The organism is Mycobacterium sp. NGS67, from assembly GCF_059812185.1.
Map to the genome: position 1 here is coordinate 57,143 of NZ_JCALCF010000008.1, position 54,834 is coordinate 111,976.

Sequence of the window (54,834 nt, forward strand, 5' to 3'; positions counted from 1 at the left end):
GCATGACGCTGGCGGCCCGGGTGCACACTCTGGACGGTCGGCTGCTGCCCCCCGCGCCCTTCGCGCCCACGTTCGCCGAGTTGATCGACGACGCGATAGTCAGCGACCGGGCCGGCCGGTAGCGGCCGAAATTTAATGGCTGGCAACCGTTTCGGGGTCGGTGGTAGCTTCGTCAGTACACAGGAAAGGAGGTGGTCCGCGAAATTGATAGCTTCATGGACATGTGAGGTGGCTGCGCGCTAGCTGCATTGGCTCGGAAGAGTCAGCGATCAACGCGCGCTGGCGAATTTCCCGCAGTCACCCGGCCCTCGAGCTTCCGGTCTGTCCAACCGGAATATGGCTCGGGGGCCGCTCCATTTCCCGGGCCAGCCATTGCGGCGGGAGGCGATCAGCCGACGTAGCGAGCCAGGCGCGCCGACAGATGCGGCACCAAGGCGCCGTCGGCGTCGACGCGTTCCTCGACGTAACCCAGGTCGCCGCCCTCGACGATGCCGTACAACCGCTTGGCGCCGCCGACCAGCACCCCCGACCGGCTGCGCGCCAGGGCGTCGGTGGCCAACTCCCACGACGACTGGGTGAGTGGTCGCCCATAGAAGAGCTCGACGTATCCCGACGAGTGCGCCAATAAGAGTTCGATCGCGGTGGACTCGGTCGGATCGTCCGGGTCGCTGACGAAGCGCCAGAAGCCCGTCTCGCGCAGACCGGGCTCTCCGTAGTCGCCCGACTCGGTGAGCCGCCACGACCGGGCTTCCCAGTTCAGGTAGTCGCCCCCGTCGTGGGAGACCACGATCTGCTGGCCGAAGCGGTAGTCGCCGTGGCTCCCGCGACCCTCGCCTTCGCCGCGCCAGACCCCGACCAGCGGCAGCAACGCCAGCAATGCGTCGTTCAGGCTGGCACCCTCGCGCAGGTTGGCGGTGTCCGCGGGTAGCGGCAGGTCGTCGAACGCCGGAATATTGCGCGCGGCGGTCAGTTTGGCGCGTTCGGCCGCGGCGGCGACGGCACGATCCGCCGAACCGGCGACCTCGGAACCGCCTGCCGCGTCATCGCCCTCGGTCGGGGTCACGACTCGTCGGTGATCAACCGGTACAGCGCATACAGCGCAAACCAGGAGATGACCCCGGTCGCCACGACCAGCATGATCTCGAAGAACAGCACCACGGGGACGAGTCTATTCTCACCTGTTGCTCGGGCTGGTACATCTGGGCGCTGATGTGACCGACCCGTCAGGCGATTTTGATGTCCACCTCGTGGACGCCCGCGCCCGACGGCGCCACCGCGGCGTCTCCATTGCCCAATTTGGACAATGCCCGCAGTGTCCACGATCCCGGCGCGGCGAAGAAGCGGAAGTCACCGGTGGCCGACGCGACGACCTCCGCGGTGAACTCGTCGGAGGAGTCCAACAACCGCACGAACGCGCCGCCGACGGCTTGTCCGTCCCGGTCGACGACGCGACCGGTGATCACCGTTTCCTTCTCCAGGTCGACGCTGGCCGGCAACGTCAGTCCTTGTTTCGGTGCAGAGCACATGTCAGCTTCCCAACTCGATCGGGGCGCCCACCAGGGAGCCGTATTCCGTCCAACTGCCGTCGTAGTTCTTGACGTTCTGGTGTCCGAGCAATTCCTGCAGCACGAACCAGGTGTGCGACGATCGTTCCCCGATTCGACAGTAGGCAATCGTCTCCTTCGAGCCGTCCAGGCCGGCGTCGGCGTACAGCTTGGCCAGCTCGTCGTCGGACTTGAAGGTGCCGTCCTCGTTGGCCGCCTTGCTCCACGGCACGTTGATGGCGCTCGGGACGTGGCCGGGCCGCTGGCTCTGTTCCTGCGGCAGGTGAGCCGGGGCCAGGATCTTGCCGGAGAACTCGTCGGGGGACCGCACGTCGACGAGATTCTTGACGCCGATGGCCGAGATGACCTCGTCCCGGAACGCGCGGATGGTGTTGTCCGGCGCGGACGCGGAGTAGGAGGTGGCCGGTCGGCTGACGGCGTCGCCGGACAGGGGGCGGCCGTCGAGTTCCCACTTCTTGCGGCCACCGTCGAGCAGCTTGACGTTCTGGTGACCGTACAGCTTGAAGTACCAGTACGCGTAGGCCGCGAACCAGTTGTTGTTGCCGCCGTAGAGGATCACGGTGTCGTCGTTGGAGATGCCGCGGTCAGACAGCAGCTTGGAGAACTGCTCGGCGTCGACGAAGTCGCGTTTGACCGGGTCCTGCAGGTCGGTGCGCCAGTCCAGCTTGATCGCGCCCGGGATGTGACCGCCGTCGTAAGCGCTGGTGTCCTCGTCGACCTCGACGAAGACGATGTCTTCGGCATCCAGGTTGCTCTCCGCCCAGTCGGCAGAGACCAGGACGTCGGAGCGTGCCATGGTGGATCCTTTCGATTTCTATTGATGGATTTCGGGCACTACCTGACCGCTTGGCGCGGACGTCCACGCACTCGGGTGGTATCAGTGCTCGACACGGATTTACTCCTAGGTATGCCTGTTGCGCGTAAGGAGACATGCCGCGGTGAGAGCTCCGGGCTGCTCCGAGTGCTGCGCAGAAAGGCGCGGCTACTCAGCAGCTACAGCAACAGCAACAACCCGCGGTGCGGCACAGATCCACTGTGCGGCACTTGGAGAGCAAGAGCTCGGTGCGGGCTGACACGTCGGACAGCTTACCCAATGACACAGTGATGAAGCCAACAACGGCATTACGGCCGCCAACCGGCCGATTCACGACTGTTTGAATTCCACCAGCCGGACGGCGACGTCGTAGGTGATGCCTTCGATGATGACGTCGGAGCCGCGGGCCCCGACGGTGGTCGGTCCCACTCCGAACGGCAACTTCTGGCCGGGCAACCTGCCGCTGAACGCGCGCAGCACGGCCGTCCGCTTGTCGTCCGGGACAACCTGGTCGGCGGTGTTTGGGCCGAGGAGCACGCCGGTGGGGGTGATGACCAGCGTCGCCGAATCATCCGAGGCGATGGACAGGTCTACCGAGACGCTGACCCGGTGATCGAAAGCCGCCGATTTCGGAGTACCGCTGAACACCAGCCCGTGGCTGCCGGATATTCCAGACTCGGTGGTTCCGCCGGTGGCGTCGTTGGACTCCTGGGGCGGCGTCTCCACCATCAGGTCGGTGATGCCCAGATATCGGCCCAGATGCACCGAGTCGATGATGATGCGGCTTTCCAGTTCGCGCACCGGCAGCTTGGCGTCCGGTCTGATCAGCCAGGATGAGTCGGCGAGTCCGATCGAATGCATGGTCGCCTCGAGGGTGGCCCGGCCGACCCCCGGTTGATCGACGCCGCTGGCCTTTATCTCCAGTTCGTTGTAGTGCTGGCGCATCGCCTGCGGGATGAACGGGAAGGCCAGGATGGCCACGAACGGGTCCGATTCCAGGTCGGCGGCTCTGCGGACGGCAGCCGAGAGGCGGTATTCGGCGAAGATGCTCGCGCCGTAGTCGACACTCAACGCGCCGAGCACGACGGCGATCGTCACGGCGGCCGCACCGACCAGGATCCTGCGCACCGAGTCATTGTGACACCGCTCGTCGGCCGTGTTGCTTTGGTCACAACGCCTCGCACGGCTGCGACACCGGCCGAGCCGTCGACAGTCGGGGTGACAATCACCGAGGGTTCGATGATTCGGTGGTGTCGCATCCCGGTTCCAAAGCGCCGTCGCATCCGGCATCGGTCCCGGTAGGGGCGTCGCGCGCCCGGCGCGACAACACCGTCCGGATGGCGGGGGAAGGGAGCGACGCACAGCGCAGCGGCCGCCGTGGCAGGCCGTGCCCGGCAAGCGGCACCGGCGGGTTCCGGCGGTATGGGCCAGGTGCGAAAGACCACGTCGGAAGGCCAAAAGCCACGTTGCACGTTATCGTTAGATGTTCTGGCCGCTAACGTCATGTGTCGCGATGAATCTGGAGGCCTTGCCCACAACGCTGGAGGGGCTTGTTGGAACTACTACTGCTGACCTCGGAGCTGTATTCCGATCCTGTCCTGCCGTCGCTGTCGCTGCTCCCTCATTCCGTGCGGACGGCGCCGGCGGAGGCGTCCTCACTGTTGGAGGCGGGTAACGCCGACGCCGTGCTCGTCGACGCGCGCAACGATCTCTCGGCGGCGCGCGGGCTGTGCCGCCTGCTGAGCACCGCGGGCCGAGCGGTGCCGGTGCTGGCGGTGGTGAGCGAAGGCGGTCTGGTGGCGGTCAGCGCCGACTGGGGTCTGGACGAGATCCTGTTGCCCAGCACCGGACCGGCCGAGATCGATGCCCGGCTGCGGCTGGTAGTGGGGCGCCGCGGAGGTCTGGCCGATCAGGAGAGCATCGGCAAGGTGAGCCTGGGTGAGCTGGTGATCGACGAAGGCACCTACACGGCCCGCTTGCGGGGTCGCCCGCTCGACCTGACCTACAAAGAGTTCGAACTGCTCAAGTACCTGGCGCAGCACGCCGGCCGGGTATTCACCCGCGCGCAGTTGCTGCACGAGGTGTGGGGATACGACTTCTTCGGCGGCACCCGCACCGTCGACGTCCACGTCCGGCGGCTGCGGGCAAAACTCGGATCCGAGCACGAAGCGCTGATCGGCACGGTCCGCAACGTCGGCTACAAGGCGGTGCGACCCGCGCGCGGCCGGGTCGCGGCCACCGAGCCCGACGACGCCGACGCCGAGCCGGAGGTAAACCGCGACGGTGCCCCCGATCCCCTTCCCGACCCGCTGCGCACCCAGTGACGACGCTGGACTGGCGCCCGGTCCTGACCGCCGGCCAGCAGCAGGCTGTCCGCGATATCATCAGTGCCGCAACGGAATTCGATGCGGTGTCGCCCGTCGGTGAACAGGTGCTGCGCGAATTGGCGCACGATCGCACCGAGCACCTGTTGGCTTCCGATGCCGGCGACGCCATTGTCGGCTACCTCAACCTCAGTCCGTCCCGCGAGGACGCCGCCGCGATGGCCGAATTGGTGGTGCACCCCCGGCACCGGCGCCAGGGGATCGGTGCGGCGCTGGCGCGCGCGGCGCTGCACAAGACCGGCCGGGGCAACCAGTTCTGGGCGCATGGCACGCTCGAGTCGGCCACAGCCACCGCGTCGGCTCTGGGTCTGGTCGCCGTTCGGGAACTGTTGCAGATGCGGCGCCCGCTGCGCGATGTCCCCGAGCCGACGATCCCGGACGGGCTGCGGATCCGCACTTACGCCGGCCCGGACGACGATGCCGAACTGTTGCGGGTGAACAACGCCGCGTTCTCCTACCATCCGGAACAGGGTGGCTGGACCGAACGTGAGCTGGACGAGCGGCGCGCCGAGCCGTGGTTCGACCCGGACGGCCTGTTCCTGGCCTTCGAGGATCAGCACGACACCTTGCTGGGTTTCCACTGGACCAAGGTGCATCCGGACCCGGCCGGGTTGGGGGAGGTCTACGTGCTGGGTGTGGATCCTGCGGCGCAGGGCCGGGGCCTGGGTCAGGCGCTGACGTCGATCGGCCTGGCCTCGCTGGCGCGGCGACTGGCCGACCGGCCTGATCCCACGGCGCTGCTCTACGTCGAATCCGACAACAAAGCCGCGGTGCGCACCTATGAGAAGACGGACTTCACCGTCTACAGCGTCGACACGGCCTACGCGGCCGCCGGATAAGGTCGAGGCGCGCCTGGTCACCGCGATCGACGGGTTGCGGTGACATGGCGACCGAGGCTCGGCCGGGCCGCGGTGACGGGGAATTGACGGGATCACAGTGACGCCAGACCCAGCCGACGCAGGCTCGGGCCAGGTCGTCGCCGTGCCGTCGGCCGTCTCGGGCCGCCTGCTCGGCCAATCCGGCCGGCACGTGGGGGATCGGATCTTCCGACGGATTTCGGAGGGTGCCGGTGGGTTGATGGTCGCGCTGATCGCGGCGATCGGCATCTTCCTGCTGTGGCGGGCGGTGCCGGCGCTGGTGCGCAACCGGGAGAACTTCTTCACCTACGGCGGCCGCTGGGTCACCTCCGACGCCGCCGCGATGCGCTTCGGCATCGCCGAACAGCTGCAGGTGACGCTGTTCGTGTCGGTGTTCGCCCTGGTTGTGGCCATGCCGGTGGCGCTGGGCGTGGCGATCTATCTCACCCAGTACGCCCCGCGCAAACTGGCCGCGCCGATGTCGCACACCGTGGATCTGTTGGCCGCGGTGCCGTCCGTCATCTACGGCGTCTGGGGACTGCACGTGCTGGCGCCCGAGCTGCGTCCCCTGGCGATCTGGCTGAATACCCATCTGGGGCACTGGTTTCTGTTCGCCACCGGCAGCGCATCGGTGAGCGACGGCACCATCTTCACCGGCGGGATGGTCTTGGCAGTGATGATCCTGCCGATCGTCACCGCCGTCACCCGCGAAGTGTTCGTGCAGACACCGCAGGACCACATCGAGGCCGCTATGGCGCTCGGCGCCACCCGCTGGGAAGTGGTCAAGACGACCGTCCTTCCGTTCGGCAGATCCGGCTTCGTCAGTGGCGGAATCCTGGGCTTGGGCCGGGCGCTGGGTGAGACGGTCGCGCTGCTGATCATCTTGCGCGGCACCCGGGAGGCATTCGGGTGGTCACTGTTCGACGGCGGCTCCACGTTCGCCACCAAGATCGCCGCCAACGCACCCCAATTCGACAACAAGTACCAGGTCGGCGCGTACATGGCCGCGGGCCTGGTGCTGTTCGCGCTCACCTTCGTGGTCAACGCGCGGGCCCGCCGAGCCGCGACCCGGCCGCACGCCGGGAGAGCGCAATGACCTCGATGCTGGACCGTCCGCTGAAATGGCGGAGGATTTCCGGACTCAGCCGGCGCCGTCGCATCGCCGACACGGCGGCCACCGTGTTGGTCTGCCTGTCGATGGTGATCGCGTTGACATCGCTGCTGTGGGTGTTGTCCTCGGTGCTGCTGCGCGGATTCAAGGCGCTCACCGTGAGCAGTTGGTGGATCAACTCCGAGGAGGGCAGGACGGCCGTCGAGACCGGCGGGGGTGCCTACCACGCGATCGTGGGCACCCTGCTGCTGGGTCTGGTGTGTGCGGTGATCTCTGTTCCATTCGGTGTCCTGGTCGGGATCTACCTGGTCGAATACGGCGGCAGCAGCAGGCTGGCCCGCCTGGTCACGTTCACCGTCGACATCCTGGCCGGCCTTCCTTCGATCGTGGCGGCGTTGTTCGTCTATGCGGTGTGGGTCGCGGTCCTGGGTCTGCGCCGTTCGATATTCGCGGCGGCGTTGGCGCTGGTGTTGCTGATGCTGCCGGTGATCGCCCGGGCGACCGAAGAGATGCTGCGCAGCGTCCCGAAGGACCTGCGTGAAGCCAGCTACGCTCTGGGGGTACCGAAGTGGAGGACCATCACCCGGGTGGTGCTGCCCACCGGTCGCGCCGGCATCTTGACCGGAATCCTGCTGGCGCTCGGTCGGGTACTGGGTGAGACGTCGCCGTTGCTGGTTCTGGTCGGCTATTTCCACGCCACGAATTTCGACGTCTCCAGCGACTACATGGGGACGTTGCCCGGCATGATCTATGACCAGACGACAGCCGGGGCGGGCACCAGTTCAGTCCCGACCGACCGACTGTGGGGTGCCGCGCTGACATTGATCGTGTTGATTGCGATGATCAATATCGGGGCCAGGGTGGTCGCACGGATCTTCGGCCCGAAGAGAACCTAGGCAGGAGCTGTTTTACGTGGCCAAACGGTTGGACCTCAAAGAGGTCAACATCTACTACGGGTCGTTCCACGCGGTCGCCGACGTGTCGCTGTCGGTTCTGCCGCGCAGCGTGACCGCGTTCATCGGCCCGTCCGGCTGCGGCAAGACGACCGTGCTGCGCACGTTGAACCGGATGCATGAGGTCATCCCCGGTGCGCGGGTCCAGGGCAGCGTGCTGCTCGACGACGAGGACATCTACGGCTCGCGCATCGACCCGGTGGGGGTGCGCCGGGCGATCGGGATGGTCTTTCAGCGGCCGAATCCGTTCCCGGCCATGTCGATTCGGGACAACGTGGTGGCCGGCCTGAAGTTGCAGGGCGTGCGTAACCGCAAGCTGCTGGCCGAGACCGCCGAACACTCGCTGCGCGGCGCGAACCTGTGGGACGAGGTGAAGAACCGGTTGGACAGGCCCGGCGGCGGATTGTCCGGCGGGCAACAGCAGCGACTGTGTATCGCGCGTGCCATCGCGGTACAACCCGACGTGCTGCTGATGGACGAGCCCTGTTCGGCGCTGGATCCCATCTCGACCATGGCGATCGAGGAACTGATCAGCGAGTTGAAGCAGGACTACACCATCGTCATCGTGACCCACAACATGCAGCAGGCCGCCCGGGTGAGTGACCAGACCGCGTTCTTCAACTTGGAGGCCACCGGCAAACCGGGTCGCTTGGTCGAGATCGACGACACCGAGAAGATCTTCTCCAACCCGACCCAGAAAGCCACCGAGGACTACATCTCCGGCCGATTCGGCTGAGCGTCCTACATCGTGCCGGTGGCCTGGAAGATGACCCGGCGGGCGACCTCGACCGCGTGGTCGGCGAAACGCTCGTAGAAGCGGCCCAGCAAGGTCACGTCGACTGCGGCCGCCACCCCGTGCTTCCATTCCCGGTCCATCAGCACGCTGAACAGGTGCCGGTGCAAGTCGTCCATCGCGTCGTCTTCTTCGCGGATCCGCGCGGCCTTCTCCGGGTCTCGGGTCTGCAGCACCTCTTGCGCGCTGGTGCCCAATTCGACTGCGACTCTGCCCATTTCGGCGAAGTACCCGTTGACCTCTTCGGGCAGCGCGTGCTGCGGGTGCCGGCGGCGGGCGATCTTGGCGACGTGCAGTGCCAGCGCGCCCATCCGGTCGATGTCCGCCACGATCTGAATCGCGCTCACGATGGACCGGAGATCCCCGGCAACCGGGGCCTGCAGGGCCAACAGGACGAAGGCGCTCTCCTCGGCCTGGGTGCTCAGCGCCGAGATCTGCTCGTGGTCGGTGATCACCTGTTCGGCCAGCACGAGATCGGCTTGCAACAGGGACTGGGTGGCCCGCTCCATCGCCATCCCCGCCAGGCCACACATCTGGCCGAGCCGCTCGGAGAGTTCCGTGAGCTGCTCATGGTAAGCGGTGCGCATGGGTAAAGACTACGTTCTATAACGCCGAATTGTGGTTAAGCACCACGTGGGCGACTACTCGCAGGTGGTGTCGGCCGCATTGGTCACCGTGAGGTCTTCGGGCAGCCTGGTCGGCGTGCTGCCGGAGTTGCGGCTGATCTGCATGCTGACCGAGGATCCGCTGGGCGGCGGGGCGCTCACCGCGCTGAAGTCCGGGCCGATCACCACCTGGACCACCGAACCGATTCCGGTGACCCGTTCCACCCTGGAGTTGCCGAACGCCGCGGCGACCGTCGCGGCAGCCTGTTCGTTGCCGGGCGAGAAGAACACCGTGGTGGCCTTCAGCGTGTTCGGATAGTCGTCGGGTGTCATCACGTTGAAACCGTTGCGCTTGAGCTGGCTGGCTGCGGTGGCCGCCAAACCGGAAGTGCTGGTGCCGTTGGAGACCTGCACGGTGACCTCTTGCGGGGAGGTGGTCACCACCTGCTCGCGGTGCGTCTCGTTGGTCGGGGCCGCCTCGGGCGTCTTCTTGGTGGTCGAGGGTCCCGACGTGGTGCCCGGCGTACGCGAAGTCCCCAGCGTCTGCGCGTTGTGGTCGTTCTCCAACGGCAGGGGATCGTCGTTGATGATGGCCGTGAACAGCGCTTTCATGTCGGCTGTCCGGGGCGGCTCATTGCCGTCCTGGTCGGTGATTCCGGTGGGTACGGTGACGAACGTGACGTGGCCGGCCGCCATGTGCTGCAGGGATCGGCCCAGCTCGACCAGGTCCCTGGTCTTGACGTTGTCGACGTAGCTGTTGGCGATGAACATGTTGACGACGTTGTTGAGCTTGTTGAGGTTCATCAACGTGTCCTCGGAGATCATCGCGCGGAGCAGCGAGGACAGGAACAGCTGCTGACGCTTGATGCGGCCGTAGTCGCCGTTGCTCTCGGTGGTGACCTGGCGCGCGCGGACATAGTTCAGCGCGGTGGGCCCGTCGATGACCTGCCGACCGGCGTGGTCGAGCACGGTGCCCAACTCGTAGTCCCGCAGCGCCGTGGTGCTGCAGACCTCGACGCCGCCGAGCGCCTCGACCATCCGGCCGAACCCGACGAAGTCGATGGCGATGAACCGGTTCACGCTCAACCCGGAGAGTTTCTGGATGACCTTGACCAGACATTTGGGGCCGCCGAAGGAGAACGCCGAGTTCAGCTTGGTCTCGGTGTACACCATGCGCGGACCCGTCTTGCCGGTCTTGGGGTCGTAGATGGGGCCATACTTGCCCGTTTCCGGGTTCCAGGCTTCGCACTGGATCGGGTTGATCGCCAGGTCACGCGGGAACGACACGGCGACCACGCGTTTGCGGTCGGCGGGGATGTTGACCAGCATCACCGTGTCCGACCGGGCACCGCCGGCGTCCTCGGTGTCACCGGCCCCCACGTTGGCGTTGGCCCCCAGCCGCGAGTCCATGCCGACGATCAGGAAATTCTCGTCGCCGTACTGCGCGTTGGGGTCGACGATGTCGGCCGACTGCGGGTCCAGCGCGTTCACGGTGTTGAGCTGATTGTTCTTCGACGCACTCCACTGGTACGCGGCGCCGGTCAACACCAACGACAGCAGCGCGATGATGGCTGCCGCCGAACGTCCGGCGATCATGGCCGGGCGGCGACGGGACCGCCGTTTCGGTTCGCGCGTCTTCGGGGCGCGGTCCTCGGCGGTCTCGGATGCTCGCCGGCGTTGCGTCTTGGCCGCACCCGGCTCGGGTCCGATGGCTTCGTCGTCGGGATCGTGCGGATAGTTGGCCGCCCCGAGATCGGGCAATTCCGAAAGCAGTTGCAGCGAATACGCTGGGATCGGCAGAACCTGCGTGTCGGACAGGTCGTCGGTGAGTTCGGCGGACTCCGGTGCCGGGTCTGCTGCCGGGTGCGCTTCAGGGTCTTCCGGGTCTTCTGGGTCTGCGGATTCGTGGGGCTCCTCCGCGACGTGGTGCGGAGTGGGCCGGTCGGAAACCGTGGCGCCGAGTCTGGCGATCAGTTCGGCGACACTCAGCGGGCCGTCATGGCGAGTGCCGGACTCCTCTGGACGCTCCTCATCGTGGGCATCTTGCGCTTTGGGCGACCACCGGCTCAGATCTTCATCGACCGACGGCGCCGAAAACCGCTCCCACGGCGCGGCGCCTGGCAATGGATGCGGGTTTGCGGTAAGCCGGTCCTCAGTGCCGTCGGAACTGCGCCGAGGACCAGGAGTGGCGCCTGTGTCGCCGTCACTCATGTCTTACCTGGCCTCCGAATGTGCGCGCACGTCAGCGCAGCACTTCAGACAGCGCCGCGCAAAAAAGCAGTAAGGCTCACATCGTACTGATTTCTCGGCCGAGACGCGATTTCAGCAGGGTCTCGGTTCGGCCGCCATCAGCCGCCATCAGCCGCCCGAGTGCATGACGTCGGCGCCCTCGGGCACCCGGCAGTCCTCGGGGTCGTCCAGCCAGCCCTCCGGCAGTGACACCCGTGCCGGTGAGCCTTGCCGGCCGCGCGGACCGTTGCCGGCCGCCGGGAACGGCGCGGCGCCGTCCAGCTGTCCCAGCAGGTCGTCAAGTTCGTCCAACGTCTTCACCAGCGCCAACGACCGACGCAGATCGGATCCGGCCGGGAAGCCGTGCAGGTACCAGCCGATGTGCTTGCGAATGTCGCGCATGCCTTTGTCCTCGCCGAAGTGCGCGGCCAGCAGGGCGCCGTGGCGGCGGACGATGTCGGCCACCTCGCCGAGGTTCGGCGGGACCGGTGCCGGGCTGCCGGTGAACGCGGCCGACAGTTCGGCGAACAGCCAGGGCCGGCCGAGGCAGCCGCGGCCGATAACCACGCCGTCGCACCCGGTGGCGGCCATCATGGCCAGCGCATCGCTGGCGTCGTAGATGTCGCCGTTTCCCAGCACCGGGATGGTCCGTACCTGCTCCTTCAACCGAGCGATCTGGTCCCAGTCGGCGGTACCCGAATAACGTTGCGCGGCAGTACGCGCATGCAGGGCGACCGCGGCCGCGCCCTCGGCTTCGGCGATCCGGCCGGCGTCCAGATGGGTGTGATGCTCGTCGTCGATGCCGATGCGGAACTTGACCGTCACCGGGATGTCGGTGCCCTCGGTGGCGCGCACGGCGGCGGCCACGATCTGGCCGAACAGCCGCCGCTTGAACGGCAGGGCCGCCCCGCCGCCGCGCCGGGTCACCTTGGGCACTGGACAGCCAAAGTTCATGTCGATGTGGTCGGCCAGTCCCTCGTCGGCGATCATCCTGGCCGCGTCGTAGGTGGTGTCCGGGTCGACGGTGTAGAGCTGCAGCGAGCGTGGGGATTCGTCCGGGGCGAACGTGGTCATGTGCATGGTGACCGGGTGGCGCTCGACAAGCGCCCGCGCCGTCACCATCTCGCACACGTAGAGACCGCTGACCGTGCCGACCTTGGACAGCTCCTGCTCGCGACACAGCGTGCGAAAGGCGGTGTTCGTCACGCCGGCCATCGGGGCCAGCACCACCGGGCTGGCCAGCTCGATGGGTCCGATGCGCACCGGCCGGCTACCGCCCGCTCATGGTCAGCGTGCCGGTGGTCTGGTGCAGCTCGAAGGCCGTGGTCCGCTTACCGGTACGGGCCTCCCGATCGAGTTGGCGCTGCTTGGACACCTCGAACTTGTCGCAGGACTGCTCGAGTTCCTTGATCAGCAGCGCCAGGTCGTCCCGCATCGCCGCAGCTTCGCCGGTGAAGTCGTCGCGCTCGAAGATACGCCACTTCTTGAGTACCGGCATGACGACCTCGTCGAGGTGGATGCGCGGGTCGTAGACGCCGCCGACGGCGATGAACACCGCCTTGCGACGGAACTCCGGCACCTGGAATCCGGGCATCTGGAAGTTGCGCAGCACCTTGTGCAGCGACCTCATCGCCTGGTTGGGCGCGGCGGCGAAACCGGCCTCGCTGACGTCGCGGTAGAAGATCATGTGCAGGTTCTCGTCGGCCGAGATCTTGGCCAGCAGCTGATCCGCGACGGTCTCGTTGCACGCCTTGCCGGTGTTGCGGTGCGAGATCCGCGTCGCCAGCTCCTGGAAGGTCACGTAGATGACCGAGTCGAACAGGCTCTCGGCGAACAGATCTTCGCGCACCTGGTGGTTCTGGCCCGGGCTGAACCCCCGATTGACCACCTCCATGCGCAGTCTTTCCAGTTCGACGGGATCGACCGCGCGGGTCACCACGAGGTAGTCGCGCAGCGCGATCCCGTGCCGGTTCTCCTCCGCGGTCCAGCGGTTGACCCAGTGACCCCAGGCCCCGTCCAGGCCGAAGTTCATCGCGATCTCGCGGTGGTAGGACGGCAGATTGTCCTCAGTCATCAGGTTCTGCACCATCGCCACCTGGGCGAGGTCGGAGAGCTTACTTTCCTCGGGATGCCATTCCTGGCCGCCGAGGGCGTAGAAGTTCTTGCCGTCCGACCACGGGATGTAGTCGTGCGGGTTCCAGTTCTTGTGCATCTTCTCGTGCCGGTTGATGTACGTCTCGACCACCGGTTCGAGTTCTTGCAAAAGCTGCAGGTTGGTCAGCTCCGCTGACATGACGCCTCCAGTTATCTGTGTCGTCGGGTTGCAGTCAATATATCTGTGCCTATCAGTAGCATCAAGTTTCGCCGACGGTGTGGCGCATCACGGCGAGGTCACATTCAGCGGGTTCAGGCGAGCGTCGCGTAGCTGGCCGCCGTGCTGAGCAGCATGTCGACGCAGTAGTCGATGAACTGTTCGCGACTGGCGCCCAGCTGCCCGGTCAAGTAGGCCGTGAACAGGCCGGTGAGGGCGCCGATCAGGCTGGTGGCGACCAGTTTCTGGACGACCGGGTCGGCGATGCGGGACAGCTTGCGTTGCAGCAGATCGATGAAGGTGGGCATCCATGCCGCACCGGACTGGGTCAGCGTCGGTTCGACCGCGGGTGCCAGCAACAGCACCCGTCCGCGCACCGGATCGTCGACCATCAGGGCGACAAAGCGCTCGACGGCTTCCCGCGGTGTCTTGGCCGACGTCAGCGCGTCCATGGCGCGGGTGCAGACGTCGTCGTAGACCGCCCGGACGAATTGTTCGCGATCGGTGAAACTCTCGTAGAAGTAGCGTTCGGTGAGGTCGGCGTGACGACAGGCGGCGCGCACCGTGAGCGCCGGGCCATGCTCCCCGCCCAGCAACTCGACGCCGGCGGCGACGAATCGGTCTCGGCGCAGGGCGTGGCGGTCTTCCAGGGGGACGCCCGACCAGCGGCCCCGCCGTTGACTGCCCTGCACTTCGCTCCTAAGATCGATTCTGACAACGTGTGTGGTCAGAATTGCTGACAACCGAGGATTTCACCAGTGACCCAAGATACGTCCGCTGCCTGCCCGCATACCAGCGGCAATTCCGAGCCCAGCGAAGTGACCCCACCTGCGCCATCCGACGGCGTGGCCACCGGGTGCCCGGTGTCGTCGCCGGGTTACGAAGCGCCCCCGGTGCCGCTCGGCCCGCAGTCTCTGACGTGGAAGTACTTCGGCGACTGGCGCGGCATCCTGCAAGGTCCGTTCGCGGGCTCCATGCAGAACATGCACCCGCAGTTGGGCGCTGCCGTCCAGGATCACTCGACCTTCTTCCGGGAGCCCCTGCCGCGGGTGATGCGGTCGCTGTACCCGATCGGCGGGGTGGTGTTCGACGGTGACCGGGCCCCTCAGACGGGTGCCGAGGTGCGTGACTACCACACCGACATCAAGGGCGTCGATGAGGAGGGCCGTCGCTACCACGCCCTGAACCCCGACGTCTTCTACTGGGCGCACAGCACGTTCTTCATGGGCACCATCCTGGTGGCCGAACGGTTCGGCGGCGGGCTGACCGAAGCGCAGAAGCGACAACTCTTCGACGAACACGTCCAGTGGTATCGGATGTACGGCATGAGCATGCGGCCGGTGCCGCAGTCCTGGGAGGAATTCCAGGACTACTGGGATCACATGTGCCGTGAGGTATTAGAGGACAACTACGCGACGCGGGCCGTGCTGGACCTGACCTTGTACGACAAGCTGCCGATCGCGCCCTGGCTGCCGAAATGGTTGTGGGGCGGCCTGACCAGGCTGTCGCGGCCTCTGTTCGTCTGGCTGACGGTCGGCTTCTACCACCCGGCGGTCCGGGAGCGGCTCGGCTTCACCTGGTCACGGCGCGACGAATGGCTGCACCGGCGCTTCGGCAACCTGGTCTGGCTGGTCTTCTCGTGCGTGCCGCCCCGGTACCGCAAGCACCCGCGGGCCCGGGCCGGCCTCGACCGCGCCTCCGGCCGCATCGCCGCGGATGCGCCGCTGCCGCAGACGGCGGCACGCAACCTTCCCCCGCTGGACGAGCGGGGCGACCCGAAGCACTACTGCCCGAACGTCTGATCCCTCAGTGCGCGTGACTGTGCACGTCATCCAGTCCGGACTGGTGCACGTGCTCATGGGTGTGCTCGGTGCCGTCGTCGTGTGAGTGCGGGTGCTCGTGGGTCACATGCTCGTGGTCGTGAGCGGTGTGCTCGTGGGTATGCGTGACGTCGCCGTGCTGGTGTTCGTGCGTGTGCGGCTGGTCATGGCTGTGTTCTGACATTTCTTGCTCCTTACTTACGCGCCGAGTGTGAATCTCTCGACGCTGAATCCGCGTGTCGCGTCGCAGGATTCACAGTCGGCGGGTGAACCCCGTCCCCCACGGCGTGCAGACCGCCGTCGCCGCGGTGATGGCGCGGGACTCCGGGTCCGGCGTGCTCGGCGTTGTAGACCGCGTCGATGACGAGCTGACGCACGTGGTCGTTCTCCAGGCTGTAGAAGATCGTGGTGCCCTCGCGGCGGGTGCGGACCAGTCGCGCCATGCGCAGCTTGGCCAGGTGCTGCGACACCGACGGCGCGGGCTTGCCCACGTGCTCGGCGAGCTCGTTCACCGACCTTTCGTGATTCGCCAGCGACCACAGCACCTGTACCCGGGTGGTGTCGGCGAGCATCCGGAAGATCTCGACCACCAGCGCAGCCTGGTCATCGGGAAGCCGCAGAGGTCTATTATCTGCATGCATACGCAGATAATAGTTCCACGGGATTGCACGGTGTCAATGCCCGACGGTCAGCCGGTCGGTACGACGGTCGCGGTGCGTTGGCCGCCGTTGCGTTCCTGCCAGAACCGGTAGACGTCGACGGCATCCGGGCGGGCCTCGTAGCGCATGGGCAACCGACGGTCCCGCCAGTCCTTGGCGAACTCGTCGTAGAAGGTGGCGAGCTCGAAGTATCTACGGTCGTCGACGTAGTGCGGTTCGTACTCGTCGCGCGAGGTCAGGAACACCACCTCGTCGGGGGAGCAGTAATACAGCGAGCCCAGGCACATCGGGCACGGGTGGGCCAGCACGTAGATGGTGGTGCCGACGAGATGCTCGGTGCCCAGTTTCGTGCACGCGTCGCGGATGGCGAGTATCTCGGCGTGCGCGGTCGGGTCGTTGGTCTGAGCGACTTGGTTGGCGCTCTCGGCCAGCACTTCGCCGTCCTTGACGATCACCGTCGCGAACGGGCGGCCGCCTTCGGCGACGTTGCGGCGAGCGAGGTCGATGGTGCGTTGGGCGAAGTCGGTCACAGGTCGCAGGGTAGTCCGAGAGGACACAGCCGAAGCTGTGATATTAACTAGATTGTCTATATTTTTTGCTGTTGGGAGTTGGATGGTGCGTACCGATCGGGATCGATGGGACCTTGCTACGAGCGTCGGCGCGACAGCCACCATGGTGGCCGCGCAACGGGCCCTTTCGTCTGAACATGGATACATCGAGGATCCGTATGCCGCGCCGCTGGTGCGCGCGGTAGGTATTGACGTCTACGTCCGGTTGGTGAACGGGGAGATCCCGGTCACCGAAGAGTCCGAGTTCGAACCCGAGCGGATGGCCAAAGGCATGGCCTGCCGTACCAGGTTCTATGACCAGTTCTTCCTGGACGCCACCCGCGGCGGTATCGGCCAGGTCGTCATCCTGGCGTCCGGTCTGGACGCGCGCGCCTACCGACTTCCGTGGCCGGCGGGCACCGTCGTCTACGAAGTCGACATGCCCGAGGTGATCGAGTTCAAGACCGAAACCCTGGGCGAACTGGGCGCCGAGCCGACCGCCGAGCGCCGGACCGTCTCGGTGGACCTGCGCGACGACTGGGCGTCCGCGTTGCGCGCTGCGGGGTTCGACACCGAGGCGCCGTCGGCGTGGAGCGCGGAAGGGCTGCTGGTCTATCTGCCCGACGACGCCCAGGATGCGCTGTTCGACAACATCACCGCGTTGAGCGCCCCTGGCAGCCGGTTGGCCTTCGAGTTCGTTCCCGACACCCGGATCTTCCAGGATCCGCGCTGGCGCGAGCATCACGACCGGATGGCTGAACTCGGCTTCGAGGTCGACTTCAACGACCTCGTCTACCACGCCGAGCGCAGCCACATCCTGGACCACTTGTCCGGGGAGGGCTGGCAGACGTCGTCGCACACCACCAAGGAACTGCACGCAGCCAACGGCTTTGCCTACCCTGACGACGAACTCGCGGAAGCATTCGCCGACGTGACCTACAGCAGCGCGGTGCGCGAGGGGTAGCCGGACTACTGGCTGTTGCGGAGCAGCTCGTCCTTGAGGCGCGTGGTCAGCATGTCCTGGAAAACCGTCTGCGCCGGTGCGTACAGATCCCGGTAGGTCGAGACCAGCGCTTCTCGGTTGTACTCCGGAATCGTGCCGGTGGGCGGTGTCCAGAAGCTGTCGATGTCCATCAGGAAGAACTGGCCCGTCCCGGCGGGGGTGACCCTGCGCAGGTGGTACTGGGCGTCGAGCGCCTGGCCCACTCCCGGTCCGTACCGGACGATCAGCGACTTGCCCGGCTGCGCCTCGCGGTAGACGGCCGCGCCCTGCCACTCGGTCAGGGTCAGGCCGCCGGGAGCCAGACGCTGCGGGCCGAGCAGGCTCTCGTCGATCCAGTTCGTCCATTCGATGCGGCCGTCGACGCCCGCAGGAACCCGGATCTCCAACACGTAGCGCAGGCCGATGCGCTCGATGCCCACCAGGTTGGTGACCGAGGAGCGCGCGTCAACCACGCGCATCGCGATGTCCAGGAAGGTGTCGAAGTTGGTGTACGCGGTCGTCTCGACGACGATCGCCTGGTTCTTCAGCGATGCGGCGGTGGTGTTCTCGCGGTTGGAGTAGCGGACGAAGCGATCTTGGACGGGTTGCGGTGGCTGCCCCGGGGCGGTCATGCCCCACTGGACGTCCTGGGCCGCACGTTCGATCGGCAGGTCGGCGATGAGTCGTTGCTTGAGTTCTCGGGCTGTCGACTCGGTGAGGGCTTCGGTTGCGGGGTGACGGATCTCCAGTGTCACCAGGGCTACGGGGGCGTTGGGTTGGACCTCAGCGGGATTCACGTCCGGAAGCATAGCCGCGAGCATAACCAAGCGGGTGCGAATGAAAACGGAGCATTCGATTTCCGGGGCAGCCGTGCGGCGTTGGCACCCAACCGATGCCAAGAGGGCCCTCGAATGATGTGATGACCGGTGCCCCCACCAGGGCTCGAACCTGGGACCTGCGGATTAAAAGTCCGTAGCTCTACCGACTGAGCTATAGGGGCGTGGACACACAGGATACTGCGTAGCCGTCGACCGGTCGTTTGAGGATCCGGGACGGCCTCGTTTGAGGATTAGGCCCGGGGTGCCCTAAGCTGACTTGGCTCCCAACGTTGAATTCGTTGCGAGTGCCCCGGAGAGATTCGGTTCTGGCCCCCTTCGTCTAGCGGCCTAGGACGCCGCCCTTTCAAGGCGGTAGCGCGGGTTCGAATCCCGTAGGGGGTACTTGCGACGCATCAGTGTGGAGCAAGTAGCAGCACAGCAAGGCCCTGTGGCGCAGTTGGTTAGCGCGCCGCCCTGTCACGGCGGAGGTCGCGGGTTCGAGTCCCGTCAGGGTCGCCAGCACGGCGAGGCACACACTGCCTGCCGGCTTCCGGCCAGGTAGCTCAGTCGGTACGAGCGTCCGCCTGAAAAGCGGAAGGTCGGCGGTTCGATCCCGCCCCTGGCCACCAGTCTTGAGCTGCACGGACGCGGTGATGGCACTCTATGGATGGTTCGGTGTGTCCGGTTCCTGTCCGTTCGCCCGGTTTTTGGCGACGTCCTGAAGCCGGTCGAGATTCGTGGCTACGTGGTCGAGTTCGTCTGAATAGAGGTCGCTGTAGATGTTCGCGGTGACGGTCGGCGTCGAGTGCCCCATCGTCTTCTGGACGTAGCGGAGGTCGGCGCCGGAGGCCCGGGCCAGGCTGGCGTAGGTGTGGCGCAGGTCGTGAATCGTCAGCGGCACCAGTCCGGTTTTCTTTAGGGCTTCGTTCCAGTCGGTATGCCGGCGCCAGTTGTTTGATCTGAGGAACCCGCCATTTGGCGAGGTGATTGCATGTTCTGTGGGCGCGCGATTATCGATCCTTGGTTTGAGCGCGTCGATGACGATTTGGGGGAGTGGGACGGTTCGGGCGGCGGCGCGAGTTTTTGGCGGCCCGACGATGATCCGGCCTTCCACTTCTGGCGCGGCCTGGCGGACATAGAGCCGACGCGCAGTTAGGTCGATGTCGCCGACCCGCAGGCCGACGAGTTCGGACCAGCGCAGGCCGGTGAAGGCGAGGATGATCACCACGTCGCCGTGGTCGCCGCATGCGGCTGCCAGGGCGGCGACTTCGGTGGCGGTCAGATAGCGGTGGCGTTCTCGGGTGGGTATCCGCCCGGATGACACCCCGTCAGCCGGGTTGCTGTGGATTCGACCGTCCTCGCGCGCCATGTCGAGAATCGACCGCAGCAGCCGCAGCGTGGCGAGTTTGGCCCAGGGACCGACGGTCATGGAATCGATGAATTGCTGTATATCCTTTCGGCTGATTTCATCAACCGGGACGTGGCCGAAACGCGGACTGATGCGTAGTTCCCAATGCTGGGTGTAGCCGCTCCAGGTCTTGGGCGACACTGCGGGGCGTTTCAACGCGCTGTATTGCGTCCAGACAGCGGCGAGTTTGGCCCGGCCAAGTCGGGGGTCGAAGCGTCTGGCGCCGATCGCCGCTTCGCCATCCCGGTCGGCCTTGAATGCCCGCGCTTCTCGCAAGGTGGCGAACGTCGACGACGTCTCAGCCCATCCCGACGGGGAGTCTGAATCACGCACCAGGTAGCGCACTTGATAGCGCGGCAGACCGGCCGAATTGATCCGCTTTCGGATACCGCGCGGGACCGATCCGGCCACTTAGCGACGCACCTTACGAAGCCATGCGCGGACTTCAGCTGCGTCCCAACGTCTTACGCGATCAGATAGCGTGTAGCAGGGCGGTCCCACGTCTGCGCCGTGTTCGCGCAATGCGCCCCATCGACTCACCGTCGCAGCGGACACGCCAAGCAGCTCGGCCACCTGCTCCGCTGTTAGAAGCTCTGGAAAGGTCGCTGTCGCGGTGGCGCTGGTTTTGATGCCGAGGGTTGTCATGCCGATGTCCTCAGTTCTCTGCTGAACCAGCGCGACTTGAGCTTGTAGGCCCGTATTCTTGTGCGACAGAACGGATTAGCGAATCGGGCCAGAAGTCGGCGCGTACTCGCATCGTTGACCCGTCTTCGGCGATGACGTATCCGGTACCAGGCTCATTTGGGTTGATCCGATGCGCGGGGGCGGCGTCGGCGAGGCCGTCACCCAAGACCATGGCGACTTCGTCGCGTGAGCGCAGCCGCAGTGCGACGGTTTGGGTGAACAACCCGCGCATGGGCAGAATCTCCTTGCGAGGGTCCTGCATGAATGCGGCGACCACGATGCCTACAGCCCTACCCTTTGTCAGGATGCGTGAGAGTGAGCCCGCAACTTGCTTCCTCAGTGCCGCGTCCGTCATGTATGCGGTCAAGCCCGCGAATTCATCGATGAGCAGCACGACGAGCGGTTCGGCGGTGCTCGGTGTGTGCGAACGCGCTCGGCCGGCCATCCTGCGACCGCGGCTGTCTAGTAGCTCCTCCAAGTTGGTCAGCAGTCTCGCGGCGTTGGCCTCGGTCGTCGCAATGCCGCTGAATAGTGCAGACCCGACTGACACTTCGATCCCGTACTTGAGATCCACGGCGAACAGCCGCACGGTTCCCGCCTTGATGGCTGGGCCTAATCCGCCTGCAATGCCCCAAAAAACGGAGCCCTTGCCCGCACCCGAGCACCCAACAGTGAGGGTGTGCAGGCCGGCGACGCGCAGAGTCCATGCCGACCCATTCTCACGCCGGCCGACCTCGACGCCCGTCGGCTCGACGCTGGTTGGGAATGCAGCGGTCTCTGCCTCTGAAAGGCATTGTTTCATAACGAATTCCACGCGAACCGTGCCGGGGCCGATCAGTGTCGAGCGGGCGGAATGCGCCCCGACAGCGTCACGAATTGCGGGGACCGCGTTTTCGAGGTCGTCCACCGTCTGGCCGGTCCGTGTTCGGACTGTCATCCGTAGGCAGTCGCCGAACATGCTCACCCCGAGAAGGCGAGGATGAGTCCAAACTGTCCTCGTCCTGCTCTTGCCCTGTGCGTCCGTGCGTGTGACGTGCTCGGGAGTCGACAACCCGCAGGCCTTGGCAACCCGTGGCCAGGAGATCGATGCCCAGATCAGCCATCGGGCCCGACATGCTGGTGTTGCAACATAACGCCCAAATGTGGCGGGGGAACGCACTCTCCAAACGACGAGCGAAACGGCGACCACGCCGATCACCGCAATGAGCCACATGGCGCCGACCGCCAGCAGGTGCGTGAGGTCAAAGAAGTCGATGCCGGCGTCGGGATCTGGAATCGAATACGGATCGCTAGGTACTACGGGGTCGTACGGACTCATGCTGACACCCGGTCTCCCGCTGAGGACCCCGCCTTGCCGGTGTCCGCAGTCATACCCGAGGCCCGAAACGACCACGCGATGCGGCCGGATTCGCTCGAACGGTCTACGTACGGCAATATGTATAGTTCCTCGAAAATCACTGGTGTGAAGGGCATTCCGGCAGTGTTCGGTGGGCACACAGGCTGCTTGGGCGTTGCGAACTTGACGGTGAGAGTGCGCGCTCGCTTACTAGCTGTCGGGTCGCCGTCGAGGACTTCGACCTGCCACAACGGAGCGCCTGATTCTCGATCAGTCGCCTGGACCTTGTTGTCCTTCGTCGACCGCTCGTAATCGATCACCGCCGTCACGTCGGACACCACAAACGCTTTGCGTGGGAAAACCTGCTGGTGTGACACCTTGAGCCATTTCGGCACAGACATTTGTCGACCTTTCATGAGAACTGCTCTAGACAAGTTGAGGTTACATAGTCGTCTAGAGGAGTGCAACGGTCGACGCCCAGTTGATCGAAGACTTTGGGCTCAGCGGGCCGGGAACTCGTATTCGAGCAGGTAGGCGGAAGCAACTTTCACCGTGTCGCAGACCTCAACCGCCACGTCATTCGCGTCATATGCGGTTCGCAGCACTGTCAATACGGGAACGCCTGGTTCGAGTTCCAGTTGCCGCCGTTCTTCGGGAGTGGGCATTCGGGCTGCGACCTCCTCGGTGAAGTGACCGAGTACGTGGCCATTCTCTTCCAGTCGGGCGTAGATGCCCCCGGGCCCAGTGTCCACCTGCTCGATCCTCGTGCCTTCGGCGAAAGCAGCCGGGATGAAGGAGACCGCCGTTTCAACCGGTCGGCCATTCGCCAGGTAGCGGCGCGATCGCACGACGATGTCATCGTCCGGTGATAATCGAAGTCGTTCCGCTACAAACGAATTCGGCTTCTCGCGGCTCACCGCAATATTGTCGACTTGCGGCGAGTAACCCGATTTCTCGGCCTCGACGGTAAACGCCGCCTTGCCTGCCGCGCGATGCTGTCGCGCGAATCGATCCGACGCGAGCCGGCGGATGGGGGGCGTCGGGCGAATAAACACCCCGCGGCCATGCTGCGAGACGACCAGTCCCTCGGAACGAAGCTCCTGCACAGCTTGTCTTACCGTCATGCGTGCCACACCGAAATGCTCGATAAGTTCCGTCTCAGACGGCAGTCGTTCCCCGGGAGCTAGCCGGTTGGAACGGATCGCTTCTCGCAACATGCCCGCGATCTGCCGATATGGCGGCTTGTCATCGGCTCTGTCGATTTGTCCAAGTTGCAGCACCCGCTGGCCTTCCATCACATGTCTAGACGACTAGTCTAGGAAGCCAGTCAACCCGTGTCTCTTCTGCCGGCATCGAACAAGGAGGACCCCAGAAATGGCAACCTCGCCTAAGCACTCGGTCAGTGTCGCCGGCATCGTAGTGCGTGACGATGATCGCGTTCTCGTGATCAGGCGGGACGACAACGGCCACTGGGAAGCCCCTGGTGGTGTACTCGAACTAGGCGAATCTTTTGAGGACGGTGTTCGGCGCGAAGTCCTTGAGGAAACCGGATTGACGGTGAAGGTAGAACGTCTCACCGGCGTTTACAAGAACCTGACCCATGGGATTGTCGCTCTGGTCTACCGCTGCCATCCGGCCGATGGGGACACTCACCCCACTGCGGAAGCCCGCGAGGTTCGTTGGATGACAAGGGAGGAAGTTCAGTCAGCGATGAATCCTGCATTCGCGGTGCGTGTACTGGACGCGTTCGACGAAGAAACTCATTCGCGGGTCCATGACGGCGTCAACCTCGTGTCGGGCTGCTAGGGGTCCACTACACGCTGTCCGGATGTAATCCGAACAGTGCTTGATAGAACACTGCTCGCTTTGGGGGCGCTGGCTCGACCTCGCCCGGACGAGCCTGCACGCATCCCAGGAACGCACTAGACGACGGCGCATTCGCCGGTTTGTTCCGGACGATAAGTTTCGTGAACGCTTCGATGTACTCGAGCGCCGCTCGGATGAGGGTGAAACCGGTTGTCGCAAGGTCGGCCACCATTGACGAACCGGTAAAGGGCGAAACAGGTTCGGTCTGCCACACTCCCAGCGCGTCGTAGTGGTGCTGAGTCATCTCATTGTCGGCACCGAGGGCTAACTCGGGAATCACACTGAGATTCAGCGCCACGTTCATCGTGTTGCCGTAGCTGCGGCCAGGGTGGGTGTCGACGGCAAGAACGCCATCGTGGATGTGATTCCTCAACTGCTTGCAGAGCCACGCATACACCCGCAGGCGCGTCACGTCACCCAAAAGTGACTGGTCGTACTGCGTTCGCACTTCCTTGTCGATGAAGGTCCGCGAGTCGAGTGATCCCCGAGCCTTTTTCCGATCAACTGACGGGTCGACCATCGCTTGGTAAGCACGCCCGAAAATATCGAAAACTGCTGCAAGATAGAGTAATTCACGGTCAAAAGCTTCAGCGGTAGCCTCGGCAACATCTTCGTTCCGCTTCCCGTCCAGCGGGTTCGACAGCGCGGCCAGCAGATCGTCGAACGCGCGCGCTGCACGTCTCAGGCGGATGCGAACCGACGTGAATGCCTCTGCGGCCTCAGGTCCACCTTTAGCGGCAGCCGCAAACATTGAAGCGGCATCGAAGTATGGCAATCCGCTGACCGTGCCCCAGTCGTAAAGATTGACGATGGTCGCAGTCGACTCCGTCGTCTCCCAGCTTCCGCCACCCACCAACATGCCGCGCTCGACCGTCACAACCGGATTGCTAGTCACCCGCAAGTAGTGACCGATGAGTGGTACAGCCGCGTCGGGTGTCACGCTGACGACCACATCGTTGTCGGCGACATCTGTTCGTCCCGCAGTGGGGGCGGTGGTGACGATGGCATCGATGCCAACAGCCCCGGCGGCGGCAGCATAGGCAGCTGCACGATGTCGCTGATCGAGCGTCAACGGGGGGAGGCCGTCCGGCGCATCGTGCTCATCGAGCTGCTGGTACGCGGCGAAGAACCGAGCCTTGGACCAGGCACGGTAGCTCTCGCCACGAGCGGTGCTGACGGAGAACTCGGCCGCGTCGCAGAACTTGCCTGCGTCAGCTACGTTCGTGAAATTGACGGTGTGGCAAGGCGGTTCATCGAGCAACTCGGTCCACCCGCTCGGAGCTTCCGTTGCCGCCGGGATCAATAGGTGCACCTCGATCTCGTCGCGCGTCAGGAACCCGGTGATGTAGCCCTCCTCCGGCGGCTCCGCGATGGTCCCGACATCAATGCCCAGCCGCACCGGGCGCGTTGCCGGCCTCAATGGGTACAGAGGCTCCAACTTCGAGTCTCTCGTCGGCGGCCGAACGTAGCGCATGAAGCGCCAGTTGGGCCGGCCGGATGGGATGGTGATCGCCATATTGGGATGGTCGCACTTGGGGATGACAACTCAGATCGGTCCGTAGTGTTCGCATTCCGACGACTGCATGCATACGGCAGGTCAACCGACCGCAGCCACACCAGAGCCGCACGGCAGGGGAGGCGCGCGAGCGCATTGATCGAGGTTTGCAGCGCATTCTTGATGCATGGAACGCCCGCGATAGCGCATAGGAATACTAATAGTATCGTTGCGCTACTATCGGTAGCATAGATGGGACTCACCGACGCGTCGAAGGGGGCGGTTATGCACACGCAATGGATTGAGCAATGCACCGTTCAGCGAGTCTCGCTGCACGAAGGGCTCATACTCGACCTCGACGGTTACAACGAATTGGTGATTTCCCGACCGCTGCGACTGACCCTCCCGCCGGCAGGAGTCTGGCCGTCGGATGAAGTGTTGATCGACCCCATCAACCTTTCGCCCGAGGAGCGGCCACTGTTGGACCTTGCCGGAGCGATCTGCACGCGCGCCTGGTGCGACGACGACGGGGCCTTACATCTCTGTTTCTCCCCCGGCCACCGCATCGACGTCGACCCGGATGTAGCGGCGACCTCGTGGGAACTCTATGGCAAGTGTCACGGATACGTGGCGTGTCTGCCGCGAGGTCGCGTCCGAGCGATTCGGCACGACCTTCCTGTCGACGAGAATGACTCAGACGCAACACAACCCAAAGCCATGGCACATCAGTAGCCCGGGTGGCTGAAGACTCGCTGGATGCTTATGTCAGGGTCCTCATGGCGCGGTCGAGGAAGTCGGTAACCGCGGCGGTGAACGCGTCGTTGTTGTCGCCGGCAACCATGTGACCGGTGCCGGTGACGTCCGTCGTTTCGGCGTGCCTGACGAGCTGGCGGAATTCGCTGACGGTTTCCTGGGAGACTACGTCTGAAAGTGCCCCGCGTACCAACAGCGTTGGGGCCGTGATTCGACGTGCTCCTTCGGCGAGGAATCCGCTGATGGCGTCGAACTCCTCGCTGCCCGTCATGAGATTGCCTTGGAGGACATCGAAGTTGGAGCTGATGAAGGCCGGGTCCCAGCGCCAGATCCATCGGCCATCGCTACGTTGGCGCAGAACCTTGTGCAGGCCGTCGAGATTTTCGGGTCGCGCGCGGCGTGGGTTGTATTCGGCGATGACATCGGCGGCATCATTGAGCGTGCCGAATCCGTCGGGGTGTCCGGCCATGAATGACAGGATGCGACGGGCCCCATGAAATTCCATTCGCGGGGTGATGTCGACCAGGACAACGGCTGCCCAGAGGTCGGGTGGGGCCAGCAGATGGGTAGCGAGGATGATCAGCCCACCCAGCGACGCGCCGACGACGGCGGGGGGACTGTCGGCGCTGACGTGTCCTCGTACCGAGATCAGATCGGACACAAACCGTTCGATGTCATATTGTCCGCTCGGGTCCCAGTCGCTGTCGCCGTGACCTCGTGTGTCGTAGGCGACGACGGTGTAGCCGTGGGAATAGAGTCGACGGGCGGTGGTGGCCCACGCGTGACGGTTCTGGCCGCCGCCATGGAGCAGCAACACGACGGGGTGAGTCGCGGCGTGCCGGTAGCAATCGGCCACGAGAGTGATCCCGTCGCTGGTGCGGATGCGCTCTCGGCCAATTGTCATGTGGTCCGGTGTGGTCGGCCGTTGTGAGTCGAGGATTTCCGTTGCGGCCACCAGCTGGCCTCGCGCAGGAGCGTAGCGATCGCGGGCACCGTGAGGGTGCGAACGACGAAGGTGTCGAGTAGTAGGCCGCAGCCGACGATGAATCCGACTTGGATCATGATTCCGACAGAGCCGACCATCAGGCCGAACATACTCGCGGCGAAGATGAGCCCGGCTGAGGTGATGACTGAACCGGTGTTTGCGACCGTGCGTAGCACGCCGACGCGAATGTTGTGAGCGGATTCTTCGCGTAACCGCGAGATCAGCAGCATGTTGTAGTCGGCGCCGACGGCGACCAGGATGATGAACGCCACAAGCGGTACGGGCCAGGCGATTTCCTTACCCAGGCCGTATTGGAAGACGAGCGTCCCAATGCCCAGTGCCGCGCCATAGTTGAGTACGACCGTACCGAGGAGGTAGAGCGGGGCCAGCAAGGCACGCAGGAGAAGGACAAGGATCACTCCGACGATGACGAGCGTGGCGATCGCCAGCAGATGAAAGTCGGCCGACAGCAGGCGCTGAATATCGGAGTTGACGGCGGGGAAACCGGCCATCGATATCGTGGCGTTGGCCAGGGAGGTGTTCGGGCGTGCGGCCCCGGCAACTTCGGTGATTTTCTGAGCGAGATCCATCGCTTGGCTGCTGTAGGGGTTGTAGCTCGATTCGATCGCGAAGCGGGCGGTCTTGCCATCGGCCGACATAAAATGTTTTGCCACATCGGCGAACTGGCGATTCTCGAAGGTGTTGGCGGGCAGGTAAAAGCCGCTGGCGTTGTCCGAACCGGCGCTGGACCGCGCGGAATTTTGTAATTGGGTGGCGACCTGACTCATGCCGGACAACATTTCGATGTTGCTGTCGGCAAGGGTGTGCACGCCGGTGGCCAGGGCTTGTGCACCCGACGCGAGCTGGCTGATGCCGTTTTGGAGGCGGCGGATATTGCCGGCCATGTCGGCGGGATCGCCGAGTGCTCCGAAAGCCTTGTTCAGCGAGGTGACCGTGCTCTGCAGATCTGCTACGGTGCCCGCCGCATTGTCGCTGCCCGGCTGGTACATGTCGCCCAGGTTGGCGAGCTGGCTGAAAAAGCCGCCATCGCGCAAGGTCACCAGAATCTGCACCTGATCGCGGATCTGGGCACACTCGGGTGTGGTGGCACACCACGGGGAGGTGTTGAGCGCACCAACCAGCGGATCGATCGTGGCGATCGCGTTTTGGGCTTGTTGAGCTTCTTGACGCAGTCCCGGCCCGGTTCGGATCGCTTGATCGATGGTTGGTGTGGTAGCCGAAAGTTGCTGCAGCAGAGGGCGAAAGTGTTGAAATTGCGATCCGCTGGACTGGGCTTGGGTAAGGACCGCGGTCAGCGGTGTCAATGCCGTGCGCAGGGTGGTGTCAAGTTGCGCCAGGCCGCCGGCGAGTTGGTCGGCGCCACTGGTGAGTTTGGCCAGGTCGTCCTTATGGGCGTCTCCCTTGGCGACCGCGCCGGCCATCTTGTTGCCGATCTGGCCGTTTTGCCACGAGAGCTGTGCCTGATCGAGGCGTGCACCGGTGGGCCGAGTGACACCGGAAACCTTGGTGACGCCCGGCAATTGCGACACTCGAGACGCCATTTCATCTAGGTCGGCTAGGCCTTTACTGGTGCGCATATCTGTGGGTGATTCGACGACCATGAACTGTGTGATGACGATATCTTTGCGGAAATGCCTATCCAGCAAGCGATAGCCCTCATTGCTGGTGGTCGTCGCCGGCTGTCCTTGCCGATCGTCGTAGCTGATGTGCATAGTCAGCGCGACAGCCGCGAGGCCTAATACAAGTGCCAGGCTGGCGGCCAGCAGTGGGGCGGGTCGGCGGACCACGGCCACGGCGATCCAGTTCCAGTATCGGCGCGTGCGGTCAGCTTTGGGTTCGCCAATGCCATGTTTCGCGGCAAGCGCCAATACCGGAGGAAACAACGTTACTGTAGCTGCGACTCCGACAAAGACAGCGATCGCGCACGCCGGGCCTAATGCGCTAAATACGCTCAGCTTCGCAAAGACCAAGGATAGAAACGCAAACGCCACAGTCGCGGCGGAAGCCATGATCACCCGCCCGATGGTGGCGGTTGCGTTAATCACAGCCAGGTCAGCCGAAATCATCTGGCGGCGCTGCTCGTGATACCGGCTGATCAGAAACACGGAATAATCGGTGCCGGCACCCAACAAGATGGCAGTCATGAACGCAATCGTGAATTGCGACACCGGCATTCCTGATTCGCCCAGCGCCGAGAGCACCCCGCGCCCGACCGCCAGGCTCACACCGATCACGAGCAATGGCAGCAACGCGGTAACTAGTGACCGATAGATGACCAGCAAAATCACCGCGATCAGACCGGCTGTCACGATGGAGATGCCAATCAAATCCTGCTCAGCCGAATCGATTAGATCGCTGAATGTCGCGGGAGGTCCGGTTACACGAACGATCGTGGACGTACCGCTAAACGACTCGGCGACAATAGCGCGCACCGCCCGAACGGATTCCGCCGCTCTAGGATCGCCGAGCGTGCCAGCTACCCCGACCGGCACATACCACGCCTTGCCATCCTGGCTCATCGCCTGACCCGCAGTAACGGGGTCGGCTAACAGATCCTGAACCAGTCGCACGTGCTGGGAGTCGGCACGCAACCGCGAAACCATCGTTTTGTAGCGCTGACGCACCGGCGCAGTCAGGCCCGTCGGGTCCTCGAATGCAACAAAGACGGTGGTCTTGGACCCCTGCTCGCCGAATGCCGTGCCCATCCGGTCAACCGTCTGCAGCGATGGAGCATCAGGGGGGACCAGATTCACCGACTGCTGTTTCACAACGGTTTCCAGCTGGGGGAACAGCATCGCCAGGACGCCGGCGGTCACCACCCACGCCCCGATGACCAGCACCTTATGTCGGATGCTGAACCCCGCCAGGCGAGCTAGTCGATCACTGTATGCGCCCTCGCCCGCCGCGACCTTGCGAAGTTGCTCCCGAACTGGGCGACTCAGCGTCGCCACCCCCGAGGAAACCCACCCGTTGTCCGCCATCCCCCACCTCCGTTATCCCAAAAGAAACTAACGGTGTCGGAACAGTACCGCTAGTACCCTTTCGCTTCGTCGCCGAAACCGCGACAGGCGTGCACCCGTCGACCGCTACCGCACTACTCACCTGGATTGGCCCGAGAGCACCCCGCAGGCGACGGACCAGCATTTCGCGCCTGGCGCGACGTGCCCCTCGGCGCGCAGGTTGATTGACCGTGACGACGCACCGTCGCCGAAATTCTGAAAGGTTCATGAACGCCGCAGACGAAAAGCCAGCCGGGAAGTTAGCCTGGTGGGATCGTCGTGCACGTGGTTGTACATTTCCCGGTTCATCAAATTGTCGTCCAGGTATGAGCAGTAGCGAGGCGGGTAATGCCGAGGACGAACGCGGTCTTGGTCCGGCGGCGTTCGGTGGATGTCACTGGTAATGGTGCGGCCGCTGAGCCTGAAACCGCGAGCCGCACTCATCCACACTTGGGTCCTGGTTAGCGCAAGCAGCGCATTCATCGCAGAACGCCATCCTCGGCGTGTGCGAGTCCCTGCCGCACAAGTTGGGAGGGTTCGTGGGATGGCCTCATGAACCGACATGCCAGCCGTGCATTGGTGGCCTTTTGGACCACGGGTTGTTCGAGCCGTTGCCTGATCACGAATCCCCCTACTACGCACAAACCCCTACGAATAACTGTACTATTGGTAGCGCTATGCTACCAACAGTAGCGTTAGTTGGGTAGTGGCTGGATCAATCGCCAATGCAGATGCGATTCGGTGCGGGCCAGGTATGCGTAGGGTTTACGGTGACCATATGGAGCGCGACGGTTTTGACATGCCGGTCGACGACGATGTCGATCCGCGCCTGGTGCGCTCCCGGACCCGGCTATTAGATGCAGCCACCAAACTCCTCAGCGCCGGCGGGATTGAAGCCGTCACCATAGACGCGGTCACCAAGGCCTCTAAAGTTGCGCGCACGACCCTCTATCGCCACTTCAGCAGCTCCACTCAACTACTGGCCGCCACATTTGAACGGCTGCTGCCGCAGGTTCACCTTCCGCCGGCGACGGGATCGTTGCGCGACCAACTCATCGAACTGTTGAGCCGACAGGCCACGCTGTTCCAGGAGGCGCCGCTGCACGTCACCACACTGGCTTGGGTCGCGCTTGGCCCAACATCAAACAGCACTCAGGAGACCTACGATCGGCACGCGCTGCGGACCCGGATCATCGAGCAGTATCGCCAGCCGTTCGATCTACTTTTGCAAAGCCCCGAAGCCTGCGCCGACCTCGATGAATTCGACCCCGAGCTGATCCTGTGCCAACTCGTGGGGCCGGTCGCCTTCGCGCGCCTCACCGGGCTGCGTGCCATCGATCGTCAAGACTGTGAGCGCATCGTCGATGACTTCCTCGCCGCGCACCGCCGCAAGGTCGACGAGCCCGCATCGTAGTGATCCCGCTCCGCGGGAATGGCGCCGCCCCAGCCGCTCTGCCTGACGCGCAGTTCGGCTAATTTGCCGACCACGAGATAGGCAAAGACATATAGCCCCGGATGAGGCCCGACCGCAGGCGCTGCGCGTTCTCTAGGTCGACTTCCCAGTTGGGCACTCGGGCCAGCAGGGCGCGCAACGCTATCCGGGCCTCCATCCGCGCTAATGACGCACCGAGACAGAAGTGGATACCTCGGCCGAACGCCACTTGATGTTCGGGTTTGCGCCCGATATCGAACACGTCGGGATCAGCAAACACTCGTTCGTCACGGTTAGCCGAGCCGAACAACAGCAGCACTGAATCACCGACGGACATCGTGACGCCATGCAGCGTGACGTCGCGGGTCAGAGTTCGTGAAAGTCCTTGCACCGGTGAGTCATACCGGAGGAGCTCCTCAACTGCGGGACCAAGCAAGTTGTCATCGGCGACTAGTCGTCGGCGAATGTCGGGATCGCTCGCAAGCACTACTGCGGCGTTGCTGAGCAGGTTCGAGGTGGTCTCATGGCCTGCGATGAGCAGCAACAGGCAAAAGCCAAGGAGGTCCTCGTCAGTAAGACGCTTTCCGTCGATCTCGGCGGACACCAAGGCCGACATCAAGTCGCCGCGCGGTTCGCGTCGACGCTCGGCGAGGAAGTCGGTGAAGTAGGCATAGACGGCCGCAGCCGCGGCCAGCCCCTCGCCCATCTCACCGCGCGCCGGATTGGACTGGACCATCGTGGTTGACCACTGCCGAAACTGTGCGCGGTCCTCGCGAGGAATGCCGAGCAAATCAGCGATCACCATGGCCGGCAGGACGGCGGCAAAGTCGGCGGCAAAGTCAACCGACCCTGCGCCCCGGTCAAGGCAATCTGATAAATCCTCCGCCAGGTCCTCAATCCCACTACTTAACGCCGCGATGCGCCGCGGGGTGAACGCCTTGCTTACCAACGCGCGCAGCTGATCGTGTCGCGGGGGATCCATCAAAATCATCATGGGCAAGAACGATGCGTGGAAATCTGAGCCCGGTGGAGTTGGAAATATGCCGTCCACGGATGAGTAGGTGTGATGGTCAAGCAGCGCGCTGACGACATCTTCGTGGCGACTGAAAACCCACGTGTTGGAATCGGCTGCGCGATACAGCGGGGCTTTGTCGCGCAGCTGCCGGTAGATGGGGTAGAGATCGTCCTGAATCGTCGCATCGAACGGGTCGTAGCGAAGTTGCACCGTCGTCATCTGAGCTCCTACCGCTGTGAATCTAATTATACGGCTGTCTAATCCAGTAGTTTAGACTGTAAGTCCAACCGAGAGGAGCGTCAATGCGCGAGGTTCCGCGAAAAATTGCCGACCGCCTGCCGCCGGCGGCGGCACTTTTCGCAGACCGCGGGCTCAACGACACCAAGATCGAAGACGTCGCCGCCACCACCGGCATCGCCAAGGCCACCCTTTACTACTACTTCGCCGGCAAAGAGGAAATACTCGCCTTCCTCCTCGAAGACGTCCTACAGCAAGTCGCGCACGAGGTCGCCGCAGTCGTGGAGGCAGAAGGCTCCGCCGCTCAGCGCCTGCACGCAGTCATCAGTGCCCAGCTGCGCGTGATGGCACAGAGACCCGCCGTCTGCCGCGCTCTCATCGGGGAACTGGGCCGCGCCGCCCGCATGCCCGTCATCGCCGACATGATCAGCGCCGCATACTTCGCACCCGTCGAGACGTTACTTCGCGCTGGCGCCGGCGACGGCTCACTCGTGACCCTCGACAACCCAGCAGTTGCCGCGATCGCGCTATTCGGTGCCGTCACGACCAGCGCACTGACCTACCTAGTGCTTGACGATGCGCTCGACGAAGATCGAATTGCCAGAACAATTCACGACCTCGTTTTTGTCGGTTTACGACCGCGCTAGCCGTCCCCCGCACCGCGTGGACGGTAGTGCGCAGCTGAGCATGGCCCGCGACTCGGACTATCCGGAGCATCCAGGCGACGCGGGGTCGTCGGAGTGAGCTACAGACAGCGCGTGACGCAGCGGATGAAGTACGGCTGGCCCACCCGTATGCACCGCCAGCCGCAGCTGCTCAATGACTGTGTGCACCTGACGTCGCTCTTCAGTGTCGGAAAGTCCGAATTCATAAAGCTCCCAACGATATTTATGATCCTCCAGCCGCAGGAGTAGCTCGTTGATCACGTTGTCCAGGTCCATCTGCTCAGCGGCCAATTCCTGATGATTCCTCGGCCGCTCACCATCCGGCAGGCGCGGCGACAGTTCGATGGTCACGTGCTAAGCGTATGTAGCCGGTTGCTGCAATGCGACGGTCAGAGGTGAATTGCGTTAGATCACTTACGGCCCGCGAGTTGTTCGTCGCGCACCGCCTTCGCCCGATCCGCCGATAACGCTGCCGCGAGCTGGGATGCGAACGCTGGTCCGTCGTTCACAAGGGCGTAGCCACCCGCGAAGCCGCCTTGGCGGCAGAGAAGTCGCCTCCGACAGACGTTGCGGTGGCGTACTTTGCCAGTCTTGGAGTTTGTTCGTTGAACTGCGACGCGGGTCATTCGCGGAACGAGTGCGGTGGGGAAGCAGTGGGTGCAATCGCTATGAATGGCCTGTGAGCGAGACCACCGACGGATGATCCTTCGGGCCGTCAGGTATGCGTCCTGGGCGATCTCAACGACTGCGGTTGCTCGTTCCAACCCGTGGACCCCCCAAAAGCGACCCGGTCCGCGGCCCGGCCGCCGCCAGGCCTCCGGAACGATGTGCTGGTATTCCTTGTCGCCCAATCTATTCGGTGATGAGTGCTTCGTGAAGTAGATCGCCAAGCGTTTGGGGTCGCAAGCACGCAATCCGTTGAGGCTGTCGATAGCCGTACCGGCGCGCAAGTGGCGTGTGCGTTGTTCAGGGTCGGGATGGGCGACGACTTCCGCCCATTCCTGCGACAACCATTCGCTGAACCTACGGCCTGATCGACCGACGGTATACGGGGGAGCCATCCATAGGTGAATGTGTGGTGCGCCGCGGCGTTGAAATTCCATCTTCCAGATGTAGCGCGCTGGTTCACCCCATTCGCGCTGAAATCGTTTGCGCCACAGCATCATATGTCGCTTTACGCTGGCTCCATCGGGTGCGACCGATTCCCAGTCGCCGGGGTAGGTCAGCGTGACCATCGCGGGTACCCGTCCGCTTTCCACCATCGGCGTGTAGTCCAGCTCGGCGAAGGTGCGGCACATCGCCGCACGCGACTTGCGGGACCATTCGGTGATCGCACGGCCCGACGGGTCAGGCACATCACGACCGGCCTTTATGCGGTCTACCTCGCCCGCTACGTCCTGCATGTGCTGGCCCACGGTCCGCTCAGATGCCTTCTCCGCGCGAACGGGATTGGTCCAGCCGAGACGGACGACGCCCGGGCCGATCGTGATCCGGAATCGCCCGCACTCAGGTTCGACATCCAGCCGGTCCCGTCCATGCGCCCATGGTTCGGCCGGTTCGAACAGCGCCGCTGCCGAGGCCACCATGTTGGGCCTCGGGAACCGCAGCCCCAAGGCATCCGAGGCCGACAGTTCCGCATCAACAATGCCGTCGACGGTGTCGCGGACACTTTTGGCGCATATAACAAGCCCGTTGGTCCCAGCCGGAACACGGTCTACGCCGCTCCCGCCGTCCGACCGACCGCTACCGCTCTCGCGCCCTGCGGCCTTGCCGGCCTCGGGCACTCGCGGTCTACCGGCGTCCGCCGCTCCGTCCGTGTTCCGGCTGGCCGTTCGGGTTGTGTCCGGCCGAAGGGTGAGTCGCTCCGCAATCGAGCTCGTTGAATGCGCGCTCGACCTCGTGATGCCGGGCATCGGGTACCTGCTCCCCGGGAGCCCCCAGCGCGCATCACTGAGTGACGGGCGATGAAGGGTCCCTTGTCGGGAGTGCTGTCACCGTGTCCGGTCTGTGTCCGATCGCCGGACGAGCAGCCTGCGTCAGACGCGCTCAGCGCGGCGTATTTGACGTATGGGAGTCATTAAACCGCAGGCCAGCGGCCGTTCCATCCACCTGAGAAGCGGAAGGTCGGCGGTTCGATCCCGCCCCTGGCCACCTCACCATCACGCCCACACCAAAAGGTTGTCCGGCGGGCGGATCAGCGAACTACCCGTGAGACGACGATCGGCCCGGGTCCTCGGCCTTCGACCGCGCTGCGCGGCTTTCCAGGCGGTTGTCCTCGGCGGCGTGCCAGTGTTCGTCGGCTTCATCCTGCAATGAGCGGGCATCGTCCCGTCCCTGCCAGACCGCCCGCTGCAGCGTGTTGGCGGCACGCTCGTGTGCACGCGCGGCGGCCTCATGTCCTTCAGCTGCGGCCCGGTGCGCGTCTTTGGCGCGTTCCATCGCGGCCGCCGCGTGCCGCCGGGCCCGGTCGACCGAATCCGGCGACGCCGGCTTTCCGGCAGCCAGGTCGAGGCGCCTCTGCTGAAGTTCCTCGATCCGCCTGCCGGCCCGTGCGGCACGCTCTTGGGGATTGGGCAGATCGCCACCGCTGCGGGCACTCATTCGGATCACCTCCGCGCCGGATCGATTGGTTCACGAGTATCCCAAGACCGCGGCAGGCAAAACGTGTCTTCAGTGCCCGCTGGTCGCGGCTTCTGGCGGCGGGAGGCCGAAGATCCGCCGAAAAGAATCCTCGCCGTAGCTGGTGGGTTCCGGCTTCCCCGGAGACAGCCGGAACGTCCGCACGCCATCCGGACGTCGCTCCGCGCGCAGGAACAGGTCGCCGGGATGGTGCCGCGCGAACAGACTGTGCGCGAGGTCGTAGAGGTGAGTCACGAAAAAGACCCGGACTCCGCTCTCGACCATCGCGCGCACAATGCCCCGCGCGATCTGCGAACCCTCGAGTTCGTTGGTCGAGGCAAAGGACTCGTTGCACAACAGCAATGACGCCGACCCGATGTGTTCGACCATCGCGCTCATCCGGGCAAGCTCTTCCTCCAGCTTCCCGCGCCGCAAGGTGGCATCTTCTTCCCGCTTGAAGTGGGTGAAGACGCCGTCGCGAACGTCAGCGCTGAATTCGTCTGCGGCGACGAACATCCCCGCTTGCATCATCAGCTGCGCGACGCCCACGCTGCGCAGGAATGTCGACTTGCCGCCTTCGTTGGCGCCGGTGATGACGATCAGTGTCTTGCCGTCGGCGTCCACGTCGTTCCCGGTGACGGTCTTGGTGGTTGCGAGGCAAAGCGCGACGTCGCGCAGGCCGCGACTGTGAAACGTCGCCGTCCCGTTCGGCGTCGGCACCGGAAAGCACATCGGCACTTGGCGTTTGGCGAGGACGTCGTGCAGGTTCAGGCATCCGAGGTAGAACGCCGCCTCCATGCGCAGCCGCCCGAAGAAGACCTGGAAATGCTCGGCCGCCTGGGTGACCGCACTGGCGACGTCGTCGACTGCCTGACCCGCGAGTTTGTCCAGAGCCTGCTCCCCGGCCATGTCGTCCTTGTCGACGACGAATCCGTAGCCCTCGCCGGGCGCGCCGAACGGCTTGCCCCACCGGTTGCGCCGGGGCGGTTGATGAAGCACGTGCCGGTCGCCCCTGTTGCCGAGTCCGAGCTGGGCGCTGAGCAGGACACCACGCGGCAGATTGAGCTCGCTGAGATACTCCGCGACCCCGACCAGATAGTCGTCGGACAGCTGCTCGGCGAACATCCCGAACAACTGCCGGAAGCCGGTGGACTGGAACCGTCCGGCCGATCGGTCCGACACGTTGCGCAGTTGCCGCAGGGTGGTCATGAGGAGTTCCAGGATCCGGACGGAACGGCGCAGGATCAATGCCGAATTCCCGGAGGTCAGACCCCCGAGGAACACCTTGTGCCGCAATTGGATCCCGTCGACCTCGGACGCGATGTCATACATTTGTTGCACCACAGCGCGATTGGCAAGGACGTCGGCCAACACCCGTTGGCGGTAGACGATCACCTCCGGCTCGGTCACCGACAGCGGAACCACTTTCTGCGCGGTCTCGAGTAGATAAGGATCGCCGCCGGACATTGCATCGTAGAGCCGGCCGAGTTCCAGGTCTTCTTCGGCGAGGACGCTCAGCCGCCACGGCAACCGAGGCTTCAGATCGAGATCCGAATCGGGATGCAACAGGCGGACTTTCACCGGCCGATCCGTTGCCGCAGCACCTCGTGGGTGAGCCCGTACTTGTTCGCCAGCGCGGCCGCATACGCCAAGCCGTCCGCGGGTCGCCGGGTGAACCTGAAGGTCCGTTGGGTTGGATCGTGCGGCGCCACTTCCCCGACCATGCTGACGCACGCGGGATCCAGACTGGCCAATTCGTCGAGGAAGCTGACATAGACCGCAGTGCAACCAATTTCGATGATCCTGTTGACCACTCTGGTTGCGATGAGGAGGGCGTCGCGCAGGGCGGTCGACGAGAAACTCTCGTTCAAGATGATGAGACTGCTGGCGCTGGCCCGGGACAGGATGTCATGGATCCGAACGAGTTCGTCCTCGAGCTTGCCATGCAGGGTCGAGAGGTGCTCCTGGCGTTCGAAGTGGGTGTAGATCGTGTCGGGCAGTGTCAACCTGGCGCGTGCGGCCGGAACGGGACAACCCAGCGAGGCCAGATAGACACATTGCCCGATGGTTCGGGCGAACGTGGTCTTGCCGCCTTGATTCGGACCGGTGATCACCAGGATCCGTTCCGCTCCCTCCAGGTGAAAATCATTTCCCACCAGGATCTGTGGCGGTTTGTCGGACTTGATCGCCAGCGCGAGGTCGACGGCGCCCTCGGCCGACAAGTTCCCGGGTTCGGCGGTGACGTCGGGGTAACTGAAGACCAGTCCCGCGGCGGTGAGTCGCCGGACAAACGTCAGATAGTATGAATAGAAACGGATTTCGTGGTCGAACCGGATGATCGTCGGTTCGGTGAAGTGCTCGTTGCGGCGACAGAATGCGTCGAGCTGGGCGAAGGCGTTCGGGTAGAGCTTTGCCACGCACACCAGGATCTGTCGTTCGACATGGTTCATGTCGGCTGTGTCCTGTTGCGGAACGTGGTAATCGGTGGTCTCCTCGGCGGTGAAGCGTTCGAACACCGCGACGGCCCCTACGGTGTAATCGGTTTGGGCCGAGTACTTCTCGACATGCACCCGCCGGTCCTGAATGTGCACGGTGTATCGGACGTCGTGCAGGCTCGCCCGGGCGGCCTCGCTGTCTCCTACCAACGTGCGGAACGCCGGGCTGTCGACATATCCGGTGAGGTAGCGCACGAAGTCGCGCAGTCCGCACGACGACGGGCCGGCCCGGACAAGTTGTTGTTGCAGCAATAGCACAGCGTCGCAATAGGTTTGGACGGCAGACAGAAGCCAGCCTTGCCGCTGCAGCGGGTGACGAAGCTCTTTGGCTTGTTGATCGCGGTCGCGCATGGTTTGCATACCGGCGACGAAAGTCGAGATCGGTTGGCGGATCTCGTCTCGCTCGAGATCCCGGAATACCTGATGGCGGTGCTCGACGGCAGCCAGATCGTGCAGCGGGAGACGGAAGAAGCGGTCGACGCCTTCGCCGGCATCTCCGGCCGCGGTCACCGTGTTGATGATCTCGTCGAGGTGCAGATCGGAGAGGCAATCGGGTGCCGCTTCCGCTCCGTTCGACGCGGCCTCCGCCGGGTACAGGATGCTGGCATAGCGAGCCATCGGTCGCTCACCTGCCTCTGTCATGGACCCGCCGACCCAGAACCAGCCGTCGCATCAATTCGGCCGAGCATCGATCTGTTGATGAGGCAACCGTAGCGCGGCGACCCCCGACTAGCTTGCTACCGGCCCAACCAGATTCGAGTCGCCGGCAGCCGTCCACCCCTGTGCGCGAGACATCGTCGACATCATCGATGACGCCCCGAAAACGCGATCCCCGGAGAACACTTCTCCCGGGCAGCAGAAGGCGCACAGAGCGGGTTTCAACGTCGGATAACCGCACGCGGGGCAGACGGGGGTGATCATGCGCTGACTCCTGATAAACGTATGTTGAACGATTCGCGATTACCCCGCGTGCCGGCATTCAAACCCTTCTGGCGCAACGCTTGCCGCGAAGGCAATTGGGTGCACATCTGTGTTATAAGCCGTCGACTTCGGGAACCCGCAGTCCAGGAGGTGCTCGTCGGGAGCGCCGTTCAAGCACAGGAGTCGAAATGATCGGAACGATTGTCATGGCCCTCATCGTCGGTGCCATCATTGGTTTCGTGGCGCGTATGGTCATGCCGGGCAGGCAGAATGTCGGTCTGCTGATGACGGTTCTGCTGGGTGCTGCGGGCGGGTTGCTCGGTTCGGCCGTGGCCGGCCACTTCGGCTACGCCAACGCCAACGGCGGGATCGCCTGGATCCCGTTCTTCATCGGCGTCGGGTTGGCGGTCGTGTTCATCGCCGTCTACGAGGCGATGACGGGCCGCCGTACCCGGACCCGGCTGTTCCGCTAGTCCGGCGCAGGGCTGAAAAGCCCACTGCCGCAAAGGTTATGCGGCAGCGAAGAGGCGGATAACGAGCGTAACGCTGCGGCGAAAAGTTGAGGGGTAAGTTTCGCCGCAGCGTTACGCTCGCATCCTTCAGCGCCGATAGGCCGGCAGATTGGTCGCCAATTCGTTGAACAGGGACTGGTTGAGATTGAAGGCGACCTTCACCTCGTCTACCGCGCGACCGATCTGCCCGGCGTCGAGGCCGAGTCCGTCCAGGCGGGCGCGATAGGCGTCCTTGTACGGCTTAGCCCGCACCGGGAACTCGTAGAACGACAATCCGGCGCCGTCCAAACCGAAGGTCCGGTCCAGGATCTTGCCGATCGCCTGCCCGCCGGACAGGTCGCCGAGGTAGCGGGTGTAGTGATGGGCCACCAGCGCACCGCCCCAGGAGGCGTTCGCCAGCCGGTCGCGGTAAGCGCGGGCGGCGGGCGAGTCGACGGCGGGGACGGCGCCCGGTGACCAGTACTCCAAGTCGGCGTCGATCGCGGCGAGGCGCTCGAGCGCCGGGTCGTAGACGGCGGCAACCAGCGGGTCATCGCGGCGGGACCGGACGGCTTCTTCCAACGCTTCGTAGATCATGCGCAACCGCAGCAGGTAGTCGGCGTAGCCCTGCCGATTGACGCGGCCGGAGAGCAGTTCGGAGACGTACGGCGAATGCTCGGCGGCTTCGTGCTCGGCTATCGACCCTTCCTTCATCGCCACGGAAAAGGGGCGGACGGCCTCGGCGGTGCTCACTGTCACTGTTCGGCTCCCGATGATCTGCTACTGCTCAAAGCGTCTGACAGAATGTCAAAACGATCCTGACAATCTGTCAGGAAACATAGCACAGGGCCGATCCGATGTCCTGCGTCAGGGGTTGGCACCCAGCGCCCGCAGGACGAAGCGCTCGATCGCGGCCGTCGGCAACTCGCGGGGGGCCAGGCAGGCGTGCAGCAACGACATCGTGGCGGCCTCGTCTTCGATCACGAATTGGCCGGTGGCTACGCCGTCGGTCAGGATCTCGCGCAACACATCCTCGATCGCCACCACGTGGTCGCGGATGGCGCGCATGGTGTCGTGCGACAGCGCACCGTAGAGCTGCGAGCCGAGACCCATGTGGAATTGCTCGCCGGCGCCCAACTGATGGCGGATGTAGATCCTCAGTCGCTCGACCGGGTCGTCGAGGTCGGCCAACTCTCCGCGCAGCCCATCGATGTAGCGACTCGTCTCGTGCGAGGCGAAAGCGACGACCACCGCTTCCTTGTCCGCGAAGTGGTGATAGATCGCCGTACGGCCGATGTCGGCGGCCGCGGCGAGCTTGGCCATCGTGATCGCGTCGAAGCTCTGTTCGGCCATCAGGGTGGCGAACGCCTCGAAGACTCGTCGTTGGACCTGTTCGCGGTGCTCCTCCACCGACGAGGCGCTGATCTTGGGCACATGCGACTCTAACTCCGGCGCGCGCCGCGCCGGCCGACACCGGCCGGACGCGCCCGTAGGATGTGGGCCGGAGCCTCGACGCGAAGGGTTGATTTGCCCAGGACACCAGTTGCCCGCGGCGGTTTGTCGCTGTTTGTCGGCTGCCTGGTTGCTGCGGTCACGGCATGCTCGCAGCAGAACCCTTCCGCCCAGCCGACGGTCGCGGTATCGCGTGCCGACTCGCTGATCGTCAGCATCGAAGACGTCCGCCGCATCGCCAACTACGAAGAACTCACCGCGCATTCACACGCGGACTTGCGCCAACCGCCACCCAGCGACCTCAGCGCTCCGGGACCCTGCCGGGCCGCGGGGATCAGTGACGTCACATTCGGCAGCGGCTGGTCGGAGTTCCGAAGCGCCGGCTACCACGGGATCACCGACGACCTCAAGCCCGGCGGGCCCGCCATGATCCAAACGGTCAGCCAGGCCGTCGCGATCTATCCGGACCCCGGCATGGCGCGTGGGGTTCTGCACCAGCTGGAGATGTCGCTGCAGGCCTGTGCGGATTTACACGATCCGCACTACCAGTTCACTCTCGACCACCCGGATTCCGCCACCGTGCGGATCAACGCCAACGCGTGGAGCCACGTTTATCGCGAAAAGTCCTCAGTGCTGATGTCCGTCGGGGTGCTGGGGCTCGAGCCCGCCGAACAGATCGCCCGGGCCATCCTGCAGATAGCTACCGATCGCGTCGGTTGACCAATCCGGGCACCGGTGACGAGACAATAAGACCATGGGTCGTATCCGGAGAGTCCAGCTGTTTTCGGCGCTCGTGTGCCTGGTCGCGGGGTGTGGTGCGCCATCGCATCACGCTCGCCCGGACACCACTTTGGCGGTGCGGCCGGCCGGCACGACGGCTCCCGTCGGACCCGAAGTGCCCCCGGTGAGCCCGCAGGCCGCGGCCGCCGGGCTTGTCGATATACGCAGCGTCGTCTACGACGCGATCGTCGACCTGCGCTATGCCACCACAGACAATTTCACGCATACCCAGCTCTATCCGTCCGACGCCCGCTGCCTGGTCCACCAGTCCATGGCGCGTGGCTTGGCGGCGGCCGCCACCGCGTTGCGCCCGGCGGGTCAACTGCTGGTCTTCTGGGACTGTTACCGACCGCACGAGGTGCAGGCGAAGCTCTATCAGGTGGTGCCCAACCCGGCCTGGGTGGCCCGCCCCGGACCGTATGCAACCAGCCACGTGGCCGCACGCTCGGTCGACGTGACCTTCACCAGCACGCAGCAGCCCTGTCCGACCCCGCGGCGGGCACGGAATGCCTGCGTGGCCGACATGGGTACCGATTTCGACGACTTCACCCCGCGCGCAACGGCATTCGCGACGGAGGATGTCAACGCAGCCGCCTACGCCAACCGGGTCCGGCTGCGGGACGCGATGAAGTACGGCGGACTCGAGGTCTATTCCGGCGAGTGGTGGCACTTCGACGGTCCCGGCGCAGGCGTGCAGCGGCCGATCCTCGACGTCCCGGTCAACTGAGTCGCCGCAAGCGCCATCGCCGAACCGACGTGACCGCACGCGGGTCTGGTTGCCGGCATCGTCTGGCATTAGGTTCCACAACCATGGACGAGCGTCACGCCACCTACACCCACGGCCACCACGAATCGGTGCTGCGCGGTCACCGGCGGCGCACCGCGGCGGACTCGGCGGGTTATCTGCTGCCACACCTGGGGCCGGGGCGTTCGGTGCTCGACATCGGTTGCGGCCCCGGCACTATCACCGCCGACTTCGCCGTACGGGTCGCGCCGGGACTGGTGACGGCGGTCGAGCAGACCGAAGCAGCGTTGAGCCTGGCACGTGCCGAGGTGGAATCGCGCGGACTGCACAACGTGGCTTTCGTCACCTCCGACGTGCATGCGCTCGACCTGCCCGACGACACGTTCGACGTCGTCCACGCCCACCAGGTGCTGCAACACGTCGCCGACCCGGTGCAGGCATTGCGGGAGATGAAGCGGGTCTGCGCGCCCGGCGGCGTCGTCGCGGCCCGGGATGCCGACTACGCCGGGTTCATCTGGTACCCGCTCATCCCGGAACTCGAGCGGTGGCGGGAGCTCTACCGCGGCGCGGCACGCGCCAACGGCGGTGAACCCGACGCGGGACGCTACCTGCTGTCCTGGGCACTGCGGGCCGGCTTCACCGACATCACCCCGACCGGCAGCCTGTGGTGCTACGCAACTGACGAGTCCCGACAGTGGTGGGGCGGCATGTGGGCCGACCGCATCCTGCAATCGGACCTGACGCGTCAGCTGGTGGACTCGGCGACGGCCAGCACGGCCGAGCTGGAAGAGATCGCGGCGGCCTGGCGGGCCTGGGCCGCGTCACCGGACGGTTGGTTCGCGATCCCTAACGGCGAAATCCTTTGCCGCGCATGAGGTCTCAGCGGGAAGCGATGGCGTTACGGGCGTAGTCGGCGGCCTCATTGGCCATCCCGTTGTCCCGGTAGGTGCTGTGCGCGGCGCGGTTACGTCCGCCCGGAAAGCACACCGGATCGCCCTCAGCGCACAGTCTGATGGTCTTGGCGGCATAGAGAGGACCGATGTTGATAGGCGGCGCGCTGCGGTCGACCACACGCAAGAACCCCTCCGACGGCGGTGCGAAAAGCACCACCGCCGCGACCTTGGCGGCCACCGCGGGCGGCATCGGCCCGGACAAGCCGTCCGGCAGGGTCACGCCGTCGGGAACGGAGTCGGAGGTGGTGTACGCGGCGACCGCCGCGCCCTGCGAGTAACCGCCCAGCACGATCTTGGTGTTCGGGCAGTTCGTCGCGGTGGCCTCCACCTTCGTGCTGGCATCCGCTACGCCGTCGACGGCCCGGGCGAAGTCCAGCGACGCGGGATAATCGACCGGGTCGACGGCCACGTTCTTACCCTCGAGTCGAGCGTTGAGGGCATCGACAAAGGCTTGCCCGGTTGCGCCGACACCGGGCGCCTCGAAGGTTCCGCGGGCGAATACGACGTCGACGTCCGGGCATTCCGGATCGGCGAGCGCTCGCGCCGGACCTCCCGGTGACGCGACCAGGGCGCCGAAGGACACGACGAGGGCGGCCATCGAGGGCGCCAGTCGCCGAAAGGACAGGGCAGAAGTGCAGCGCAAGGTCGGCTCTTTTCGTAGAGCTAAAGGGTTTCCGCCGAAGACGAACCAATAGCGGGGGCACGTTGTTCCGCGCCCTTGTTTTCCAGGCGCCGAATTGAGCCTATACACCTGTTGGATCAGCGCAGCGGCGCCGTGCGGCGCAGCCGGGCAAGGTTCGAGGGCCAGTATCGACGCGTTTGCGCACGTAGCTGCGGTCACGGCCGATCGGTTCGGTGGCATTCAGGCTCGGCTCGATGTGCCCAGCTTCACATGTGTTTTCGCTATTTGAACGGTGGAGAGCCACTGTCGCGCCGAGTTGTTCGCATTGTGAACAGGGTTCAGCGTCGGGGTGACTGCCGCTGTCCATTCGAGTCGCCAAGCGGGGCTCAAAGGATGCCCGCAGTGTCTCGCCGCAACCTCGCGCGGCGGTGTTTGGGCAGGTCAGCACTATGGTATTGGCATTCTCTTTTTTTGCAAGTACGTTATTCACCGATGGATAACGCAGCCCAGACCCCGTCGGGCATACCGCTCGCGCCGGTGTATGGCCCGGGGGACCGACGCACCGAACCTCCGCCGCCGGGGGAGTTCCCGTTCACCCGTGGCAACTTCGCGTCCGGATACCGCGGCAAGTTGTGGACTTTCCGCCAGTACTCGGGTTTCGGCACCGCCGAAGAGTCCAATCGCCGCTACCGCTACCTGCTGGATCAGGGCGGTACCGGGCTCTCGGTCGCGCTCGACCTGCCGACCCAGTGCGGGTATGACTCCGACGATCCGGACTTCGGCGAGGAAGTCGGCCGGGTCGGCGTCGCGGTGGACACACTGGCCGACTTCGAGATCCTGTTCGACGGCATCCCGCTGGACAAACTGAGCACCAGCATGACGATCAATGGCACCGCGGCGATCCTGCTGGCGTTCTACGTTGCGGCCGCCGAGAAAAAGGGCATTCCGCGCGCGAAGCTGACCGGCACCATCCAGAACGACATCCTCAAGGAATACGCTTCGCGCGGCACCTGGATCTGGCCGCCGGAGCCGTCGCTGCGGCTGATCGCCGACACCATCGAGTTCTGCGCGGCCGAGGTGCCGCGGTTCAACGCCATCTCGGTGGCCGGCGCGCACTTCCGCGACGCGGGTGCCACCGCGGTGCAGGAGATGGCGTTCACGTTGGCCGACGGGGTCACCTACTGCGACACGGTGGTGGAACGCGGCCGGATGAGCATCGACGAGTTCGCGCCGCAGATCTCGTTCTTCTTCTACACGCACGGTGACTTCTTCGAAGAGGTCGCGAAATACCGTGCGGGACGGCGCCGTTGGGCCACCATCGTCCGGGAACGCTACGGGTCCACCAAGGACAAGGCATCGATGTTCCGGTTCGGCTGTGTGTGCGGTGGGGCGTCGTTGTACGGCCCGCAGGCACAGAACAACGTGGTGCGCGTGGCGTATGAGGCCATGGCGGCGGTTCTCGGTGGTGTCCAGTCGATGTTCACCGCGGCCTGGGACGAGCCCTTCGCGTTGCCTTCCGAGGACTCCACCACGCTGGCGTTGCGCACCCAGCAGATCCTCGCCTACGAGACCGGTGTCGCCCAGGTCGCCGACCCGCTGGGTGGCTCGTACTTCGTCGAGGCGCTGACCGATGCGACCGAAGAACGCATCATCGAGATCATGGCCGACCTGGAACGGCACGGCGGCATGGTCAGCGCGATCGAGGACGGCTACCTGCAGGGGCTGATCGCCGACGAGGCCTACCGCATCCACCAGGACATCGAAGCGGGCACCCGGCCGGTGGTCGGGGTCAACCGCTTCGTCTCCGAGGAACCCGAGCCCGACGTCGTCACCTACGAACTCGACGCCGAGGGCCGCGATCTGCAACTCAAGCGCCTGTCCAAGGTCAAGGCCGAAAGGGACAGTGCCACTGTGCAATCCACCCTGGCCGCGTTGGCACGGGGTGCCGAGGGAACGGAAAACCTGATGCACCGGCTGATCGACTGCGCCAACGCCTACTGCACGGTCGGGGAGATGGTCACCACGCTCAAGGCGGTCTGGGGCGAATTCCAGCAGCCGGTGGTGTTCTAGATGGCCGCGCGGATCCTGGTCGCCAAGCCGGGCCTGGACGGGCATGACCGCGGCGCCAAGATCGTCGCCCGTACGTTGCGGGATGCCGGCTTCGAGGTCATCTACACCGGTATCCGGCAGCGCATCGAAGACATCGCGTCGATCGCGGTGCAGGAAGACGTCGCCGTGGTCGGTCTGAGCATCCTGTCCGGTGCGCACCTGACGCTCACCGCGCGGACCATCGAGGCGTTGCGCGCCGCCGACGCTGCCGACATCGCCGTCGTCGTCGGCGGCACCATCCCGCACGCCGACGTGCCCAAGTTGTTGTCCGCCGGCGCCGCGGCGGTGTTCCCCACCGGGACGTCGCTGGAGACGCTGGTGCGTGACATCCGCGCGTTGACGGGCACGCCTGAACCGGTTTTGGAGGAACCGTGCGCATCGGAGTGATGATCGGCGCCGAGCGTGGCGACATGGCCCGCAAGGTGACAAAGCTGGCCTCCGACATCGAGTGGGCGGAGTCCGCGGGCCTGGACACCGCGTGGATGCCGCAGGTGCCGGATGACTTCGACTGCCTGACCATGGTGTCGCTGATGGCTGCGCACAGTTCGCGTATCGAGCTGGGTACCGCCGTGGTGCCATTGCAGGCGCAGCATCCGATTGCACTTGCCCGACAAGCGCTCTCGATTCATGCGGTGACCGGCGGCAGGTTGGCGCTGGGCGTCGGGCCGTCGCACCACTGGATCATCCGGGACATGCTCGGCCTGCCCTACGAGAAGCCGGCCGCCTACACCCGTGACTACCTACAGGTGCTCAACACCGCGATCGCGGGGCCGGGACCCGTTGACGTGGAGAACGATTCGTTCACCGTGCACAATCCGACGGTGCTGGCCGCGGATCCGCCGATGCCGGTGCTGGTCGCCGCGCTGGGACCGGTGATGCTGCAGATCGCCGGTGAACTCGCCGACGGCACCGTGTTGTGGATGGCCGACGAGCGCGCGATCGGTGACCACATCGCGCCGAAGATCACCAAGGCGGCCGCGGATGCCGGTCGCCCGGCACCGCGGATCATCGCTGGTATCCCGGTGTGTCTTTGTGCGCCAAGCGAAGTCGACGCGGCCAAGGAGCGGGCCAACCGCATCCTGGGTGAGGCCGAGGTGTCGCCGAACTATCAGCGGCTGCTGGAGCGGGGCGACGCCCGGGATGTCGGTGACCTGTGCGCCGCGGGCGACCCGGAACAGATTCTGGCCCGGATGCGCCGCTTCGCCGACGCCGGCGTGACGGATCTGTCGGTTCGGCTGTTGCCGATCGGGGACAACCGCGACGAGCTCGTCGCCTCCAAGCGTCGCACCCGGGAGATGATCGCGGAGTTGGCAAAGGAACTGCGGTGACTGCCGGCGCGCCGCTGGCCGGAATTCGCATCCTCGAGGTCGGCACCATGCTGGCCGGACCGTACGCCACCATGCTGCTGGCCGACCTGGGTGCCGAGGTCACCAAGATCGAACCGCGCGGCGGCGAGATCTCCCGCGGGGTAGGCGACAGTTACTTCGCCAGCCTGAACCGCAACAAGTCCAGCATCTGTCTGGACCTGAATTCCGAAGCGGGACAACAACAGCTGGGTGAGCTCGTCGCGCAGTCGCATGCGCTGCTGGTGAACCTGAAGCCGTCGGCGATCCGGCGCCTGGGTCTCACGTATGAGGCGCTGCGTGCTCACAACGAGAAGATCGTGTGCGTGGCGATCACCGGTTTCGGGCTCAACGGCGGCGACGACCCGGCGTTCGACTACGTCGTGCAGGCCGGTGTCGGCATCGCCGCGCTGACCGGGGACCCCGAAGGCCCGCCGACGCTGCCCGGCTACTCCTCGGCCGACAACTCCACTGGAATGACCGCCGCTATCGGGTTACTCGCCAAGATCATCTCCGGCAGCGGCGGGCAGGTCGATGTGTCGCTGCGCGACGTGATGTTCTCTCAGCTGAACTATCACGCCGCCGCCTATCTCAACGACGGCACCGAACCCCGCCGCCGTCCGTACGGCGCGCACTCGTATTACGTTCCTGCGCAGCTCTTTCCGACCGCAGACGGTTTTCTTGCGCTGTTCATCACGCACGACGGATTCTGGAAATCGTTCGCCAACGAGGCCGGTATCGGGGGTTTCGAGACGATGGCCGAGCGGGTGTCGCGGCGCGACGAGGTGCTGGCCGTTGTGACCGCGATGCTGGCCACCGACACCGCCGTCAGTTGGGAAGAGCGGTTGCGTCCGCTCGGAGTGCCTGCCGCCGCCGTCCGGACGTTGCCCGAGGCGTTGGAGGCGACTCCGGAAGTGATCGTCTCCGCCGGCGATATGCGCTTGGTGGGCAGCCCGATTCACGTTTCGGGTTACCAGCCCGAGTACCGGCCGGCGCCGCGGTTGAGCTGAGTGACGCACACTCGGTGATTCAGTCCTCGGGATGGTGGTCGGTGATCACCTCGAGTAGCCGCGGTATCGGCGGCGGATCCAGCTGCAGCGCACCGGACATGGTCAGTTTGGCGCGGCTCATGCCTCGGAGGATGGCCTGCAGATCGTCTCCCTCGATTTCGTAGAGGGCGACGTAAGGTCCGTTGCCGTCGACCGGCCGCAGCCGGCGCGCTCCGGTGATGCCGGGCAGCGCCACGAGTTCGCCCAGGTGGACTTCGTCATACCAGGTGTTGTACTCCTGCTCGCGATCCGGCGAACTGGGGTAGGTCTCGACGTAGATGATCCCTCTTGCCATCGGGCGTCCCCCGTAGTTGCTATTCGTATTGCACGGTGATCGGTGCCGCGTCCGGTACGGCCTGGCACGTCAGAATGTAGCCGTCGTCGACCTCGTCGTCGTCGAGGGCGTCGTTGACCCGCATGGTCGCGGTGCCGACGGTGAGTCGGGCCATGCAGGTGCCGCAGTTGCCCGCCTCACAGTTGAACGGCGGATCCAGACCCGCCCGGCGCGCGCTTTCCAGCAACGTCTCGCCGGGGACCAGCGGCACCGACGCTTTCTTGCGCTCGAGGTGAATCGTCACCATGCCGGCCTCGGTCATGCACACCTTCCCCGTACTTTGCGTTCTTCACTATAGAGAATACTATTCTCACTACACGATAGGATCTTCTCAAGAAGGTAGGACGAGTGACCGAGTCGGCCGTGCTCGCGTTCGAGGAGCGGCGACTCAGCCTGCCCGAACTCGACGCGCAGACCGACGCACTGGCCGCCGCCCTGCGCAAACGTGGTGTGCGCGCGGGCGGGCGAGTGGCGGTGATGGCGTCCAACCGACCTGAGTTCGTCGTCGCCGTCCAGGCGATCTGGCGACTGGGGGCGGCGGCGGTACTGGTCAGCCCGGCCTGGAAACGCGACGAGGTCGAGCATGCTCTCGCCCTGACCGAGCCGGCCCACGCCGTCGGCGACCATCCGGTGCTGGCCGGCCTGATGCCGATGCTGCACCTGGACGAACCCCTCCGTCCCGGCGACACCGTCAGCCCGGCAGCGCCGGCCGGCGACGCGGTACTGGTGTTCAGCTCCGGCACCACGGGACTGCCGAAAGCCGTGCGCCACACCCACGCCTCGCTGGACGCCGCCGTGCGGCACTGGCGGGCGGCGCTGGGGTTGACCGACCGCGACCGCATCCAGGTCGCCACCCCGCCGTCGCACATCCTGGGCCTGCTGAACATCCTCACCGCGCTGCGGACCGGAGCCTGGTTGCGGCTGCACCGCCGATTCGACGTCGAACAGATGCTGCGGCACATCGAAACCGACCGCATCACAGTCGAAATGGCCGTCGCGCCCATCGCGCTGGCCATCGCCTCGCGCCCCGACCTCGAGTCCTACGACCTGTCTTCGTTGCGCTACATCATGTGGGGTGCAACGCCGGTCACCGCCAGCATCGCCGACACGGTGACCCGGCGCACCGGCGTGGGTTGGATGCCCGCGTATGGGACCACCGAGTTGCCCGTCATCGCATGCAATCCCGTCGACGGTGCCCGACTCGACTCCGTCGGACGCGCGGTGTCCGGGGTGCGGATCCGGGTGGTGTCGTTGGAGACGGGAAAGCCGGTCGCACCGGGTGAGGTAGGGGAGATCCAGGCGCGCTCGGACTCGATCATGGCGGGTTATCTGCCCGCCGCGGCGACCGCAGAGGTGTTCGACGACGGTTGGTATCGGACCGGGGACGTCGGCTCGGTGGACGACGGTTGGCTGCGGATCACCGACCGCCTCAAAGAGATGATCAAGGTGCGCGGATTCCAGGTCGCGCCCGCCGAGATCGAGACCGTGCTGCACGGGCATCCGGCCGTGCGGGACTGCGCGGTCTTCGGGGTGCCCGACGGCGCCAACGGTGAGGCCGTGATCGCGGCCGTGGCCACCCATACTCCGTTGGATGCTGCCGAACTCACCGCCCGGGTGGACGCGAAACTCGCGTCGTACAAACGGCTCAGCCGGGTGGTGTTCGTCCCCGACATTCCTCGTCTGCCCTCGGGCAAGGTGTTACGCAGAGCGCTCAAGGAGAGCTATGGATGTACGTCTGACGGCTGAACAGCAGCAATTACGTGACGCCGCCGCCAAAATGGCCGACGACCTCGGTCCGGGCGCGGTCCAGGACCTCGCTGACCAAGGCCGAATTGCTCGGCTGGACAAGCAGATCGGACTCACCGGGTGGCGGTCGCTGCGCTCGGACGGGGCATCCGGCGTCGAAGTGGCCATCGTCGCAGAGGAATTCGGACGGCGACTGGTCGACGCACCCTTTCTGGGTCCGGTGCTGGCCGACGACCTGGCGCGGCACCTCGACGTCGACGCATCGGCGACGACGGTCGCCGTCGACGATCGCGCGATCGACGCGCGCGGTTGTGACCGGGCATTGCTGTTGTCGGGCAACATGGTTCTCTCGGTCCCCGTCGGCGGCGGCGACGACGGCGCAGACTTGACCCGGGCCTACGCGTCCCTGCAGAAAGCGGCGACGCCGCTGGGCGAAGTACCCGCCGAGGCCGCCGACCGGTGGCGGGCGCTGGCGCTGGTGGTCACCGCGGCCGACCTGGTCGGAGACGCGCGGGGCGCGCACGCCGTCGCCTGCGACTACGCGAAAATCCGTGAGCAGTACGGCAAACCGATCGGGTCGTACCAAGCCGTCGCCCACCTGCTGGCCGAAAGTCTCGCGCTGATCGAAGGCTCGGTGAGCGTGTTGCGCCATGCCGCATGGGCCGTCGACGAACTCGAACCCGACGAAGCGATCCGGGCGGCGCAGGTGGCCAAGGTCTACTGCGCCCGCGCCACCCGGACGGTCTGCGAGACCGCGGTGCAGGTGCACGGTGGGATCGGCAACACCTGGGAATGCCTGGTGCACGTGTATCTGCGCCGGGCGCTGACATCGACCGAGCTGTGGCCGGTCAGCCTGAAGGAGGTCGGCCGTGGACTTTCGTGACTCACCGGAGGAAGCCGAGTTCCGGGACCGGCTGCGGTCCTGGCTTTCGTTGCACGCCAAACAGTTCGGCGGATCAGGCGACGAGTACTGGGCTCGCCAGGCGGACTGGCACCGCGCACTCTACGAAGAAGGGTTCTTCGGGCTGTCGTGGCCGCGTGAGTACGGCGGGCGGGAACTGCCGGCGGTCTACGACGTCATCGTCGACGAAGAACTGGCGCGCGCCGGCGCCCCGCCCCGACCCAGTGTCGGCTACCTGGTGATCGGGATCGGCCGGCACGGCAGCGACGAACTGCGGCAACGCTTTGTGCCCGGCATCATCAACGGCACCGAGCGCTGGTGTCAGGGCTTCAGCGAGCCGGGCGCGGGTTCGGATCTGGCGTCGTTGACCACCACCGCCATCCGTGAGGGTGACGAGTACGTGATCAACGGGCACAAGATCTGGACCAGCTACTCCGACGTCGCGGACTGGTGTCTGCTGCTGGCCCGCACCGACCCCGACGCCAAACGTCACCGCGGTCTGTCGGCGTTCATCGTCTCGATGAAACAGCCTGGCGTGCAACAACGTCCGCTGCGGATGATCAATGGCGTCACCAACGAATTCGGCCAGGTCGCCTTCGACGGCGCCCGCGTCCCGGCGGACCGGATGGTCGGCGCACCGGGTGACGGCTGGGCGGTCGCGATGACCGTCGTCGGGCACGAGCGTGAACCGTCCACCCTCGGTTACGCGGCGCGCTACAACAAGCTGGTCGCGCAACTGGTGGCGCAGACCGAAGGCCCGGTCGACGACGACGTGGCCTGGGCGGCCGTCCAGGCGCAGATGCTGACCCACCATGTCCGCAGGCGGCTCTCCGAACAGCTGGACGGAGTTTCCCACGGTCCCGAAGGGTCGCTGGACAAGCTGCTGATGACCTGGGTGGAACAGTCCGTCGGGCATGCGGCGTTGTCCGTCGCCGGCACCCGGGACCCGGACCTGCTCAGCGCGTACCTGTACAGCCGCGCGCAGAGCGTGATGGGCGGGACCTCGCAAATCCAGAAGAACATCATTGCCTCGAGAATCTTGGGACTGGGAGTCTGACATGTACGACATGCCAAGCGAAATCGACGTGCGCGCCGACGGGCCGCTGCGGATCATCACCTTGAACCGGCCGGACGATCTGAACGCGGTCAACGACAATCTGCACGTCGGGCTGGCGCGGTTGTGGCAGCGCCTGACCGACGACCCCTCCGCCCGTGCCGCGGTGCTGACCGGGGCGGGTAAGGCCTTCTCGGCCGGCGGCGATTTCGCATATCTCGCCGAGTTGGCCGAAGACGCCGACCTGCGTGCCAAGACCATCCGGGACGGACGCGAGATCGTGCTGGGCATGGCGCGTTGCCGAATCCCGGTGGTAGCGGCCGTGAACGGGCCCGCCGTCGGGTTGGGGTGCAGCCTGGTGGCACTGAGCGACATCGTCTACATCGCCAAGGACGCGTTCCTGGCCGACCCGCACGTACAGGTCGGCCTGGTGGCCGCCGACGGGGGACCGCTGACCTGGCCGCTGCATATCAGCCTGCTACTGGCCAAGGAATATGCGTTGACCGGCACCAGGATTCGGGCCGAGCGGGCCGTCGAACTCGGCCTGGCCAACCATGTCTCCGACGACCCGGTCGCCGACGCGATCACCGCCGCGAAGAAGATCCTCGAGCTGCCGCAGCAGGCGGTGGAAAGTACCAAGCGGGTGCTCAACATCCACCTCGAGCGCGCCGTGCTGGCCAGCATCGACTACGCGTTGTCGGCCGAGCATCAGTCGTTCGTCACCGAGGACTTCCGGTCGATCGTGAGCAAGCTCAACGCCGGCAAGAACTGAGCGGCGGCTTGCGCGTGAAGCGTGGGCGTTGCGGGTGACGCCTGGGCGTTGCGCGTGAAGTGTGGGCTTTGCGGGTGAAGCCTGGGCGGGATCTCGCCGATTTTCCCACCCTGGGCTCACACCGAAAGCCCTCGTTTCACAATCAACGCCAAGGTTTCACACCGAACACCGAGGGCGTGGAGCACGCCAGAACGCCGTGGGTGTCAGCCCAGAGACACCAGGTCCTCTACCGAATCCCGGGGCAGCGCACCGTCGCTGACGGCGGTGACCTCCATTTTGGTCAGGTCGATCGCACCGCCGTGATTGTCCAGGAAGGCGGTGTCCGCGGCGTCGCGGCCGGTGGCGATTCGCAGCATCGCCTGGCGCGGCGCGAGGCACGTGGCATCGACCACCTGCCACTGTCCGTCTATCAACGCTTCAGCCACGGCGTGGAAGTCCATCGGGTCGCAGCCCGGCGCATACACCGATACCAGCCGGGCCGGGACGTTGACCGCACGCAACAGCGCGATGACCAGATGAGCGTAGTCACGGCACACCCCGGCGCCGGCCAAAAGTGTGTCGGTCGCGCCGTCGATCGGATCACTCGATCCCGGAACGTATTTCAGCCTCGTCCCGACCCAGGAGGACACCTTCTCCAGCAGCGTCGCCGAGTTGGTGTACTGGCCGAACTCGGTGGCCGCGAAACCGAAGAACTTGTCGGCCTCGGCGTAGCGGCTCGGCCGTAGATAGGTCGAGACCTCGATGTCCCTGACCGGCGGCGGCTCTGCCCGCCCGGTGACGGTGGCTTCGTACTCGAGCTGAAGATCCCCGGTCCCCACCTCGACCGAGTGAATCCGGGTGCCGTACTCGCCGGTGATCTCCCGCAACGAGATCGGGTCGCCGTCCAGGGTCGCGGTCAACGATTCGCGGATCTCAAGGCCCGGCAGTCGTGCGACGGCGACCTGGAACTCCAACGCCGTGGGGTCGGTGACAGTGACTTGCAGACTCGCCCTTACGTCACGCTTCATCGACGCGCCCCCCTTGTTCCGATTTCGTCGCAGCTTCATGGCAAGCAGCCAATCATGCGTGGTCTGTACCCGCACCTCGGAGCACTTCAACCGCCG

General features: G+C 65.0%; 57 protein-coding genes and 5 tRNA genes (1 of these 62 running past the window's edge). 28 read left to right on the forward strand and 34 right to left on the reverse strand.

The features are described 5' to 3' along the window. Positions 1 to 122: the 3' end of an aminodeoxychorismate lyase gene (locus tag AC5Y4D_RS09435; protein WP_500037111.1), read on the forward strand. Its footprint begins 751 nt before the window's first position; the window shows 122 of its 873 coding nt (coding positions 752–873); its start codon lies beyond the left edge, outside the window; it ends in the stop codon at positions 120 to 122. A 266-nt stretch (positions 123 to 388) separates the two neighbouring features. Here AC5Y4D_RS09435 and AC5Y4D_RS09440 read toward each other — a convergent pair whose 3' ends face one another. From AC5Y4D_RS09440 to lmeA, 4 genes are all read right to left on the reverse strand, one after another. Next, positions 389 to 1,063 (reverse strand): heme-binding beta-barrel domain-containing protein, encoded by a 675-nt coding sequence (locus tag AC5Y4D_RS09440; RefSeq protein WP_500037017.1) that lies wholly within the window; start codon positions 1,061 to 1,063, stop codon positions 389 to 391. Positions 1,064 to 1,223: 160 nt separating this feature from the next. Beyond that, positions 1,224 to 1,526 (reverse strand): DUF1416 domain-containing protein, encoded by a 303-nt coding sequence (locus AC5Y4D_RS09445; protein ID WP_499943539.1) that lies wholly within the window; start codon positions 1,524 to 1,526, stop codon positions 1,224 to 1,226. Position 1,527: 1 nt separating this feature from the next. Next, positions 1,528 to 2,361 (reverse strand): sulfurtransferase, encoded by an 834-nt coding sequence (locus AC5Y4D_RS09450; RefSeq protein WP_500037018.1) that lies wholly within the window; start codon positions 2,359 to 2,361, stop codon positions 1,528 to 1,530. A gap of 348 nt (positions 2,362 to 2,709) precedes the next feature. Then, the gene (gene lmeA, locus AC5Y4D_RS09455) at positions 2,710 to 3,507 is read right to left on the reverse strand and encodes a mannan chain length control protein LmeA (protein WP_500037019.1); all 798 of its coding nucleotides are present in this window, start codon (positions 3,505 to 3,507) and stop codon (positions 2,710 to 2,712) included. A gap of 422 nt (positions 3,508 to 3,929) precedes the next feature. Here lmeA and AC5Y4D_RS09460 point away from each other — a divergent pair, with 422 nt between their 5' ends. The 5 genes from AC5Y4D_RS09460 to pstB all read left to right on the forward strand — a co-directional run bounded on the left by AC5Y4D_RS09460 (position 3,930) and on the right by pstB (position 8,420). Continuing rightward, positions 3,930 to 4,703, forward strand: coding sequence for a winged helix-turn-helix transcriptional regulator (locus AC5Y4D_RS09460; RefSeq protein WP_500037020.1), 774 nt, complete (start codon positions 3,930 to 3,932; stop codon positions 4,701 to 4,703). Next, positions 4,700 to 5,602: a mycothiol synthase gene (gene mshD / locus AC5Y4D_RS09465; RefSeq protein WP_500037021.1), complete on the forward strand. Its 903-nt coding sequence runs from the start codon at positions 4,700 to 4,702 to the stop codon at positions 5,600 to 5,602. Before AC5Y4D_RS09460 ends, mshD begins: the two co-directional genes overlap by 4 nt. A gap of 91 nt (positions 5,603 to 5,693) precedes the next feature. Further along, a complete protein-coding gene (gene pstC / locus AC5Y4D_RS09470) occupies positions 5,694 to 6,716 on the forward strand; it encodes a phosphate ABC transporter permease subunit PstC (RefSeq protein ID WP_500037112.1) in 1,023 nt (340 codons plus the stop codon). Beyond that, entirely contained in the window at positions 6,713 to 7,627 is a 915-nt protein-coding gene (pstA, locus tag AC5Y4D_RS09475) for a phosphate ABC transporter permease PstA (protein ID WP_500037022.1), read from the forward strand. Before pstC ends, pstA begins: the two co-directional genes overlap by 4 nt. Before the next feature lie 16 nt (positions 7,628 to 7,643). Then, the gene (gene pstB / locus AC5Y4D_RS09480; protein WP_499943532.1) at positions 7,644 to 8,420 is read left to right on the forward strand and encodes a phosphate ABC transporter ATP-binding protein PstB; all 777 of its coding nucleotides are present in this window, start codon (positions 7,644 to 7,646) and stop codon (positions 8,418 to 8,420) included. A 5-nt stretch (positions 8,421 to 8,425) separates the two neighbouring features. Here the strand turns inward: pstB and phoU are convergent, their stop codons facing one another. The 5 genes from phoU to AC5Y4D_RS09505 all read right to left on the reverse strand — a co-directional run bounded on the left by phoU (position 8,426) and on the right by AC5Y4D_RS09505 (position 14,314). Further along, positions 8,426 to 9,064, reverse strand: coding sequence for a phosphate signaling complex protein PhoU (gene phoU, locus AC5Y4D_RS09485; protein ID WP_499943531.1), 639 nt, complete (start codon positions 9,062 to 9,064; stop codon positions 8,426 to 8,428). Positions 9,065 to 9,118: 54 nt separating this feature from the next. Continuing rightward, positions 9,119 to 11,293, reverse strand: coding sequence for an LCP family protein (locus tag AC5Y4D_RS09490; RefSeq protein WP_500037023.1), 2,175 nt, complete (start codon positions 11,291 to 11,293; stop codon positions 9,119 to 9,121). Between the two features lie 147 nt (positions 11,294 to 11,440). After that, positions 11,441 to 12,574 carry a tRNA dihydrouridine synthase DusB gene (dusB, locus tag AC5Y4D_RS09495; RefSeq protein WP_500037024.1) on the reverse strand — a complete coding sequence of 378 codons (1,134 nt, stop codon included), beginning with the start codon at positions 12,572 to 12,574 and terminating at the stop codon, positions 11,441 to 11,443. Between the two features lie 7 nt (positions 12,575 to 12,581). Further along, complete coding sequence (locus AC5Y4D_RS09500; RefSeq protein WP_500037025.1) at positions 12,582 to 13,604, reverse strand: acyl-ACP desaturase; 1,023 nt, start codon at positions 13,602 to 13,604, stop codon at positions 12,582 to 12,584. Positions 13,605 to 13,717: 113 nt separating this feature from the next. Further along, positions 13,718 to 14,314, reverse strand: a complete 597-nt coding sequence (locus AC5Y4D_RS09505) for a TetR/AcrR family transcriptional regulator (protein WP_500037026.1) — start codon at positions 14,312 to 14,314, stop codon at positions 13,718 to 13,720. Between the two features lie 66 nt (positions 14,315 to 14,380). Here AC5Y4D_RS09505 and AC5Y4D_RS09510 point away from each other — a divergent pair, with 66 nt between their 5' ends. After that, entirely contained in the window at positions 14,381 to 15,424 is a 1,044-nt protein-coding gene (locus AC5Y4D_RS09510; protein ID WP_500037027.1) for an oxygenase MpaB family protein, read from the forward strand. 4 nt (positions 15,425 to 15,428) lie between these two features. Here AC5Y4D_RS09510 and AC5Y4D_RS09515 read toward each other — a convergent pair whose 3' ends face one another. From AC5Y4D_RS09515 to AC5Y4D_RS09525, 3 genes are read right to left on the reverse strand one after another with little or no spacing between them, the layout of a single operon-like run. Beyond that, entirely contained in the window at positions 15,429 to 15,626 is a 198-nt protein-coding gene (locus AC5Y4D_RS09515; RefSeq protein ID WP_499943525.1) for a zinc transporter Slc39a7, read from the reverse strand. Between the two features lie 10 nt (positions 15,627 to 15,636). Next, entirely contained in the window at positions 15,637 to 16,083 is a 447-nt protein-coding gene (locus AC5Y4D_RS09520; RefSeq protein ID WP_500037028.1) for an ArsR/SmtB family transcription factor, read from the reverse strand. Between the two features lie 47 nt (positions 16,084 to 16,130). Further along, complete coding sequence (locus AC5Y4D_RS09525; protein ID WP_500037029.1) at positions 16,131 to 16,631, reverse strand: nucleoside deaminase; 501 nt, start codon at positions 16,629 to 16,631, stop codon at positions 16,131 to 16,133. A gap of 82 nt (positions 16,632 to 16,713) precedes the next feature. On the opposite strand from AC5Y4D_RS09525, the gene AC5Y4D_RS09530 reads away from it, so the two are divergent. After that, positions 16,714 to 17,613 carry a class I SAM-dependent methyltransferase gene (locus AC5Y4D_RS09530; RefSeq protein WP_500037030.1) on the forward strand — a complete coding sequence of 300 codons (900 nt, stop codon included), beginning with the start codon at positions 16,714 to 16,716 and terminating at the stop codon, positions 17,611 to 17,613. Positions 17,614 to 17,618: 5 nt separating this feature from the next. Here AC5Y4D_RS09530 and AC5Y4D_RS09535 read toward each other — a convergent pair whose 3' ends face one another. Both AC5Y4D_RS09535 and AC5Y4D_RS09540 read right to left on the reverse strand, forming a co-directional pair. Further along, on the reverse strand, positions 17,619 to 18,440 hold the full coding sequence (locus AC5Y4D_RS09535; RefSeq protein WP_499943521.1) for a TIGR04255 family protein: 822 nt from the start codon (positions 18,438 to 18,440) through the stop codon (positions 17,619 to 17,621). A 118-nt stretch (positions 18,441 to 18,558) separates the two neighbouring features. Then, positions 18,559 to 18,631: transfer RNA gene (locus tag AC5Y4D_RS09540), tRNA-Lys, on the reverse strand. A 147-nt stretch (positions 18,632 to 18,778) separates the two neighbouring features. Here AC5Y4D_RS09540 and AC5Y4D_RS09545 point away from each other — a divergent pair. The 3 genes from AC5Y4D_RS09545 (at position 18,779) to AC5Y4D_RS09555 (ending at position 19,078) form a co-directional block, all read left to right on the forward strand. Continuing rightward, a tRNA-Glu gene (locus tag AC5Y4D_RS09545) sits at positions 18,779 to 18,851 on the forward strand. Positions 18,852 to 18,891: 40 nt separating this feature from the next. Then, positions 18,892 to 18,968 (forward strand) — tRNA-Asp (locus AC5Y4D_RS09550). A gap of 33 nt (positions 18,969 to 19,001) precedes the next feature. Then, positions 19,002 to 19,078 (forward strand) — tRNA-Phe (locus AC5Y4D_RS09555). 32 nt (positions 19,079 to 19,110) lie between these two features. Here the strand turns inward: AC5Y4D_RS09555 and AC5Y4D_RS09560 are convergent. From AC5Y4D_RS09560 to AC5Y4D_RS09580, 5 genes are all read right to left on the reverse strand, one after another. Next, on the reverse strand, positions 19,111 to 20,268 hold the full coding sequence (locus AC5Y4D_RS09560; protein WP_008263933.1) for a tyrosine-type recombinase/integrase: 1,158 nt from the start codon (positions 20,266 to 20,268) through the stop codon (positions 19,111 to 19,113). Continuing rightward, on the reverse strand, positions 20,269 to 20,502 hold the full coding sequence (locus AC5Y4D_RS09565) for a helix-turn-helix transcriptional regulator (protein ID WP_008263943.1): 234 nt from the start codon (positions 20,500 to 20,502) through the stop codon (positions 20,269 to 20,271). A gap of 10 nt (positions 20,503 to 20,512) precedes the next feature. Next, positions 20,513 to 21,859 (reverse strand): hypothetical protein, encoded by a 1,347-nt coding sequence (locus tag AC5Y4D_RS09570; protein WP_020821580.1) that lies wholly within the window; start codon positions 21,857 to 21,859, stop codon positions 20,513 to 20,515. Continuing rightward, complete coding sequence (locus AC5Y4D_RS09575; protein WP_008263947.1) at positions 21,856 to 22,278, reverse strand: hypothetical protein; 423 nt, start codon at positions 22,276 to 22,278, stop codon at positions 21,856 to 21,858. The genes AC5Y4D_RS09570 and AC5Y4D_RS09575 overlap by 4 nt, the downstream gene beginning before the upstream one ends. Before the next feature lie 99 nt (positions 22,279 to 22,377). Beyond that, on the reverse strand, positions 22,378 to 23,172 hold the full coding sequence (locus AC5Y4D_RS09580; RefSeq protein WP_020821582.1) for a GntR family transcriptional regulator: 795 nt from the start codon (positions 23,170 to 23,172) through the stop codon (positions 22,378 to 22,380). Positions 23,173 to 23,251: 79 nt separating this feature from the next. Here AC5Y4D_RS09580 and AC5Y4D_RS09585 point away from each other — a divergent pair, with 79 nt between their 5' ends. Beyond that, complete coding sequence (locus tag AC5Y4D_RS09585) at positions 23,252 to 23,683, forward strand: NUDIX hydrolase (protein ID WP_008263949.1); 432 nt, start codon at positions 23,252 to 23,254, stop codon at positions 23,681 to 23,683. Between the two features lie 7 nt (positions 23,684 to 23,690). Here the strand turns inward: AC5Y4D_RS09585 and AC5Y4D_RS09590 are convergent, their stop codons facing one another. After that, positions 23,691 to 25,259: a hypothetical protein gene (locus AC5Y4D_RS09590; RefSeq protein ID WP_224097130.1), complete on the reverse strand. Its 1,569-nt coding sequence runs from the start codon at positions 25,257 to 25,259 to the stop codon at positions 23,691 to 23,693. 264 nt (positions 25,260 to 25,523) lie between these two features. Here AC5Y4D_RS09590 and AC5Y4D_RS09595 point away from each other — a divergent pair, with 264 nt between their 5' ends. Further along, positions 25,524 to 25,970: a DUF6188 family protein gene (locus AC5Y4D_RS09595; RefSeq protein ID WP_500037113.1), complete on the forward strand. Its 447-nt coding sequence runs from the start codon at positions 25,524 to 25,526 to the stop codon at positions 25,968 to 25,970. Between the two features lie 28 nt (positions 25,971 to 25,998). Here AC5Y4D_RS09595 and AC5Y4D_RS09600 read toward each other — a convergent pair whose 3' ends face one another. After that, positions 25,999 to 26,895, reverse strand: a complete 897-nt coding sequence (locus AC5Y4D_RS09600; RefSeq protein ID WP_014710939.1) for an alpha/beta fold hydrolase — start codon at positions 26,893 to 26,895, stop codon at positions 25,999 to 26,001. Then, entirely contained in the window at positions 26,892 to 29,978 is a 3,087-nt protein-coding gene (locus tag AC5Y4D_RS09605; RefSeq protein ID WP_024636820.1) for an MMPL/RND family transporter, read from the reverse strand. Before AC5Y4D_RS09605 ends, AC5Y4D_RS09600 begins: the two co-directional genes overlap by 4 nt. 796 nt (positions 29,979 to 30,774) lie before the next feature. On the opposite strand from AC5Y4D_RS09605, the gene AC5Y4D_RS09610 reads away from it, so the two are divergent. Then, positions 30,775 to 31,410: a TetR/AcrR family transcriptional regulator gene (locus AC5Y4D_RS09610; protein WP_014710941.1), complete on the forward strand. Its 636-nt coding sequence runs from the start codon at positions 30,775 to 30,777 to the stop codon at positions 31,408 to 31,410. 58 nt (positions 31,411 to 31,468) lie between these two features. Here AC5Y4D_RS09610 and AC5Y4D_RS09615 read toward each other — a convergent pair whose 3' ends face one another. Beyond that, entirely contained in the window at positions 31,469 to 32,662 is a 1,194-nt protein-coding gene (locus tag AC5Y4D_RS09615; protein ID WP_014710942.1) for a cytochrome P450, read from the reverse strand. An 83-nt stretch (positions 32,663 to 32,745) separates the two neighbouring features. Between AC5Y4D_RS09615 and AC5Y4D_RS09620 the strand changes: the two genes are divergently transcribed. After that, on the forward strand, positions 32,746 to 33,327 hold the full coding sequence (locus tag AC5Y4D_RS09620) for a TetR/AcrR family transcriptional regulator (protein ID WP_014710943.1): 582 nt from the start codon (positions 32,746 to 32,748) through the stop codon (positions 33,325 to 33,327). Between the two features lie 57 nt (positions 33,328 to 33,384). Here the strand turns inward: AC5Y4D_RS09620 and AC5Y4D_RS09625 are convergent, their stop codons facing one another. Further along, on the reverse strand, positions 33,385 to 33,696 hold the full coding sequence (locus AC5Y4D_RS09625; RefSeq protein WP_131806047.1) for a hypothetical protein: 312 nt from the start codon (positions 33,694 to 33,696) through the stop codon (positions 33,385 to 33,387). A 59-nt stretch (positions 33,697 to 33,755) separates the two neighbouring features. After that, positions 33,756 to 35,129 (reverse strand): rolling circle replication-associated protein, encoded by a 1,374-nt coding sequence (locus tag AC5Y4D_RS09630; RefSeq protein ID WP_224097131.1) that lies wholly within the window; start codon positions 35,127 to 35,129, stop codon positions 33,756 to 33,758. Positions 35,130 to 35,431: 302 nt separating this feature from the next. Between AC5Y4D_RS09630 and AC5Y4D_RS09635 the strand changes: the two genes are divergently transcribed. Continuing rightward, positions 35,432 to 35,496: transfer RNA gene (locus AC5Y4D_RS09635), tRNA-Leu, on the forward strand. Positions 35,497 to 35,547: 51 nt separating this feature from the next. On the opposite strand, the gene AC5Y4D_RS09640 is transcribed toward AC5Y4D_RS09635, so the two are convergent. From AC5Y4D_RS09640 to AC5Y4D_RS09650, 3 genes are all read right to left on the reverse strand, one after another. Then, positions 35,548 to 35,946: a hypothetical protein gene (locus AC5Y4D_RS09640; RefSeq protein WP_500037031.1), complete on the reverse strand. Its 399-nt coding sequence runs from the start codon at positions 35,944 to 35,946 to the stop codon at positions 35,548 to 35,550. A gap of 69 nt (positions 35,947 to 36,015) precedes the next feature. Then, positions 36,016 to 37,545 carry a MutS-related protein gene (locus AC5Y4D_RS09645; RefSeq protein ID WP_500037032.1) on the reverse strand — a complete coding sequence of 510 codons (1,530 nt, stop codon included), beginning with the start codon at positions 37,543 to 37,545 and terminating at the stop codon, positions 36,016 to 36,018. Next, entirely contained in the window at positions 37,542 to 39,077 is a 1,536-nt protein-coding gene (locus tag AC5Y4D_RS09650; protein WP_500037033.1) for a MutS-related protein, read from the reverse strand. The genes AC5Y4D_RS09645 and AC5Y4D_RS09650 overlap by 4 nt, the downstream gene beginning before the upstream one ends. A gap of 491 nt (positions 39,078 to 39,568) precedes the next feature. Between AC5Y4D_RS09650 and AC5Y4D_RS09655 the strand changes: the two genes are divergently transcribed. Further along, the gene (locus AC5Y4D_RS09655) at positions 39,569 to 39,853 is read left to right on the forward strand and encodes a GlsB/YeaQ/YmgE family stress response membrane protein (protein WP_499943492.1); all 285 of its coding nucleotides are present in this window, start codon (positions 39,569 to 39,571) and stop codon (positions 39,851 to 39,853) included. Positions 39,854 to 39,979: 126 nt separating this feature from the next. Here the strand turns inward: AC5Y4D_RS09655 and AC5Y4D_RS09660 are convergent, their stop codons facing one another. Then, positions 39,980 to 40,630: a biliverdin-producing heme oxygenase gene (locus AC5Y4D_RS09660; RefSeq protein ID WP_499943491.1), complete on the reverse strand. Its 651-nt coding sequence runs from the start codon at positions 40,628 to 40,630 to the stop codon at positions 39,980 to 39,982. Positions 40,631 to 40,738: 108 nt separating this feature from the next. After that, entirely contained in the window at positions 40,739 to 41,305 is a 567-nt protein-coding gene (locus AC5Y4D_RS09665; protein ID WP_499943490.1) for a TetR/AcrR family transcriptional regulator, read from the reverse strand. 93 nt (positions 41,306 to 41,398) lie between these two features. Here AC5Y4D_RS09665 and AC5Y4D_RS09670 point away from each other — a divergent pair, with 93 nt between their 5' ends. The 3 genes from AC5Y4D_RS09670 (at position 41,399) to AC5Y4D_RS09680 (ending at position 43,723) form a co-directional block, all read left to right on the forward strand. Continuing rightward, on the forward strand, positions 41,399 to 42,043 hold the full coding sequence (locus tag AC5Y4D_RS09670; protein ID WP_499943489.1) for a sensor domain-containing protein: 645 nt from the start codon (positions 41,399 to 41,401) through the stop codon (positions 42,041 to 42,043). 34 nt (positions 42,044 to 42,077) lie between these two features. Continuing rightward, positions 42,078 to 42,830: a M15 family metallopeptidase gene (locus AC5Y4D_RS09675; protein ID WP_500037034.1), complete on the forward strand. Its 753-nt coding sequence runs from the start codon at positions 42,078 to 42,080 to the stop codon at positions 42,828 to 42,830. 83 nt (positions 42,831 to 42,913) lie between these two features. Further along, positions 42,914 to 43,723 (forward strand): methyltransferase domain-containing protein, encoded by an 810-nt coding sequence (locus tag AC5Y4D_RS09680; protein WP_500037035.1) that lies wholly within the window; start codon positions 42,914 to 42,916, stop codon positions 43,721 to 43,723. 4 nt (positions 43,724 to 43,727) lie between these two features. Here AC5Y4D_RS09680 and AC5Y4D_RS09685 read toward each other — a convergent pair whose 3' ends face one another. After that, positions 43,728 to 44,399: a cutinase family protein gene (locus AC5Y4D_RS09685; protein ID WP_500037036.1), complete on the reverse strand. Its 672-nt coding sequence runs from the start codon at positions 44,397 to 44,399 to the stop codon at positions 43,728 to 43,730. Positions 44,400 to 44,915: 516 nt separating this feature from the next. Here AC5Y4D_RS09685 and AC5Y4D_RS09690 point away from each other — a divergent pair. From AC5Y4D_RS09690 to AC5Y4D_RS09705, 4 genes are read left to right on the forward strand one after another with little or no spacing between them, the layout of a single operon-like run. Then, entirely contained in the window at positions 44,916 to 46,493 is a 1,578-nt protein-coding gene (locus AC5Y4D_RS09690) for a methylmalonyl-CoA mutase family protein (RefSeq protein WP_500037037.1), read from the forward strand. Then, a complete protein-coding gene (locus AC5Y4D_RS09695) occupies positions 46,494 to 46,919 on the forward strand; it encodes a cobalamin-dependent protein (protein ID WP_499943483.1) in 426 nt (141 codons plus the stop codon). Next, positions 46,904 to 47,860 carry an LLM class F420-dependent oxidoreductase gene (locus tag AC5Y4D_RS09700; protein WP_500037038.1) on the forward strand — a complete coding sequence of 319 codons (957 nt, stop codon included), beginning with the start codon at positions 46,904 to 46,906 and terminating at the stop codon, positions 47,858 to 47,860. The genes AC5Y4D_RS09695 and AC5Y4D_RS09700 overlap by 16 nt, the downstream gene beginning before the upstream one ends. Further along, positions 47,857 to 48,885: a CaiB/BaiF CoA transferase family protein gene (locus AC5Y4D_RS09705; RefSeq protein WP_500037039.1), complete on the forward strand. Its 1,029-nt coding sequence runs from the start codon at positions 47,857 to 47,859 to the stop codon at positions 48,883 to 48,885. The genes AC5Y4D_RS09700 and AC5Y4D_RS09705 overlap by 4 nt, the downstream gene beginning before the upstream one ends. A gap of 19 nt (positions 48,886 to 48,904) precedes the next feature. Here the strand turns inward: AC5Y4D_RS09705 and AC5Y4D_RS09710 are convergent, their stop codons facing one another. Continuing rightward, a complete protein-coding gene (locus AC5Y4D_RS09710) occupies positions 48,905 to 49,219 on the reverse strand; it encodes a hypothetical protein (RefSeq protein WP_500037040.1) in 315 nt (104 codons plus the stop codon). A gap of 19 nt (positions 49,220 to 49,238) precedes the next feature. Continuing rightward, complete coding sequence (locus AC5Y4D_RS09715; protein WP_499943673.1) at positions 49,239 to 49,520, reverse strand: 2Fe-2S iron-sulfur cluster-binding protein; 282 nt, start codon at positions 49,518 to 49,520, stop codon at positions 49,239 to 49,241. A gap of 86 nt (positions 49,521 to 49,606) precedes the next feature. Between AC5Y4D_RS09715 and AC5Y4D_RS09720 the strand changes: the two genes are divergently transcribed. Genes AC5Y4D_RS09720 through AC5Y4D_RS09735 form a run of 4 tightly spaced genes read left to right on the forward strand, consistent with a single transcriptional unit; the run spans position 49,607 to position 53,731 of the window. Beyond that, entirely contained in the window at positions 49,607 to 51,004 is a 1,398-nt protein-coding gene (locus tag AC5Y4D_RS09720; protein WP_500037041.1) for a class I adenylate-forming enzyme family protein, read from the forward strand. Further along, a complete protein-coding gene (locus AC5Y4D_RS09725) occupies positions 50,982 to 51,887 on the forward strand; it encodes an acyl-CoA dehydrogenase family protein (protein ID WP_500037042.1) in 906 nt (301 codons plus the stop codon). The genes AC5Y4D_RS09720 and AC5Y4D_RS09725 overlap by 23 nt, the downstream gene beginning before the upstream one ends. Continuing rightward, positions 51,874 to 52,962 (forward strand): acyl-CoA dehydrogenase family protein, encoded by a 1,089-nt coding sequence (locus AC5Y4D_RS09730; RefSeq protein WP_499943478.1) that lies wholly within the window; start codon positions 51,874 to 51,876, stop codon positions 52,960 to 52,962. Before AC5Y4D_RS09725 ends, AC5Y4D_RS09730 begins: the two co-directional genes overlap by 14 nt. Before the next feature lies 1 nt (position 52,963). Continuing rightward, positions 52,964 to 53,731, forward strand: a complete 768-nt coding sequence (locus tag AC5Y4D_RS09735; RefSeq protein ID WP_499943477.1) for an enoyl-CoA hydratase/isomerase family protein — start codon at positions 52,964 to 52,966, stop codon at positions 53,729 to 53,731. Between the two features lie 203 nt (positions 53,732 to 53,934). Here the strand turns inward: AC5Y4D_RS09735 and AC5Y4D_RS09740 are convergent, their stop codons facing one another. Next, positions 53,935 to 54,738 carry a transglutaminase-like domain-containing protein gene (locus tag AC5Y4D_RS09740; RefSeq protein ID WP_499943476.1) on the reverse strand — a complete coding sequence of 268 codons (804 nt, stop codon included), beginning with the start codon at positions 54,736 to 54,738 and terminating at the stop codon, positions 53,935 to 53,937. Between the last annotated feature and the right edge of the window lie 96 nt (positions 54,739 to 54,834).

Excerpts from the sequence above, each read along its gene's own strand:
- AC5Y4D_RS09600 (WP_014710939.1), bottom strand. The coding sequence starts at position 26,895 with ATGACAATTGGCCGAGAGCGCATCCGCACCAGCGACGGGATCACTCTC.
- AC5Y4D_RS09570 (WP_020821580.1), bottom strand. The coding sequence starts at position 21,859 with ATGAGTCCGTACGACCCCGTAGTACCTAGCGATCCGTATTCGATTCCA.
- AC5Y4D_RS09585 (WP_008263949.1), top strand. The coding sequence starts at position 23,252 with ATGGCAACCTCGCCTAAGCACTCGGTCAGTGTCGCCGGCATCGTAGTG.
- AC5Y4D_RS09710 (WP_500037040.1), bottom strand. The coding sequence starts at position 49,219 with ATGGCAAGAGGGATCATCTACGTCGAGACCTACCCCAGTTCGCCGGAT.
- AC5Y4D_RS09490 (WP_500037023.1), bottom strand. The coding sequence starts at position 11,293 with ATGAGTGACGGCGACACAGGCGCCACTCCTGGTCCTCGGCGCAGTTCC.
- AC5Y4D_RS09445 (WP_499943539.1), bottom strand. The coding sequence starts at position 1,526 with ATGTGCTCTGCACCGAAACAAGGACTGACGTTGCCGGCCAGCGTCGAC.
- AC5Y4D_RS09610 (WP_014710941.1), top strand. The coding sequence starts at position 30,775 with ATGGAGCGCGACGGTTTTGACATGCCGGTCGACGACGATGTCGATCCG.
- AC5Y4D_RS09590 (WP_224097130.1), bottom strand. The coding sequence starts at position 25,259 with ATGGCGATCACCATCCCATCCGGCCGGCCCAACTGGCGCTTCATGCGC.
- AC5Y4D_RS09650 (WP_500037033.1), bottom strand. The coding sequence starts at position 39,077 with ATGGCTCGCTATGCCAGCATCCTGTACCCGGCGGAGGCCGCGTCGAAC.
- AC5Y4D_RS09620 (WP_014710943.1), top strand. The coding sequence starts at position 32,746 with ATGCGCGAGGTTCCGCGAAAAATTGCCGACCGCCTGCCGCCGGCGGCG.
- AC5Y4D_RS09675 (WP_500037034.1), top strand. The coding sequence starts at position 42,078 with ATGGGTCGTATCCGGAGAGTCCAGCTGTTTTCGGCGCTCGTGTGCCTG.
- pstA (WP_500037022.1), top strand. The coding sequence starts at position 6,713 with ATGACCTCGATGCTGGACCGTCCGCTGAAATGGCGGAGGATTTCCGGA.
- AC5Y4D_RS09685 (WP_500037036.1), bottom strand. The coding sequence starts at position 44,399 with ATGGCCGCCCTCGTCGTGTCCTTCGGCGCCCTGGTCGCGTCACCGGGA.
- AC5Y4D_RS09530 (WP_500037030.1), top strand. The coding sequence starts at position 16,714 with ATGGTGCGTACCGATCGGGATCGATGGGACCTTGCTACGAGCGTCGGC.
- AC5Y4D_RS09535 (WP_499943521.1), bottom strand. The coding sequence starts at position 18,440 with ATGCTTCCGGACGTGAATCCCGCTGAGGTCCAACCCAACGCCCCCGTA.
- AC5Y4D_RS09515 (WP_499943525.1), bottom strand. The coding sequence starts at position 15,626 with ATGTCAGAACACAGCCATGACCAGCCGCACACGCACGAACACCAGCAC.
- AC5Y4D_RS09695 (WP_499943483.1), top strand. The coding sequence starts at position 46,494 with ATGGCCGCGCGGATCCTGGTCGCCAAGCCGGGCCTGGACGGGCATGAC.
- phoU (WP_499943531.1), bottom strand. The coding sequence starts at position 9,064 with ATGCGCACCGCTTACCATGAGCAGCTCACGGAACTCTCCGAGCGGCTC.
- AC5Y4D_RS09740 (WP_499943476.1), bottom strand. The coding sequence starts at position 54,738 with ATGAAGCGTGACGTAAGGGCGAGTCTGCAAGTCACTGTCACCGACCCC.
- AC5Y4D_RS09655 (WP_499943492.1), top strand. The coding sequence starts at position 39,569 with ATGATCGGAACGATTGTCATGGCCCTCATCGTCGGTGCCATCATTGGT.
- AC5Y4D_RS09580 (WP_020821582.1), bottom strand. The coding sequence starts at position 23,172 with ATGGAAGGCCAGCGGGTGCTGCAACTTGGACAAATCGACAGAGCCGAT.
- AC5Y4D_RS09520 (WP_500037028.1), bottom strand. The coding sequence starts at position 16,083 with ATGCATGCAGATAATAGACCTCTGCGGCTTCCCGATGACCAGGCTGCG.
- AC5Y4D_RS09595 (WP_500037113.1), top strand. The coding sequence starts at position 25,524 with ATGCACACGCAATGGATTGAGCAATGCACCGTTCAGCGAGTCTCGCTG.
- AC5Y4D_RS09725 (WP_500037042.1), top strand. The coding sequence starts at position 50,982 with ATGGATGTACGTCTGACGGCTGAACAGCAGCAATTACGTGACGCCGCC.
- AC5Y4D_RS09565 (WP_008263943.1), bottom strand. The coding sequence starts at position 20,502 with ATGACAACCCTCGGCATCAAAACCAGCGCCACCGCGACAGCGACCTTT.
- AC5Y4D_RS09640 (WP_500037031.1), bottom strand. The coding sequence starts at position 35,946 with ATGAGTGCCCGCAGCGGTGGCGATCTGCCCAATCCCCAAGAGCGTGCC.
- AC5Y4D_RS09715 (WP_499943673.1), bottom strand. The coding sequence starts at position 49,520 with ATGACCGAGGCCGGCATGGTGACGATTCACCTCGAGCGCAAGAAAGCG.
- AC5Y4D_RS09605 (WP_024636820.1), bottom strand. The coding sequence starts at position 29,978 with ATGGCGGACAACGGGTGGGTTTCCTCGGGGGTGGCGACGCTGAGTCGC.
- AC5Y4D_RS09680 (WP_500037035.1), top strand. The coding sequence starts at position 42,914 with ATGGACGAGCGTCACGCCACCTACACCCACGGCCACCACGAATCGGTG.
- AC5Y4D_RS09575 (WP_008263947.1), bottom strand. The coding sequence starts at position 22,278 with ATGTCTGTGCCGAAATGGCTCAAGGTGTCACACCAGCAGGTTTTCCCA.
- AC5Y4D_RS09450 (WP_500037018.1), bottom strand. The coding sequence starts at position 2,361 with ATGGCACGCTCCGACGTCCTGGTCTCTGCCGACTGGGCGGAGAGCAAC.
- AC5Y4D_RS09500 (WP_500037025.1), bottom strand. The coding sequence starts at position 13,604 with ATGTCAGCGGAGCTGACCAACCTGCAGCTTTTGCAAGAACTCGAACCG.
- AC5Y4D_RS09735 (WP_499943477.1), top strand. The coding sequence starts at position 52,964 with ATGTACGACATGCCAAGCGAAATCGACGTGCGCGCCGACGGGCCGCTG.
- AC5Y4D_RS09615 (WP_014710942.1), bottom strand. The coding sequence starts at position 32,662 with ATGACGACGGTGCAACTTCGCTACGACCCGTTCGATGCGACGATTCAG.
- AC5Y4D_RS09690 (WP_500037037.1), top strand. The coding sequence starts at position 44,916 with ATGGATAACGCAGCCCAGACCCCGTCGGGCATACCGCTCGCGCCGGTG.